This is a genomic window from Pirellulales bacterium (assembly GCA_035656635.1).
Classification (GTDB): domain Bacteria; phylum Planctomycetota; class Planctomycetia; order Pirellulales; family JADZDJ01; genus DATJYL01.
Map to the genome: position 1 here is coordinate 1 of DASRSD010000134.1, position 53,012 is coordinate 53,012.

The 53,012-nt window shown below is 54.0% G+C and carries 37 protein-coding genes; 20 read left to right on the top strand and 17 right to left on the bottom strand.

Translation table 11 applies throughout. The features are described 5' to 3' along the window. On the bottom strand, positions 1–247 hold a 247-nt coding region (locus VFE46_12415), incomplete at its 3' end, for a hypothetical protein (protein ID HZZ28797.1). A gap of 68 nt (positions 248–315) precedes the next feature. After that, complete coding sequence (locus VFE46_12420; GenBank protein ID HZZ28798.1) at positions 316–1,272, bottom strand: rhomboid family intramembrane serine protease; 957 nt, start codon at positions 1,270–1,272, stop codon at positions 316–318. Between the two features lie 170 nt (positions 1,273–1,442). Here VFE46_12420 and VFE46_12425 point away from each other — a divergent pair, with 170 nt between their 5' ends. Continuing rightward, positions 1,443–1,886, top strand: a complete 444-nt coding sequence (locus tag VFE46_12425; GenBank protein ID HZZ28799.1) for a PGPGW domain-containing protein — start codon at positions 1,443–1,445, stop codon at positions 1,884–1,886. A gap of 27 nt (positions 1,887–1,913) precedes the next feature. On the opposite strand, the gene VFE46_12430 is transcribed toward VFE46_12425, so the two are convergent. The 4 genes from VFE46_12430 to prfB form a co-directional block, all read right to left on the bottom strand. Further along, a complete protein-coding gene (locus VFE46_12430; protein HZZ28800.1) occupies positions 1,914–2,471 on the bottom strand; it encodes a cytochrome c oxidase assembly factor Coa1 family protein in 558 nt (185 codons plus the stop codon). 39 nt (positions 2,472–2,510) lie between these two features. After that, entirely contained in the window at positions 2,511–3,305 is a 795-nt protein-coding gene (locus tag VFE46_12435; GenBank protein HZZ28801.1) for a hypothetical protein, read from the bottom strand. 116 nt (positions 3,306–3,421) lie between these two features. Further along, complete coding sequence (locus VFE46_12440; protein HZZ28802.1) at positions 3,422–3,970, bottom strand: hypothetical protein; 549 nt, start codon at positions 3,968–3,970, stop codon at positions 3,422–3,424. 8 nt (positions 3,971–3,978) lie between these two features. Further along, positions 3,979–5,110, bottom strand: a protein-coding gene (gene prfB / locus VFE46_12445) for a peptide chain release factor 2 (GenBank protein HZZ28803.1) whose coding sequence is annotated in 2 segments (ribosomal slippage) — positions 3,979–5,040 and positions 5,042–5,110 — 1,131 coding nt in all. Because the reading frame shifts where the segments join, the coding sequence is not laid out codon by codon here. A gap of 248 nt (positions 5,111–5,358) precedes the next feature. Between prfB and VFE46_12450 the strand changes: the two genes are divergently transcribed. The 3 genes from VFE46_12450 to VFE46_12460 all read left to right on the top strand — a co-directional run bounded on the left by VFE46_12450 (position 5,359) and on the right by VFE46_12460 (position 10,252). After that, entirely contained in the window at positions 5,359–6,810 is a 1,452-nt protein-coding gene (locus VFE46_12450) for a HAMP domain-containing sensor histidine kinase (protein HZZ28804.1), read from the top strand. A gap of 23 nt (positions 6,811–6,833) precedes the next feature. Beyond that, the gene (locus tag VFE46_12455) at positions 6,834–8,246 is read left to right on the top strand and encodes a sigma-54 dependent transcriptional regulator (protein HZZ28805.1); all 1,413 of its coding nucleotides are present in this window, start codon (positions 6,834–6,836) and stop codon (positions 8,244–8,246) included. A gap of 89 nt (positions 8,247–8,335) precedes the next feature. Beyond that, entirely contained in the window at positions 8,336–10,252 is a 1,917-nt protein-coding gene (locus VFE46_12460) for an ATP-binding protein (GenBank protein ID HZZ28806.1), read from the top strand. Between the two features lie 31 nt (positions 10,253–10,283). On the opposite strand, the gene VFE46_12465 is transcribed toward VFE46_12460, so the two are convergent. Further along, positions 10,284–12,665, bottom strand: coding sequence for a PAS domain S-box protein (locus VFE46_12465; GenBank protein HZZ28807.1), 2,382 nt, complete (start codon positions 12,663–12,665; stop codon positions 10,284–10,286). 430 nt (positions 12,666–13,095) lie between these two features. On the opposite strand from VFE46_12465, the gene VFE46_12470 reads away from it, so the two are divergent. Both VFE46_12470 and VFE46_12475 read left to right on the top strand, forming a co-directional pair. Next, entirely contained in the window at positions 13,096–14,550 is a 1,455-nt protein-coding gene (locus VFE46_12470) for a sigma-54 dependent transcriptional regulator (protein HZZ28808.1), read from the top strand. Between the two features lie 173 nt (positions 14,551–14,723). Next, positions 14,724–14,894: a DUF1328 domain-containing protein gene (locus tag VFE46_12475; protein ID HZZ28809.1), complete on the top strand. Its 171-nt coding sequence runs from the start codon at positions 14,724–14,726 to the stop codon at positions 14,892–14,894. Positions 14,895–15,230: 336 nt separating this feature from the next. On the opposite strand, the gene VFE46_12480 is transcribed toward VFE46_12475, so the two are convergent. Then, positions 15,231–15,881, bottom strand: coding sequence for a hypothetical protein (locus tag VFE46_12480; GenBank protein HZZ28810.1), 651 nt, complete (start codon positions 15,879–15,881; stop codon positions 15,231–15,233). 1,091 nt (positions 15,882–16,972) lie between these two features. Between VFE46_12480 and VFE46_12485 the strand changes: the two genes are divergently transcribed. Both VFE46_12485 and VFE46_12490 read left to right on the top strand, forming a co-directional pair. Then, a complete protein-coding gene (locus VFE46_12485) occupies positions 16,973–17,371 on the top strand; it encodes an Hpt domain-containing protein (GenBank protein HZZ28811.1) in 399 nt (132 codons plus the stop codon). 330 nt (positions 17,372–17,701) lie between these two features. Next, positions 17,702–17,935 carry a carbon storage regulator gene (locus tag VFE46_12490; protein HZZ28812.1) on the top strand — a complete coding sequence of 78 codons (234 nt, stop codon included), beginning with the start codon at positions 17,702–17,704 and terminating at the stop codon, positions 17,933–17,935. A 123-nt stretch (positions 17,936–18,058) separates the two neighbouring features. On the opposite strand, the gene VFE46_12495 is transcribed toward VFE46_12490, so the two are convergent. The 4 genes from VFE46_12495 to treZ all read right to left on the bottom strand — a co-directional run bounded on the left by VFE46_12495 (position 18,059) and on the right by treZ (position 24,285). Beyond that, positions 18,059–18,388 (bottom strand): DUF883 C-terminal domain-containing protein, encoded by a 330-nt coding sequence (locus VFE46_12495; GenBank protein ID HZZ28813.1) that lies wholly within the window; start codon positions 18,386–18,388, stop codon positions 18,059–18,061. 174 nt (positions 18,389–18,562) lie between these two features. Continuing rightward, positions 18,563–20,041, bottom strand: a complete 1,479-nt coding sequence (locus tag VFE46_12500) for a sigma-54 dependent transcriptional regulator (GenBank protein ID HZZ28814.1) — start codon at positions 20,039–20,041, stop codon at positions 18,563–18,565. 230 nt (positions 20,042–20,271) lie between these two features. After that, a complete protein-coding gene (locus tag VFE46_12505; protein ID HZZ28815.1) occupies positions 20,272–22,329 on the bottom strand; it encodes an amylo-alpha-1,6-glucosidase in 2,058 nt (685 codons plus the stop codon). A 9-nt stretch (positions 22,330–22,338) separates the two neighbouring features. Next, complete coding sequence (gene treZ / locus VFE46_12510) at positions 22,339–24,285, bottom strand: malto-oligosyltrehalose trehalohydrolase (GenBank protein ID HZZ28816.1); 1,947 nt, start codon at positions 24,283–24,285, stop codon at positions 22,339–22,341. Between the two features lie 864 nt (positions 24,286–25,149). Here treZ and treS point away from each other — a divergent pair. Both treS and treY read left to right on the top strand, forming a co-directional pair. Continuing rightward, entirely contained in the window at positions 25,150–28,569 is a 3,420-nt protein-coding gene (gene treS, locus VFE46_12515; protein HZZ28817.1) for a maltose alpha-D-glucosyltransferase, read from the top strand. A 60-nt stretch (positions 28,570–28,629) separates the two neighbouring features. Further along, positions 28,630–31,287 carry a malto-oligosyltrehalose synthase gene (gene treY, locus VFE46_12520; GenBank protein HZZ28818.1) on the top strand — a complete coding sequence of 886 codons (2,658 nt, stop codon included), beginning with the start codon at positions 28,630–28,632 and terminating at the stop codon, positions 31,285–31,287. A 380-nt stretch (positions 31,288–31,667) separates the two neighbouring features. On the opposite strand, the gene VFE46_12525 is transcribed toward treY, so the two are convergent. From VFE46_12525 to VFE46_12545, 5 genes are all read right to left on the bottom strand, one after another. Continuing rightward, positions 31,668–31,796, bottom strand: a complete 129-nt coding sequence (locus tag VFE46_12525; GenBank protein HZZ28819.1) for a hypothetical protein — start codon at positions 31,794–31,796, stop codon at positions 31,668–31,670. A 104-nt stretch (positions 31,797–31,900) separates the two neighbouring features. Continuing rightward, positions 31,901–32,371 (bottom strand): ferritin-like domain-containing protein, encoded by a 471-nt coding sequence (locus VFE46_12530; GenBank protein ID HZZ28820.1) that lies wholly within the window; start codon positions 32,369–32,371, stop codon positions 31,901–31,903. Between the two features lie 99 nt (positions 32,372–32,470). Beyond that, positions 32,471–34,228, bottom strand: coding sequence for a hypothetical protein (locus VFE46_12535; protein ID HZZ28821.1), 1,758 nt, complete (start codon positions 34,226–34,228; stop codon positions 32,471–32,473). Next, complete coding sequence (locus VFE46_12540) at positions 34,225–35,574, bottom strand: DUF1501 domain-containing protein (GenBank protein HZZ28822.1); 1,350 nt, start codon at positions 35,572–35,574, stop codon at positions 34,225–34,227. Before VFE46_12540 ends, VFE46_12535 begins: the two co-directional genes overlap by 4 nt. Before the next feature lie 50 nt (positions 35,575–35,624). Then, positions 35,625–37,373: a DUF1549 and DUF1553 domain-containing protein gene (locus VFE46_12545; GenBank protein HZZ28823.1), complete on the bottom strand. Its 1,749-nt coding sequence runs from the start codon at positions 37,371–37,373 to the stop codon at positions 35,625–35,627. A gap of 301 nt (positions 37,374–37,674) precedes the next feature. On the opposite strand from VFE46_12545, the gene VFE46_12550 reads away from it, so the two are divergent. From VFE46_12550 to VFE46_12595, 10 genes are all read left to right on the top strand, one after another. After that, positions 37,675–39,699 carry a PQQ-binding-like beta-propeller repeat protein gene (locus VFE46_12550; GenBank protein ID HZZ28824.1) on the top strand — a complete coding sequence of 675 codons (2,025 nt, stop codon included), beginning with the start codon at positions 37,675–37,677 and terminating at the stop codon, positions 39,697–39,699. A 123-nt stretch (positions 39,700–39,822) separates the two neighbouring features. Beyond that, on the top strand, positions 39,823–40,665 hold the full coding sequence (locus tag VFE46_12555) for an SIMPL domain-containing protein (GenBank protein HZZ28825.1): 843 nt from the start codon (positions 39,823–39,825) through the stop codon (positions 40,663–40,665). 13 nt (positions 40,666–40,678) lie between these two features. Continuing rightward, on the top strand, positions 40,679–41,605 hold the full coding sequence (locus VFE46_12560; protein HZZ28826.1) for an SIMPL domain-containing protein: 927 nt from the start codon (positions 40,679–40,681) through the stop codon (positions 41,603–41,605). An 8-nt stretch (positions 41,606–41,613) separates the two neighbouring features. Continuing rightward, a complete protein-coding gene (locus VFE46_12565) occupies positions 41,614–42,504 on the top strand; it encodes an SIMPL domain-containing protein (protein ID HZZ28827.1) in 891 nt (296 codons plus the stop codon). Between the two features lie 139 nt (positions 42,505–42,643). Next, on the top strand, positions 42,644–43,669 hold the full coding sequence (locus VFE46_12570) for a prenyltransferase/squalene oxidase repeat-containing protein (protein HZZ28828.1): 1,026 nt from the start codon (positions 42,644–42,646) through the stop codon (positions 43,667–43,669). 129 nt (positions 43,670–43,798) lie between these two features. After that, the gene (locus VFE46_12575; GenBank protein ID HZZ28829.1) at positions 43,799–44,824 is read left to right on the top strand and encodes a MoxR family ATPase; all 1,026 of its coding nucleotides are present in this window, start codon (positions 43,799–43,801) and stop codon (positions 44,822–44,824) included. After that, a complete protein-coding gene (locus tag VFE46_12580; GenBank protein HZZ28830.1) occupies positions 44,784–45,683 on the top strand; it encodes a DUF58 domain-containing protein in 900 nt (299 codons plus the stop codon). The genes VFE46_12575 and VFE46_12580 overlap by 41 nt, the downstream gene beginning before the upstream one ends. Before the next feature lie 36 nt (positions 45,684–45,719). Beyond that, a complete protein-coding gene (locus VFE46_12585; protein ID HZZ28831.1) occupies positions 45,720–47,960 on the top strand; it encodes a BatA domain-containing protein in 2,241 nt (746 codons plus the stop codon). 51 nt (positions 47,961–48,011) lie between these two features. Continuing rightward, on the top strand, positions 48,012–50,456 hold the full coding sequence (locus VFE46_12590; GenBank protein HZZ28832.1) for a vWA domain-containing protein: 2,445 nt from the start codon (positions 48,012–48,014) through the stop codon (positions 50,454–50,456). Positions 50,457–50,499: 43 nt separating this feature from the next. Then, positions 50,500–52,710: a hypothetical protein gene (locus VFE46_12595; GenBank protein ID HZZ28833.1), complete on the top strand. Its 2,211-nt coding sequence runs from the start codon at positions 50,500–50,502 to the stop codon at positions 52,708–52,710. Positions 52,711–53,012 lie beyond the last annotated feature (302 nt).

Genomic DNA, 53,012 nt, shown 5'->3' on the forward strand with positions numbered 1-53,012 from the left:
GGGCATCGCCCACCAAGACGATAAACCGCAACTTGCCATCTTTGGCCAACGCCCGGATTTGCTCGCGAATTTGCAGCGCATTCCCTTGATTGGAGAGGAATTGGACCACGTGCCCTTGCTGCTGGCGGCGCTCCAGCCAGGGCTGCATTGCGGGGCGAAATTCGGCCGGGCAAACCACAGCAATATCGGGAGGTTGCTGGGGCACGTCTCCCAAGGTCAACAACAGCGGCAGCAGCAAAAAGTGCATGGCGGAAGTCTAGCGTCCGGCCCGAGTTTGGGGGAGATGAACTTTCGGTCCTGAAACGCCGGGCAGGGCTATTGCATTCCCGTCAATTTTCGCCAAGCGACCGGGGCGTAGCCAATCACCATGCCGACTAGAAAGCCCACGGTATGCTCCCAATTAGCAATGCTGCCTCCGACGAGCTGGTTGAGCGCCCCGGTCCATCCCAGAACCAGCCACACGACCAAAAATAGAACCGTGCCATCGGAAACATACATTTGCAACTGCGGCTCGAACCGGCTTTTCATCCAAATGTAACCCAGCAATCCAAACACTACTCCCGACATGCCGCCGAAATTAGTGGTCGGCAGCCCGCCCCAATGCAACCGAAAGGGAAAATAATATTGGGCAAAATTTGCCGTCACAGCAACCACCAGCACCAGCAACCCGAACCGCAGCGTGCCGCGGCGGACTTCGATGATCGAGCCAAACAGATAAAACATGTACATGTTGAAAACCAAGTGCATCGGCCCGAAGTGAATAAATATCGGCGTCACCAACCGCCAGATTTGTCCATGGGCGATGGCTTGGATCGGCGACCAATTGAATTGCTCTAAAAACGTGCGCGGAGGGGGAGCAAAAAACAAATAATCCAGCACGGGGCTGTCTTGTTTTTCGCCGGCATCGGTGGCGATGGCCACCAGCACGCACAGGACGATCAGCAAAATTGTGAGTGCTTTGCGCCCTGTTGGCCGGACATCCCAACGGTTGCGCACTTCGATGAGATTTTTCCGTCGCTCGTGGTCGTCGCGGGCTTGCTGCTTCCGCACATTCGCCGCAGAGGCTGCCGCTTGCTGATAGCGCGGGGCCAGGGGATTGGCCTGGAATTCTTGCAACTCCCGGACCGCCTGGGGAAGTTGATCTTCGTCGCGCACCCACAGAACCCAAGCGTCGCCGTTGGGATCGATCCGGGCTTGGACGCCTTGCGTCAGCAAATAATCAACCAAGCATTGTGCCTGATCGCGATTGGAGAGGGTGCCCGCCTGTCGCATAATAAAATGAGTTCCGAATTTGTCGTTAGTTTTCGAGTGTGTGAGGGCGTCCGTCAATGCGCTTTTCGTTAGAATTCCAGGGCGGGTTCGCAGGCACATTCGCCGGCTGTAATTTTCCTACCCGAATTCGTGCGGCGCGGTTTCCTTGAATTCTAGCTTTCGACGGGCAAATGATACTGGAAATTGCCAGGAATGTAACCGACTGGTTCGCCCACCATCCCTGGGTGTTTGGGCTGCTGATGAGTTTATCGCTGTTGACGGTGCTGGCTACCCTGGTCATCGTTCCGTGGGCGATTGTGCGGATTCCGCCCGATTATTTCGCGCATCGTCGTTGTGCGCAAATGCGGTGGGAAAAACTGCATCCTACCGTGCGGCTGGCGGTCTTTACGGCCAAGAATTTGTTGGGCTTGGCGTTACTTTTGGCCGGTGTGATCATGGCGTTGCCGTTGGTGCCTGGTCCTGGAATTTTGACGGTGTTGCTGGGGCTAGCACTTTTGGATTTGCCAGGCAAACGTGCCGTGGAACGCTGGATTGTCGCGCAGCCGGCGGTGTTTGCATCGCTGAACAAGCTGCGCGCCAAGTACGGCCAACCGCCGCTGGCAAAGCCCGATTGACGCTCCGAAATCCGATTTATCCGGCGGCTATTTTTGGCCAGACCCGGGGATATCTGGCAGGGTAATGTCCACCGGCAGATTAGGCGCTTTCACGTCCGGCGGCTTGGCATTGGGATCGAACTTGGGAGTATCGTTGCCGGCGCGCTCCTGAATGGCCGTGGCCAGATCGAGCTTTTGCTTATCGGGGAATTCCAATACCAACTGCGTGAAACCCCATTGGCCGTTAACCATTCTTAGCAGCGAGGAGGCCTGCGCTTTATCTTTGGAGCCGACGACGGAAAAAAAGAATTTTGCTTCGCCCCGATCCCCTTCTTGGGAGACATAGCCGGACGGAAACGGCAATACCGGTACGCTAATAGGTTCCCCCAACCGCTGGACGGCGACCGGACTTTTCCGGATTTCGTCGAGCGAAGACACAAATAGTGCGTGGAAGCGCCACTTCATCAGCGGCCAGCCCAGAAAATAAAATGCCACCACAGCGGCGACGATTAGCAGTCCGAAAATTGTCAGCAACTTATGCCGGGCAACCCACGGTTTAGAGGCGGGCGTGGCGGATTGGGGGGCCGTATTTTGAACCGTAGACATGGGGCGACTCCTTTCGGCACGTGACAAAGATTGGTTCCGTTAACCGTTGCCGTCGACCTGACGGCAATAGGCAATTTTTTCTGCGGTAGTGGTTGGCTTGGGACCACCGGCAGCTTTTTTGATCGGCTTGGCCGGCTCGACAACTGGCGCGGCTTCGGCCACGGGTTCCTCGGCTTCTTCCGGAGTAATGGGGGCCGGCTCGTCAGGCTTCACGGTCGCTTTGGCCACAGGTTTGGCAGCCGCAGCTGCCGATGCAGCCGGCGCAGGTGCAGCACCCTTGCCACGGGCCATGGCCAGAACGTCTGTGGTCGATAATTTTCCGTCCGGTGCAGGCTTGGCGGCAGGCGATGCAACTTTTGGCGCTGCGGCTGGAGCCGTTTTGGCCGCGGGTGCGGCCTGTGTTCCGGCCACGGGTTCGCCCGTCCTTTTTTTCACGCGGGCAGCGGCCAAAATATCGGCGGTGCTTGGTTTTCCGGCGGCGGGCGCGGCAGGCTTGGCGGCGGCTTTGGCCGCTGCGACTTGACCGGCAGACGCCGCCGGGGCGGTGACTTTTTCCGTTCCCTTTTGTGTGGCCGCTTTTCCGGCCGCTTCTTTTTTTGCTTCGGCTAATTTGGGTTCTGGCTGGGGAACAACTTTTAGAAAATCCAACTCGATGTCATACCAGCCGATGTTGTCGTACTGATCGAACTCGACCAGCGCCCGGCCACTCATGTTGACGGTTTTGATCAGTCCAATTGCATTGGCGAACCGGGCCAGTTCTGGTCGTGTGGCGTCGACCACAACATATTTGTCGGTAAACGCCCGTTTCAGTTTTTCAATATGCTCAAACACCATGGGAGTAATAACGAATGACGAAAAAGGAGGTTGAATTCAGCCGGCATTGTCGCCCAAGCAGGGCAGTGAATCAAGACGGCAATGCAGCAGAGTTGCCGATGCAATTTGGTCCAAAATTAAGCGGGGAGTTGCTGCGTCAGGGCAATTGCATACCGCCAGCGGATAGTTTGTGGAAAACTGCCGATGGCGGAGGGGGCGGGAATTCGCACGTTGCCGCTGCGGCGATCGAATTGAATCAGAATTTGTTTTTCCGATGCGTTTCCCTCCCAAGCGCTTAACGACAGGTAATCGAGCGGCCAGGCGGCGCCCTGTTGATTCAGGCCGTGGTAAGTGCTGCCCAGCCACAGCGGAGACTCATGGACTCTGCAGGCGACGTCGAACAGAAGTGCATTTTGCGTGGCATCCACTTCTACGGTCATCGACCAGTGGCTGCGTCCCGCCATTCCCACCAGCATGGCAATTTGGCCCTTGCCCGGTTGGGTTTCCAAATGCAGTGACTGCAAGGCGGGACTGGTCGGCCAAGGATCGTCCGGCTTGCTTTCGTGCGAGATCAGTAATCCACCGGTTCCGTTGGGGAAGTGCCGCGACACTTGGTGGATGTATCGATCGTCGCGCTTCTCGAAACTGACCCGCAACGCCGGCGTGCCCACACTGATGCTACTCATGAGTTGTGTTACTCATCATCGCCGTCTTTTTCTGCGACGGGCTTGCCGCCGGTGGCGCGCCAGCGAAGATAGGCATCGAGAAAGCCCTGAATGTTGCCATCCAGCACCGCATGAAAGCTGCCCATGTAGTGCCCGGTGCGGGCATCTTTCACTCGCTGATCTGGGTGCAAAAAGTAGTTGCGAATTTGCGAGCCGAAGCCGGTTTTCGCTTGCGATTTGTATTTGGCCGCCAGCGCCGCTTCCTGCTTTTCTTCCTCGAGCCGGGCCAGGCGGGCGCGCAACATTTTCAAAGCGGTGGCGCGGTTTTTGTGCTGACTGCGCTCGTTTTGGCATTGCACCACAATGCCGCTAGGAAAATGCGTGAGCCGGATGGCGCTGGAAGTTTTATTGACGTGTTGACCGCCGGCGCCGCTGGCGCGAAAAACATCTTCGCGGATGTCTTCATCCCTCAGCTCAATTTCGGTGCTCTCGTTGACTTCGGGCGAGACATCAATCGCTGCGAAACTGGTTTGTCGCTTGCTTTCCGCGTTGAAGGGGCTGATGCGCACCAGGCGGTGCATGCCGGTTTCGCCTTTCAAATAACCGTAAGCCATGGGGCCGCGAACCGTGATGGCCGCATGCTGAATGCCAGCCACTCCGTCGTCCTGGCGGTCGAGCAGCTCGGTTTCATACCCGTTTTTTTGGGCCCACTGAAGATACATGCGCAGCAGCATTTCGGCCCAATCGTTGGCATCGGTGCCGCCATCGCGGGCGTTAATGGAAAGAATGGCCGCATTGGCATCGTGCGGCCCGCTGAGGAGCGACTTCAATTCCAACTCGTCGAGTTTGGACTCGGTCCGGTCTAGTTGTTCGCGCAATTCGGGGATGAAACTGGGGTCTTCGTCTCCCATTTCGACTAAGGCTTGAATTTCCTCGTCGGCGCGAATCGCATCGTCCATGGGCTTAAGCAGCGAGTTAAGCCCCCTTAGCTGCATTACCGTTGCCTGGGCCGCCGCCTGATTGCTCCAAAAGCCATCCGCAACCATTTGCTGTTCGATCTGGGCCGCTTCCGATTTTTTCGAAGCGTAGTCAAAGACTGTCCCGCAGCTGCAGGATTCTCTTGCGAATGCGCTCGGCCCGATCGGTCAATTCTTTTTCCATGGTTTGGCAGCGTTAAAGTTGTACAAAATTCTGCTGGCCGGACGTGGCAAACATGATCGCCACAATTATATGGCTTGTCGGTGAAATGAAAACACCATTTGGCGTTGGGCACATAGGCCATCGTTTGCGGCAACCCGGTTGAAGCTTTATCATGGCAGATAGATTCCTAAGCCCGTCGGCCGGCTGGCCAGGCAGTTAATCCCGCGGTAAATCCACTAAAATCCCGGCACACCGTTCAATTAGCGATTATGCGTTGGCCTTTGCGGTACCAAATTCTGATCCCGTTTGCGCTCGTGCTATTGGGCGTAGTGTGTGTGGTTAGCGTGTTGAATGCCGTGTTGGCCACGGCGCGGGCGAAATCGCAAATTGAAGACCAGTTGCAAGGGGTAGCGGCCACTTTGGCCGATTCCAGCTTTCCGCTGACCGACATGGTGCTGCGCCAAATGCACGGCTTGTCGGGCGCAGATTTTGTCTTCGTGGATCCGGCCGGGCAAGTCTTGGCGGAGAGTAAGCATTTCGAACTGCCCGCCGGCCAGAGCACGAACGTGGCCGACCATTCGCAGCAATTGCGCCTGGGTCCGCCGGTGGACATTGCCGGTCAACAATACTTTCAAATGTTGTTGGCCGTGCCAGGTCGAGGGTTGCAGCAATCGGGCCAACTTCACATTTATTACCCCGTGCGATTTTGGCATGAGGCTCGCAGCGAAGCCGCATTGCCACCACTGATGGTCGGAGCGGTTGCGTTGATCGCCACGGCGCTATTGGCGCTGTTGATTGCCGGACGGTTGACGCGGCCCATTCTTGAATTGCGTTCGCAGGTCAGCCGCCTCGCCCAGGCAGTTTACTCGCCTATCTCGTTGCCTTCGCGCAATGATGAGCTGCGCGATCTGGCGGAAGACGTGAACCGTTTGGCGGAGCAGTTGGCGGAAATGGAGCGGGCAATTCGCCGCAGCGAGCGGCTTTCGCTGCTCGGACAATTGGCCGGAGGCTTGGCGCATCAACTACGGAATAATGTAACCGGCGCGCGAATGGCGGTCCAGTTGCATGCTCGAGAATGCACGTCCGATCCGGAAAGCTTAAGCGTAGCGTTACGGCAACTAGCGCTGACAGAGGAAAATCTCAAGCAATTTCTCGCCGCGCCGCAGAGTCCCCACTTGATGCCAGCCACCAAGCGCATCCCCTGTCAATTGCCCGATGTAATTCACGAAGTTGTCGAATTACTCGATCCATCGTTGCAACATCGGCATGTGCATTTATCCGTCGTGGAGCGCGCAACGAGCAACGGGCAACTGCAAGCCAACACCGCTCAACTGCGGCAAATGCTCATGAATTTAGTGCTCAATGCCGCCGATGCCGCTGGGCCCGGAGGTTGGGTGCGAATAGAAACCTGTGCCAACGATTTCGAGCCACCGGGGGTGATTCTGCGCGTCATTGATAACGGCAATGGACCGCCGCAAGAAATGTTAACTCGGCTGTTCGAACCGTTTGCCACCAGCAAGCCCGAGGGGGTCGGACTGGGACTGGCGGTGGCTCAGCAAATTGCGCAATCTCACGAGGGTCGGATTGCGTTTCACCGTGTCAGTGAAGAAACTTGCTTTGAAGTGCATTTGCCGCTGGTGCAAAATCCAATGCTTGATGATACGCCGTTGTCGCGGCAAATTGGCGCAGCATACAGCCAGCCAGAGAACTCCCAAATCTGATTTTTATCGATGGTCCTATTACCATGTCCAATATTCTGATTGTTGATGACGAAGAAAGCATTTGCTGGGGGCTAAGTCGGCTGCTTAGCGGCGAAGGACACAATGTGCACGTTGCTTCGTCGGCCGAAGAAGCGCTGGAAAAGGTGCCAGACAGCAAGCCAGATTTAGTAGTTCTCGATGTTCGCCTGCCGGGAATGGACGGACTTTCGGCCATGGGCAAGTTTCGCGACTTGGCCGGCCCGGTGCCAATTGTGGTGATTACCGCGTTTGGCAGCTTGAACACGGCGGTGGCGGCACTGGGCGAGGGAGCATTCGATTACCTTCCCAAGCCGTTCGATTTGGATCAGGCCGCTGCGGTCATTCATCGCGCTTTAGCTCATCCGGAGGCCGCCGGCCCCGCGGTCGCTGAAGACAATACGATTCAGTCGCTGCCGGCAGAAGAGGAGTTATTCGGGGCCAGCCCGGCCATGCAGGAAGTTTTCAAGCGCATTGCGCTGGTGGCGCCAACCGATACGCCGGTGCTCATCGGCGGCGAAAGTGGAACGGGGAAAGAATTAGTGGCCCGGGCCATTCATCGGCATTCGCTGCGGAGGGAGGCGCCGCTTGTGCCGGTCAATTTGGCGGCCTTAAGCCCCACTTTGGTCGAAAGTGAATTATTCGGTCACGTGCGGGGAGCATTCACCGGCGCAACGGCGGCTCGGCAGGGGCTATTAGAATTGGCCAACGGCGCGACGGTGTTTTTTGACGAAGCGGGCGATATTCCCCTGTCCGTGCAAGTAAAATTATTGCGCGTGCTAGAGCAGCAGGAGGTTACACCGGTCGGCGATACCCGACCGCGCCGTACAGGCTTTCGCGTAGTGGCGGCGACCAATCGCGATTTGCGAAAAGAGTGCGCTGAAGGCCGGTTCCGTCAAGATTTGTTTTTCCGCCTGGCGGTGTTCGAAATTCAGTTGCCTCCGTTACGGCAGCGCCGCGAGGAAATTCCGCGATTGGCTGAACGGTTCCTGCGGCGGTGGGCTCCGGCCGATCAAGCGCCGCCGCACCTGCTGGAGGAAACCCTCGCCGAACTTTGTCGCCGGGAGTGGCCCGGCAATGTCCGCGAGCTGCGTAATGCCGTAGAGCACGGAGCGTTAATGGCCCGCGGTCGCGCCATTGCTCCCGAGCATCTTCCGCCGCCGAGCTATTTAGATCAATCGCCTGCCAGCGATCCTACTTCGGCCCTGCAAGCGGCCACCGGCGTTTGGGCCCAAACTCAATTGGCATCCGGCGGCCAGGAAGATAACTTATACCAGCAATTTTTAGATGCGACGGAACCGGGATTGTTTCAAACCGTCATCGCTGCCACCAGCGGGAACCGCGCGCAGGCCGCGGCTCTGCTGGGAATTCATCGGGCCACACTGCGTAAAAAACTCAGCAGCGAAGTGGATGCCGAATAGGTTTGCCGAGCAAAACCGGCCGACGGCTCTTAAGCTGCTGGCCGCCAGTTGGTAATATATCGGCACTTCATTTGCTAATGGGCTTTTCCATGGCGTCGATCCCGGAACAAAAGACGGACCTTCCGCAGGCATTCCGCCGGCTGTTAAGCCAGGCGATCATTCTGCCGCTGACGCTGGCATTTTTGGTGGGCGCGGTATTTGTGTGGCAAGTTTCGATGTTATTGTCTGTCAACGAAGCCGTCGAGAGGTCCGATCGTATCACCGATGTGACAAATCAGGTGCAAATGCTGATGGTCGACATGGAGACCGGCCTGCGGGCCTACGTCATTACCCAAGACGCCACGTTTTTGGAGCCGTTTGACCAAGCCCTACCACCGCTCGAGGAAAATATCCAAGAGCTGCGACAATCGTTATCTGCAAAACCCGAAGCATTGGTCGTTTTGGATCGAATTATCGACTCGTCGAAACAGTGGCAGCAGTACGCGACAATGGTCAAATCCAAAATCGCGCAGCGCGAGGATGCCCGGTCGACAATTCTTACGGGCACCGGCAAAAGGCTGATGGATGCAGTTCGCCAAGATGTGAAGCAACTGGTGGATCAGGAAACCATATTGCGCCAGCAGTTGTCGCACACCGCGCGGCTGCGGGCGAGGGTGGTGCTGTCCACCAGCATAGGGTTGTGCGTGGCGATTGGAATTTTATCCGCCTTTCTGGCCCGTCGGCAACTGTTTGCCGCCGCAAAAACGTATACCGAAGCGCTCCGAAGCGCCCGCGAAAGTGAACAGGATAAATCGAAGTTACTGGCCAACGAACGTACTTTGCGGAGTGCGGCAGAACACGCGAACCGCATGAAAGACGAGTTTTTGTCAACGCTGTCGCACGAATTGCGCACTCCGTTGAATGCGATTCTCGGCTGGTCGCAACTGCTACGGCAAAACGGCAACGAGTCGCAGGAGTTGTCGCAGGGCCTGGAAACGATCGAGCGGAATGCGCGGCTACAGACGCAATTGATCGAAGATCTGCTGGACATGAGCCGGATTATTTCCGGAAAAATCCGGATCGACATTCAACGCGTAGCGCCGGTCGCCTTTATTGAAGCGGCCATTCAAAGCATCAAGCCGGCGGCTGAGGCCAAGGAAATTAGGATCGAGCAGATTCTGGATCAGCACGCGGGCCCCATTTCCGGCGACCCCGCCCGATTGCAGCAAGTGCTGTGGAACCTGTTATCCAACGCCGTCAAATTCACTCCCAAGGGCGGGAAAGTGCAAGTCCGTTTGGAACGAGTCAATTCGCATCTTGAAATCACCGTCGCCGACACCGGGCAAGGAATCAAGCCCGAATTCTTGCCTTACGTGTTCGATCGCTTCCGGCAAGCCGATGCCAGCACGACCCGTAGTTATAGCGGCTTGGGACTGGGCCTGGCGATTGTGAAGCAATTGGTTGAATTGCATGGGGGCGGCGTTCGGGTGAAAAGCCCCGGAGAGGGAAAGGGGACCACGTTTGTCGTGAATTTGCCATTGGTGGTTGTCCATTCGCCGGTAGAGGATGAAACACGACTGCATCCCAAAACCCCTTCTACCATGCCGTTTGACTATCGGGCAACCAACTTGAACGGAGTCAAAATTCTGGTCGTGGACGATCAATTGGATGCGCGCGAATTAATTAAGCATGTTCTTGAGGAGCGCGGGGGCAAAGTTATCACCGCAGCCTCGGCGGACGAAGGCCTCCCGCTTTTGGAGCGAGAAAAGCCGAACGTATTGCTGAGCGATATTGGCATGCCGGAAGTCGACGGCTTTCAGTTTCTCAAACAAGTTCGCGCCCTTAGTTCGGAAAAAGGGGGCTTAACTCCTGCAATTGCTTTGACGGCGTTCGCCCGATCGGAAGACCGAACCCGCGCGATGCTGGCCGGTTTTGTCGTCTATATTACCAAGCCTGTCGAGCCGGCTGAACTCGTGGCGACCGTGGCGTCGGTGGCGGGCCGAATTGGCAACGCACAAACTTCCTAGAGCATGGGGACGCCTATTTTCCTGCGCCATTTCACTGGGCCACACGACCTGCCGTCGCTTCGTCCGCAGAGGAAAAACTTATGACCTTTTCCAAGTCCTCTAGGCTGATCGGCTTGATCAGGTGGTAATTGAAGCCGGCCTCTTTCGCCCGTTTGCGGTGGCTTTCTTGCCCGTACCCAGACAAGGCCACGAGGACAACTCCCACGAGATCCGGCTCTTGCCGCACGCGCCGGGCAAACTCGTAGCCATCCATTTTCGGCATGGCAATGTCGGAGATGATCATATCGGGCCGTTCCCTGCGGGCATTCTGCAAAGCGGTAGCCGCGTCGTGGTTTATGGATACGCGATGTCCTAGTTTTTCCAGAAGCTTGCCCAAGACGAAGACAGAATCTCGGGTATCGTCGACAATCATGATCCGGCGCGGAGGCGTCGCGGCCTTGTCCCCCAGAGCCGGCGTAACCTGCACGGGGCTCAGTGGCGCGGCTTGTGCCAAAGGCAATCGCACGACAAATTCGGATCCTTTTCCTAAGCCAGCGCTAAACGCTTCAATTTTGCCATCATGCAATTGCACCAGATTTTTTGCCAGCGTGAGGCCAATTCCCAGACCGCCATGAGCGCGATCCAAAGTTTGTTCGCCTTGGGCAAACATATTGAAAACTTTGGAGAGCATGTCGGGAGCAATTCCTAATCCGTTATCGCGCACCGACACGACCGCCAACTGGCCTTCCTGCCGGCCATTGATCCAAACCTGCCCGCCATGAGGGGTATATTTGGCGGCATTATTCAACAAGTTGGCGACAACCTGAGCCAGCCGCAGGGGATCGGCCTGCAAGAGGATGGGTTCCGTGGGGACGCTGATCGCCAGTTGGTGCCCTGCGGCATCCAGCAGCGGCATGCTGGTTTCAATGGCGCTGCGCAAAATAGCAGCCAATTCGACCGATTCCTTGCGGAGCTCGATTTTATTGCGCGTGATCCGCGAAACTTCAAGCAGATCGTCAACGAGCCGAACCAGGTGGTTGACTTGTCGCTCCATGATTCCGCACACGCGTTCCGTGGTTGGACTCAGCTCGCCGGACATCCGCAAAATGTGCAGCGAGTTGCTAATGGGCGCCAGCGGATTGCGCAATTCGTGGGCCAGCGTTGCTAAAAACTCATCTTTGCGAGAATCCAAATCGCGCAGTGCCTGTTCGGCTTTCACACGCTGGGTGATATCGATCGCCATGCCGCCCACCATGGTCGGCTTGCCATCGGCGGCTGGAATTGGAAATTTGCTGACGATGGAATGGTGCACGCCGTCGACTTGCTGCAGGGCCTCCACGGTTTCCACGCCGGCGCCGGCGGAAAGTGCCCGATGATCGTTTTCGCAAAATTGGGCGGCAATTTCGGGTGGAAAAATGTCGCGATCGCTTTTGCCCAGCAGCTCTGCTTTGGTTCGGCCAAAGGCCTTTTCCGCTGCGTCGTTGACGAACACGTAACGCCCGTTGGAATCTTTAATCCAGGCCAGTCCGGGCAAATACTGCATAAAATTGGCAAATCGTTGTTCACTTTCGCGAAGCGCAGCTTCGACCAGCTTTCGCTCCGTAATGTCGCGCGCTACTTTGGAAGCGCCGACAATGTGGCCGGAACGATCGCGCACAGAGGAGATCGCGAGCGAAATGTCCAATCGCCGGCCGTTTTTTGCGATGCGCACCGTTTCGAAATGGTCGATCCGCTCCCCCCGCCCAATTTTTTCGATGATGGCCGTTTCCTCGTGTTGGCGCTCGGGTGGAATAATGAGGGTAATCGGTTGGCCGATGGCTTCCTTGGCCGAATACCCAAAGATTCTTTCCGCGCCAGCATTCCAGGAAAGGATTCGGCCCTCGAGCGTTTTGCTGATAATGGCGTCATCGGAAGATTTAACAATGGCCGCTAGTAATGCTTGGGCGGTGGTGCCGTGGGCTTGCTCAGTAATATCGATCAATACATTGAGCGCACCAGTCAACTTGCCGGAGGCATCGTGGAGGGGGCTTACATGAGCGAGCACAGTGGAGCGGAAGCCGTCTGGCCGCTCGATAATAATTTCTTGGCGGATGTACGCTTTGCCGGTTTGTAGACCCAGTGCCATCCAGCACTGATCGTGAGGGACCGGTGTGCCATCGGCCAGGAAGAGCTTAAAGGAACCGCAAAAGCGGTCGACCGGATCGTTCAATTTCGGCTGGCGTCCCCACAGCTCGACCGCCTGAGCATTAAAGTAGGTAATCAGACCGTTGGCATCGCAAATATACGCGCCGGCAGGAAACCGATCTAAAATCTCCCGAAACTGCAGTTCGACAGGAGTGGAGAACGGTTCCGAATTGTCATGCGGAGGATTGGAAGACGCGGGTTGCATTTTCTTTGTGTCGCCGTGGGCGTACATCAAGCATTGATGAATCAAATTTTTTTTAGTTTTTTGTGCGGGGCGCAATAAGCACTGCGAAAAATCTCCCTGGACTGGCTACATAACTTCCAGCTTGGCTAAAAAGGAACCAATGGGCAAGATGCCCGACTTATATCGGATGCATAATGAGAAGTAAAAAAACAGAGCGTGCGGGATTTATTGCGACGCTGCTCCATTAAGCAAATTCCAAACCAAAAGCTGGGCCAGTATGTGAAGATTGTTGGCAATCCACCAGCATTCATCTCGGATTCACGTTGCGGCTGCCGTGAAAATCGAAACCGGCACTCAATTCGCGGGCATTTTTGGGCAGCGGGTTTTGAACCTTTCATTGCGGTTTTTCTAATCGGGCTATAGGCAGTCGAAAAGTGCCAATTTAGCCGCTTGAAGGTCAGGTTAACGTGGTTATGGGCGAATAGAGAAGAGTGAAATGCCAAAATTATTAGCCATTGACGATGACCGCTCGGTATTACGTCTCATCGAACAAGCATTCGCAAAATCGTCCTTTTCCGTTTTGTCGGCGGGTTGCGTCCACGATGGACTGGAATTGATCGCGGAAAATCCAGATGTCGTGCTGCTGGATATGATGTTGCCCGATGTTTCGGGACTGGAGGCGGCCCGGCAAATTCACAGTATGGATCCACAGTTGCCGGTGATGTTCATGACGACGTGCGGCAACAGCGAATTGGCCATCGAGGCCATGAAAATCGGCGCCTACGACTACTTGTTGAAGCCGCTCGATTTGCCGACGCTGAGGGGGTCTGTAGAGCGTGCCCTGGCGATTCGACGTCGCGTGGGCGAGCCATCGCAAGCCCAAACCTTGCGGGATGACGACACACACACCGAGCAAATTATCGGCCAGAGTCCCCAGATGCAGGAAGTGTTCAAGGCCATCGGCCGGGTGGCGCCACAAGATACAACAGTGCTTATTTTGGGCGAAAGCGGCACCGGCAAAGAGTTGGTGGCGCGGGCTATTTACCATCACAGCGACCGGGCAGCGGGGCCATTTTTAGCAGTAAATTGCGCCGCAATTCCGGAATCGCTGCTGGAAAGCGAATTGTTTGGGCACGAGAAAGGGGCATTCACCGGGGCCCATCAGCGCCGCGTGGGCAAGTTCGAGCAATGTTCCGGCGGCACCATTTTTTTGGACGAAGTCGGCGATATGTCGCCGTTGGTTCAAAGTAAGGTCTTACGCGTTCTACAAGAGCAGCAATTTGAACGCGTGGGTGGTTCGGAAACGATCCAGGCGAACGTTCGGGTGATTGCTGCCACCAACCGCGACTTGCCGCAATTGGTGATACAAAAGCAATTTCGCGAGGATTTGTATTACCGGCTCAATGGATTTTTGATTCGAATTCCACCCTTGCGAGACAGAAATGGTGATTTGGCGATTTTGTTGCAGTATTTTTTACGGCGATTAAATCAAGAATTGGAGAAAAATGTTCGTGAATTTTCTCCGGATGTTTTGACGGTGCTGATGCATTATCCTTGGCCCGGAAATGTACGCGAACTAGAAACGGTGGTTCGGCAGTGTTTGTTGCAGTCGACTGGGCCGGTGATTTTGCCCGAGTTTATGCCGGAATCAGTACTCAACGAAAGCTGGACGGAAAGGCTTACAGGCATTCCAAGCAGCGATTTGAAACCACTCGTTGACCGTTGCTTTCAGGACGAATCACGCTCGCTGTATCCCACAGCAGTGGAATTAATGGATCGCTATTTACTTGCCCGCACTTTGCGGCATACGAATGGAAATCAATCCAAGGCCGCAAAAATGTTAGGAATTACGCGCGCCAGCTTACGGCGAAAATTGCATGCGCGGAACATGTCGGTGGAGTCGGCCATTTCGGTGAAGTGCGATAACGACATGAACACGCCGGCGACATAGCTTGACGAATAACGGCCAAGCCCGCTGCATCGTTTGATTAACATCCAAACAGATTTTCCATCATCTGCTAAGCGTTTGGCACGCGGCGTGCTTGTTTTTGGTGTTGTACTTGGCGCGCCGGCTCAAAGGGGCAATCGCTTGGCGGCTCGCCCTGGAATAAAGGAGAACCGATCATGTTATATTGGGCTGTAGTGTTTTTCATTGTGGCAATTTTTGCGGGTGCTTTCGGATTTTTGGGCTTAGCGGCGGGAGCTGCTGAGATTGCCAGAATTTTATTCTTCATTTTCTTGGCGCTGTTCGTCGTGAGCTTGCTGACTGGCATGCGTCCTCGAGGAACCGTCTGAGACATGTCGCCACCTTCCACTGACAAGGAATGTCAGTGGAAGTGGAAGCGACCGCATTCTAACGCGGCCTTCGATTCGGCATATGAGAAGGCGTCGAGAAGCCTTCCGTGAAGCTTGATCGCTTTTCTTGGCTGCCAACCACTAGGAAATTTGCGTCCGGGGGATTTCTGTGCGCAAAAAAGCCGCCTTTGCGACCCGCGACGCAAAGGCGGCAGAGAAATGAGGAAGCAGTTCAGCGATCACTGGTTGGCGCGCAAACCACCGCCAATCTCGGGGTTTACGCAGGCACTTGTATCACCGCCGACCTCCTCCTCGAAAATTGCTTGCCGTACTCTTTTATCCATTCGGCATGCCTTGGGCCGGCATGGTTCCGGCCGGTGAGGCTGAATTCGCATTATTGGAATTTCGCAAGGAACGACTATCTGGGGAATAATCTCTCCGATATCGTCGTCCATTTTCGTCAACGTAGTAACCGGACTGATTGCGATTCATATAATCGCCCCGATATGCTGTGCGATATTGCGTGGGCTGGTATTCGTCGGGATTGTAGCGATTCCAGTTGTTGCCTCGATAAAACATCCAATAGTTACCGGGCATCCAATACCACCATTCGCCATTATTGAAAGTGAATCGCCAATCGTCAGGCCCATTCTGGCGAGATGAATTTGTCGGCAACCGGTTGGCGTTGAATTGATTGGTTTGCGGCTGATTGGGATTGAGGGTATTGTCCATGCTGCCGCCTCCTCCTAGCGCGTTCGTTGCCGTGCCGTTCGCCGTATTGACATTCGATTGATTCCCCGGCGGTAGCAGCGCAGATCCAGCACCAGTGCGGCTGTTCGGTCCGGTGTTTGGTTGATTTTGTAAGGCATTCGAAGGAGGCACGGGCACATTGCCGGTGGCGTTGGCGCCCCCCGTGCTATTGTTTGAACCAAAATTGGTGGACGGCCCAGTGTTTGGCTGATTTTCCAAGGCGTTCGGCTGAGCCATGGGAACATTTCCAGAAGTTCCTGGCACCCCATTTTCCGTCGGAGTATTCCCCGACGATCCGGGCATGCCATTCATAGAGTTTGTATTGCCCGACATTCCGGGCGCGCCTTGAGCAGATGCGCCACCGCCCGACTGGCCGGCTCCTGAGGTCCCAGTTCCGCCGCTGGTTCCACTGGCAGCCCCGCCACCTCCTGTTCCGGCACCTGCTGCTCCTACTCCTCCGGCCCCGCTGCCTCCTCCCGCTCCCGCAGCGAAAACTGAACTGACGCCAAATGCAACGCATCCAAGTGCAAGGGCAACGGCAGAAATGCGAAGTCTCATATATTAACTCTTTTGCAGATTTTCCAGTTTGGGTTCAGTTTCTTGCAAACCCTGTGCCAGTGAAATTTGAATGATTGGGCTTTAGTTTGTGGGGAAAGCACTTAGCAAAACTCAACACTTTGGTCGCCAGCGCTCCAGAGTGATTCCAATGGGTTCAACCAGCCACAGCCGGCCACAATCGCACTGGCGGCGCGGATTTCGACGGATGCCATGTAACTTCCAGCTCGTCTCGCACTTGGCGAACACCGGCGACCCGTTGGCAACAACTGATGCACAACTGCCTTTCGTGGAAGGATTTGACTCTTCCTCGAATGGTGATAACCCCTTGCTGCGATTCGACTTTCACACGTCTCAGTTGCGCAAAATGCTTTTGTCCTAAGAAAATGCTCACGCGCCGCTCAAGTTCTCGGTCAAGATTGCTAACATTTTCGATTTCTCGCAGCATAATTGGGTCCGCCCTATAAGTTTTGCAATCTTGCCCCGTAGGCTCGGAATGCCTGAATAAAAACCGGCCTTAGCAAGTTGCAACTTTTATGCCGGCCTTGCAGCTGCGCACGTTTATGAGATGGGGAAATGGCTACTTCAAGAACAGCCTTTAAGAAGAAGAGGGGAAGACCACCCGCCCTTGTTGCGCAAGCTAATGCAGGCACATTTTTTGCATGTTCAAACCAAGTATTGGGCGCTTCTGAGTAACTGCGCCATTACAAATTCGATACAAATTTGGCGCGGGAATACTGTAAAATCAGGATCAGCCTCAAGGGAAAAAAGTTATGGCGTCCAAAGTAAAAAATGTGGATTCCACTCATATCATACCGTCGGATGAGTCCAGCGAGGACACGGTGGTTTTCGATCTGCCAGGAACTTTGAGACGGTTAGGTGGCGACCACTCAATCTTGGTGGACTTGGTGAAAATGTTTGAGGAGGATTCCCCGGTTTTGCTGGAACGATTGCGCACAGCATCCGAGGCACACAATCTTGCACAGATCCAACAGGTCGCACATAGCTTACGCGGACTCGCCTCAAATTTTGGCGCAAAGGAATTGATTCAATCGCTGCAAGAGTTAGAAGAGTTGGCAGCTACAGGGCATGTTGGAAACTTTTCGGCGCTAATCGAAAGAGTTCGCAGGGAAAAGACACGATTGGAGGAAGATCTTCGGTCGTATGTATGAGGAACGCCGAATTTCGGGGATGTTAAATTCCGCTGAAAAACGGCGATCATCTGAACGTTGGTCGCTCAAATCGTTCCAAACCGGCTCACAAGGGTTATTGAGGCCTCCAGGATTCCAAGGGGAATTCAGTTAATTTCAAGAAAAAGATATTTGTCCAAACTATCTATCTAAACCAGTTCAACTTTCTGCGTATATCCTGGGACGAACGGGCAGGCTACAAGAACTTCTAGGCCTGGACAGAATTAGATTGGCATCCAAATTGCTACCATAGGGGGCGAAACTGCTGCCGCGGATTCCCTGGCAGGAGCCAATTTCACGGAGGACATAAAAATGCTTGTGCTATCACGACGGGATGGAGAAGAGATTGCAATTGGCAATAATGTCAAAATCAAAGTGCTATCGAGCGTGCGCGGGCGAGTGCGGATCGGAATTGAAGCCCCTCGCAATGTGCCTGTTACTCGTACAGAACTTCCGCCGAAGTTTGACCGACGCCAATTTGCGGAATTCGGCAGCCTAACAGGTGCAGAGCCTATTTTGCCGCTGTTAGCAGGCATTGCGCATTAAGACGAGTGCCGTAGAAATATTTGTCTCGCGCTCAATTGAATACAAATAAAAAATCCCCGACCACTGCCGGGGATTTTTTTATTGATCGTAATGAATGGCTATTCCAAGCGTGCAGCTTTGCCATTACCGTCGGCAGAATAATAATCCGGCCAGGAACCCGACGCCTAATGCCGCGAAAATTGAACTTACTGGTCGCTGCTGGACCTGTCGTTCGAACGACTGTTCCAGGGAGCCGACCCGTGCCCGTCCTTGATCGACGTACTCTTGGGCTGTGTTTCGTACGCCTTCGTACCCATCCTTGACGGCGTCGATGGCTTCGCCCCCCATTTGCTGGAAGGTATGCATCATACCGTTGCCTTCTTCTTCCGCAGTATTGCGCATGCGTCGGGCTGCGGAACGCATTTGCTTGGCGCCCCGTCGCGCGTGGCGGCCTATGTTCGATGCATGAGACATGATCATAACTCCTTGGTGTAAATAGTCGCTTTAAAGAGCATCGCTTTTCGACGTGCAAAAGCAGATCCTGCCCCATTAAGATAAGCAAGAGCCGTACCAAAGAACATATATTCGGCGCAAAAAGATGCGCCTGGCACTTAGCGACTGACATTCCCTGTCCGCGGACTAGAAAATTTAGGCTTCGCTAGCAATCGGCTCGTCGGCTGCCCCGTTTTCTTCCAGATTTACCGTTCGTTCAATACTAATTCCCAGCAGCCGAATTTTGTTGCGTAGACTACCGCGCGTGATCCCGAGAATTTCGGCGGCTTTGGATTGATTTCCATCGGTATGGGTCAACACAGCGGTGAGCAGTGTCCGCTCCATGGCTTCCAAAATTTCGGCATAAAGCGACTGCGAGCCGGCCTGGAGCCGTTGTTGAATCAAGGTCGTCAGGTCACATTCCGGACCAGGCTTGCCGGCATTTGCCGTCGCCTCGGAGGTCTGGCCACGCACCTCTGAAGGCAACAGGTCTGCCATCAACACAGGGCCCGTCGCCTGTACCATGGCTTGCTTGAGTACGCTTTGCAACTGCCGCACATTACCCGGCCACGAGTAATTCATTAGCACGTCGAGCAGTTCGGGCGAAAAGCCATGAACGTCTTTGTCCAAATCTTTTTTGAAGCGATTCAAAAACCAATCCAGCAACAACAAAATGTCTTCTTTACGTTCTCGAAGCGGGGGAATTTTAATCGTGAAGCCATTCAGTCGGTAATAGAGGTCTTCGCGGAATTTACTGTGGGCCACCATGTGTTCCAAATCACGATTGGTCGCCGTGATGATGCGCACGTCGGTTTGGATGGTTTGCGTACCCCCGACGCGTTCGAATTTTTGCTCCTGCAACACGCGTAACACTTTGCTTTGCATGACGGGAGACATATCGCCGACTTCGTCCATAAATAAGGTGCCACCGGAGCACTGCTCGAACTTTCCAATCCGCTGGCTAGTAGCGCCGGTGAACGAGCCTTTCTCGTGGCCGAATAACTCGCTTTCCAGCAAAGTTTCCGTAAGGGCTGCGCAATTGACCGCTAAAAATGGGCCCGAGGCCCGGTCGCTGTGATGGTAGATCGCTCGGGCCACCAATTCTTTGCCGGTGCCGCTTTCGCCGCGGATCAATACGGCCACATTTTGCGATGCTACACGTCCAATGGCTTTGTACACTTCTTGCATTTGCGTGGTGCGGCCGACCAGCGAATCGCCATTGGCGCTGTTAGGATCCTGGCTTTGCACACGCACCGGCACATGCATCAACCGCCGCATCTCTAGAGCTTGCCCAACCAATTCACGAACACGTGCCAGATCGAGCGGCTTAAGCAAATAATCGAAAGCGCCCAATTTCATCGCTTCAATCGCCGTGTCGCTGGTGCCCCCTACCGTGATGAATACGACCGGCACCTTGGCATCCAAATCGCGTAATCTGCGATACGCATCCAGGCCCGAGAGATCCGGAAGCATGATATCCAGCAATACCACGTCAATCGAGCCTTGCCGCATGCGCTCGATTCCATCCGCTGCAGAACTCGCAGAAATCACTTCAACTTCCGATTGATTGGAAAACGCTTTTTCAATTAGATGAACGACGGACCGGTCGTCATCAATCACCAGGACGTTTGGCATTCCGGAAGTCCTTCCAGGGGGAGGGAATAGGAGAATATATAAGTATAGCCGGTCCGACGAGTAGTTTTATAGTGAGCGCGTCCTTAGCACTTCGCAATCGTCGGTTTTTTAGCCTTTTCTTACGCCAGGCTGACAGGAATAAACCCTGTATCTTTACGTTAGGACAGGATTTCGGCCGTTAAAATTAGAAAAAATCGCCCATGTCGCTTTTGAGCGAAAACCGTCGGCTTTCAAGAATTGGGAGCAGCGGTGCTAGCGGAAGATGTTTTGACCCAACTCCTTAGCACTTCGGCCACGCTCCATGCCTGCGCGATGCAACCTCGTGCATGGTACGGTCCTTCAGCATCGAAAACCTCGCTGATCGATCCCAAGCAAGACTCGTTCAAGTGGCTTTCAAAAGCGGCCAGCAGCTTGCGCGCCTGGCTTAACTGGCCCGGATAGATTCGAAGCCAGGCATCAATGTACGATCCGATCAGCCAGGCCCACACGGTTCCTTGATGATAGGCGGCATCTCGGGAGCGTAAATCGCCATCATACGTTGGCTTGTAATCGGCATGCCCCGGAGCGAGCGATCGTAGACCCATGGGGGTTAGCAATCGCTCGGCCACCAATTCCATAACCGGCTTCCAGCGCGATTCGTCCAGGACCGGAAAATCGAGGGAAATGGCGAACACTTGATTTGGCCGGAAGGCAGTGTCATTTCCTTTTTCACCGTCGATCACATCGTACAAGTAACCTCCGGCGTCGTACCAAAACCGTTGGTTGAATGCAGTCCGGGTTTGAGCGATGCGCTCGGCCAGGGCTGTGGCAGCGGTTGCATTTCCCACCGCGCGGCTCCAGTGTTCGAGCAAGCACAGGGCGTTGTACCACAGCGCATTGATCTCCACTGCTTTGCCGCGACGGGGGGTCACGACCCAATCGCCAACCTTGGCATCCATCCAGGTAAGCTGATAGCCTTCCTGTCCCTGCGACAACAGCCCATCTTTCGGATCGACATGAATTCCGAATCGGGTGCCGAGCACATGATGTTCTACAATATCGTGCAGCGTGGGAAGCAAAACGTACAGCGTTTCCGTGTCGTTGGTTGCACGCAGGTAACGCTCCAGCGCGTGAAAGTACCATAAAGTGGCGTCAGCAGTATGATACCTGCCTTCGGCTTCACCCTCGGGAAACAAATTTGGAATTAGTCCGTCTTTGGCATAGCGGCCAAATGTGCGCAGCAAAAAACCAGCTTCGCTTTGCCGACCGGTCAACAGCGTCAGGCCTTCCAAGCTAATCATCGTGTCGCGGCCCCAATCGGTGAACCAATGGTATCCGGCAATCACGGTTCGCACATCGTCGCCGGCGGCATGAGCGACGGCCACATCTGCCACACGGGTCGTAGGCCGAATAATGAATTGATCGGCAGCTAGCACCAATTCGGCGGCGAAGCCTTCCTGTGCTTTTGGATTCGATTGAAACAGCAATCGTTCGCGGCGTTGCAGTTCTGATTCCTGCGCCGCATGGGGCTCGACGGCTAAAATGGTGTCCCAATCTTCCGTGGAACCAACGAGCGTGACCTCGTCGCCGGGATTCAAATCCGCGCGGAAATAACCGGGGCTCCACAGTTTGCCCGTGTCTTCATATCCTCGGGCGCGCTCGGTCCGATAGTGAATTTCGCGAAAACGCCCGTCCAAGACCATGTTGCAGCGATTCGCAATCAAGACCATTTTGAGCGGCGGAGCGATTTCGGAGCGAACCTCAAATCGTTCGTTCATCGCAGTAAACGAATACGATTTGGGCAGCTCGCCATTGACCGGCGCTTCATGAGGCCGAAAGTGAAATGAAGGCCGCAATCGCAAGCGCAATCCGCCGGGAGATGATAGCAGCCGATAATTAACGTGCACCGTGTTTTGCAAATGGGGCATGAGCACGCGTTTTTCGAGTTCCACAGCTCCCACTTCATACCGCCAAACCGGCAGCCCTGATTCCAAGCGGAACTCGACTAGATTGCCGGCATGTAAAGTTAAACCTCTGGCAGAAACTTCGTCGGCATCGAGTCGGATGATCTTTCGATCTTCCAACTTGATTTCCTCCGCCAAATGGTTAAACATCAAAAACCGACCTAGCGGCGCCGGCAGTGCGGCAATCAATAAACCGTGATAGCGGCGGGTGCACGTTCCCGCAGGGGTGCCTGAGGCATATCCGCCCAAGCCATTGGTAACCAGCCACTCGCGCCCCACCAGAACTTCCGGGTCGCGCTCGCGGAGAGCAGGGCGATACATTCGGTGTTGAATTTGGGTGCTCATCTGCAGCTGCTATTTCGAAAATTCGGCGTTTGTCGCGCCTTCCAGACCTGCACGATTGGTGCCAACCGCTTGAAATACGGTTGTCGATTCGCCCTCGATTGACCAGCCAGCTTCGGTTTCCTGAGTGACGGCGCCCGCGCCGCCATACCGTGGTGCGTTGCTGTTCCACAGCAATTGCCATCGGCGGTCGGCAGGCGGCGCCAGTAGCGGCTCCGCAATCGGGAAATAATTCAGCTTTTGCCCAAAATTGATGATGATCACCCGATCGTCTCCATCTCCGCCAAAATAGCGGATTAGAAAGCAGTCGGTGCTCAAAATCGCAGTATCCAAGGCGTCGGCCTGTTGACGGCAAAACACGGAATCTTCTCGGCGAAGTTTCAGCAAATCGATGTGCAAATCGTACAGGGGACGATTTGTTTCTCGATCAGCAAAGTTCAGTTTGCAGCGGTGGAAGGTTGCAGGATCGGTTGGATTTGGCAACTTGCGCTGCGCTTCCTGGGAGCTTAGCGAGGGAAACTGCGACATAAATTTGGCTCTCCCCGCAACGACTGCCGCGGCCATTTGGCCGGAGAAATCGGCAAAAAACAGAAACGGGCTGGAGGCGGCAAATTCTTGCCCCTGAAAAAACAGCGGCGTTTGAGGCATAAGTAGCCACAACGCGATCATCGCTCGATAACGGTTTGGGCTGGTTAACTGGTGAAGTCGTTGGCCCGTTGGTGAATTTGCGACCTGGTCGTGATTTTCCAGAAAGCTGACGAACGCCCACGCCGGCAACCCGGTGGTTGGCGTTCCTCGCCGTTTGTTTTGCCAGCGGGAATGTTGGCCTTGATAAATTAAACCCCGCTTCACCGAAGCTGCTAATTCCTCCACCGTCCCGGAAAAGTCGGAATAATAAGCTGGATTGGCGCCGGTAAGTTGAACGTGAGCTGCATGGTGAAAATCATCATTCCACATTCCATCCAACCCCCATCCATGCTCCTCGGGCGGTTTAAGCGCGGCGACATCCTCGGGTTCGTTTTCCGCTACGAGATAAAGTGTGCGATTGCCGGCGCCCTCTTTTGCCGCGCGTCCAACTGCGGCCAGTATGTACTCGTCGGAGTTGTCAAAGATTTGCTGCGTGGCATCGAAACGGAAGCCGTCTAGATGAAATTCCTCAATCCAATATCGCGCATTGGCCGTAAAGAATTCGCGCACCGCGGTTGAGTTGTGGCCGTCAAAATTAATTGCGTCGGCCCATTCGTTTTGGTATGCCGCGGATTTAAAGTTATCGGCAAATACCCCCAGGTAATTGTCGACATTCCCGAAATGGTTATAAACAACGTCCAAAATAACGCCCAACCCAGCTGCATGAGCCGCGTCGACAAAGCGCCGAAGGTCATCTGGTGTGCCATACAAATGCGTCGGCGCGAACATCAAAACACCGTCGTAACCCCAACCAAACCGCCCAGAGAACTCCGCCACGGGCATGACTTCGATTACAGTAATTCCAATGCGAGCCAGTTCCGCCAGCTCTTCCGCTGCGGCCTCGAAAGTCCCTTTCGCGGTAAAGGAACCCACATGCATCTCGTAGATTACCTGGCCGCGTGGCCCCAAACCTTTCCAGGTGTGATCTGACCACGCAAAAGATTGCGGATCTACAATTTGGGATAGTCCGGTCGTTCCCTGGGGTTGGAACCTAGACGCCGGGTCGTTGAAAATCTTCGGCTGGTTGTCTATTCGGAAGCCATAGAGCATGCCCGGTTTTGCGTCCTCGCGATGCAGAAAGTAATAGCCGGTGCCTTCCGTTTTCATTCGAAAATGTTCCATTTCGTTCGGACGTGCAGAATCGAGCGCGAGAGACAAATACACGCGGCGAGGCTTTGGGGCCCAAATTCGGAAATGCACCCCGCCTTCTGGCAAGCATTCCGCGCCCACGGGAAGGCGGCGTTCGTGCAATTGGGGGATAGTTTTTTGCATTGATACGCGACTAGGGCGCCATCATTAAACGGAAGGCGGGAATTCTATGCTCTCCCATTTTGCACACGCTATGCCGGGGCCAAACCCTTATTGCCAATTGACGGCGCGAGTGCTATACGCGAGTGGATTTCAGGGTCTGGCGTATTTTCAGTGAACTAAAAGCTCTGTAAAAAATGTGATGCTTTCAAAACCAAAATGGTCGCACTTAAGCCAATTCATTCTTTTATTTCTATCGCATTGGCACAACACTGAAAACCCTATGATCCGGCATTAAACCTGCATAGCAACAGGCGCCGGTACCTATGTGAGAATGGGACTGGGATATTCCGACGATGCATCGCATGGACCGCATTGCTTTGTCGCTTTATGGTTGGCAAGTTCGGCCCTGAAAGAATCATGTTGCTATAAGAAAGGCAAGTTGTTATGCCCCGGGGAGAAAAATCTAAGTACACGAATAAACAAAAGCGTCAGGCGGAGCATATTGAGGAAGGCTATGAGGATCGCGGAACGCCAAAAAATGAAGCCGAACGACGCGCTTGGGCCACCGTAAATAAGATGACTCACGGCGGCCGAAAACCGGGCGGTTCCGGTCGTGGAACCAAGACCGACAAAAGCGCGGCAAAAAAAGGCGGCCGCTTAGGCGGAGCCGCTGCGGGTGCCCGATCGGCTGCCGAACGGTCCGCTTCTGCTCGGAAAGCCGCTCGAACCCGGGCACGCAGCGGTTAGCAATTATCCCTGACCCCTCTCCCCCGACGTACACTTGAATGTTTGGTCGCTGCTGAATTGGCAGAATTTTTCGGCGGTCTTCGCGGGCTTGCTTGGTGGGTCTATAATGCCTGGTCGACAAGCATTGATTTATAGGTTATGCCTCCGGAATCCCTCACAGCACCTGCCTTCGCCTCGGAAATACATCGGGGCGCCGTCGAAGGTGGTCCGGTTTGGTATAAGGACGCCGTTATCTATCAGGTGCACGTGCGTGCGTTTGCCGATAGTTCCGGCGATGGCGTCGGCGATTTTCCCGGCCTGACCAGCAAACTCGACTATTTGCAGGACCTAGGCGTTACCGCACTGTGGTTGTTGCCGTTTTATCCATCTCCACTGAAGGATGATGGGTACGACATTGCCGATTACACCAGCGTGCATCCATCTTATGGCACGTTGCGAGATTTCAAAGCGTTTTTGCGAGATGCCCATGTACGCGGGCTGCGAGTGATCACCGAGTTGGTATTGAACCATACCTCCGATCAGCACCCATGGTTTAAGCGTGCGCGGCGCGCTAAGCCCGGTTCTTCCGCGCGAGATTTTTACGTCTGGAGCGACACGGCAGACAAATACAAGGAAGCCCGAATCATTTTCAAAGATTTCGAGGCGTCCAACTGGACATGGGATCCCGTGGCCAAGGCATATTACTGGCATCGGTTCTATTCTCACCAGCCGGATTTGAACTTCGAGAATCCGCAAGTGCGAAAGGCGTTGTTGGAAACGGTTTCATTCTGGTTAGAAATGGGAGTGGATGGCATGCGGTTGGACGCGGTGCCCTATTTGTTCGAGTGCGAAGGAACTAATTGCGAAAACTTACCGGAGACGCACGCTTTTTTGAAAGAGCTGCGCCGCTATGTGGACGCCCGGTTTTCGGATCGCATGCTCCTGGCGGAAGCCAACCAATGGCCAGAAGATGCCATTGCCTACTTCGGCGATGGCGACGAGTGCCATACGGCTTTTAATTTTCCCGTCATGCCGCGCCTGTTTATGGCCAAGCATATGGAAGACCGATTTCCCATCGTCGACATTCTGCAGCAAACGCCCCCTATCCCCGCCAACTGCCAATGGGTTTTGTTTTTGCGAAACCACGATGAATTGACCTTGGAAATGGTCACGGATGAAGAGCGTGACTACATGTACCGAGTTTATGCTCACGATCCGCAAGCGCGGATCAACTTGGGCATTCGACGACGATTGGCGCCCCTGTTAAATAACAACCGCCGGACCATCGAATTATTGCAGGGCTTGCTATTTTCGCTGCCGGGCACTCCGGTCATTTACTACGGCGACGAAGTCGGCATGGGGGATAACATTTATCTCGGCGATCGTGACGGCGTGCGCACGCCGATGCAGTGGAGCTCCGACCGTAATGCTGGTTTTTCGCGAGCTAATCCGCAAAAGCTGTACTTGCCGGTAGTGATTGATCCGGAGTATTTGTACGAAACGGTAAATGTAGAAACGCAGCGAAACAATCCACAATCGTTGTGGTGGTGGATGAAGCGGTTAATTGCCGTGCGAAACCAGCATCCTGCCTTTGGGCGCGGCTCGCTCGAATTGCTGCTGCCAGAAAATGCGAAAGTGCTAGCCTTCGTGCGGCAGTTGGACGATGATCAAGTATTGGTCGTGGCCAATCTTTCGCGTTTTTCTCAGTATGTAGAACTCGACCTGTCCGCGTATGAAGGCCGGGTGCCTGTGGAGTTGTTTGGGCATAATCGCTTCCCAACGATCGGCAAGCTGCCATATTTGCTCACGCTGGGACCGCACGCCTTTTATTGGTTTGCGCTAGCGCCCTCGGAAATAACACCCACGGATGGAAAACTTAGTATGCAATCCGACGGCAAGCCCGAAGATCGGCTGCCGCGCGCGAATGTTCATGCGCATTGGGCCGAAATTTTTCAAGGGCGGGCGAAGACTCAATTGGAAGCGTCGCTGCGCGGTTGGTTGTGCGGGCAACGTTGGTTCAGCGGCAAAGCGCGAACCATTCAGAACGTTACCATTACCAACGCCGTGCTGCTGGGCAACTCGCCGGCAGATCCGCTAGCCAGATACCTGGCGTTGGCTCAAGTAGATTACACCGATGGCGAGCCAGAAATCTATTTGTTGCCGCTAGGTTTTGTTGCCGGAGATGCTTTGGAGTCATTTCTTGCTGCGGCACCTAAATCAGCCATACTCCGCGTTCACCTGCGCGATACCAAGCAAGCCGGTGTAGTCTTCGATGCTACGAGCGACGCCGCGTTTGCCGCCGCGCTGTGGGATACCTTGGATCGCCGCCGTCGATGGAAGAGCCAAACCGGCGAACTTACCGTTTCTCATTTGCCTACACTGCGGACTTTTTTGCCTGCGGACATGGGAGCTTTGCCTGCAGTGGTCGTTAAGGGCGAGCAAAGTAATACCTCAATTATTTACGGCGATAAGGCCATTTTGAAATTGTTTCGCGGGATCAAGCCTGGCGTTAATCCGGATTTGGAAATCGGGCGGTTTTTTGTCGAACATGGAAATTTTCCCCATACGCCGCCGTTGCTGTCCGCTTTGGAATATGAAACGGAAGGCAGCGAACCGCTCACCTTGGCAGTTTTAAATGTCTTCGTGCCGCAAACGGAAACTGCCTGGCAGTTCGCATTGGATAATTTGAGCCGCTATTTCGAGCAAGTTTTGACACTGCCGATGGAAAGGTGGCCCCGTTCCGAGGGATTGGGGAATCAGTCGTTGTGGGAGATCGCTGCCGTGCCTTCTCCCGCGCCAATCCAAGAACTCGCCAGCGGTTTTCTGCACGCGGCAACTTTGTTAGGGCAGCGCACTGCAGAAATGCACAAGGCTCTGGCTTCCGATCCGGAAACGCCGACCTTTGCGCCAGAAGTATTCTCGCAACTCTATCAGCGTTCGCTGTATCAATCTGCGCGAAAATCGGCGGTGCAAAATCTGCAACGTTTGAAAAAGCGATTAAGCCATCTTTCGCCCCGGGCTCAGCAACTCGGTCGCCAAGTATTGGATCAGGAAAAGCATGTCCTGGATCAACTGAAATCGATTACTTCCGGCAGGATTGTGGCCGAACGAATTCGCTGCCACGGCGATTACCATCTCGGGCAGGTATTGTACACCGGTAAAGATTTCGTAATCATCGATTTCGAAGGTGAACCGCTCCGTTCTTTTTCCGAGCGCCGCATCAAATGTTCGCCGCTTCAAGATGTCGCCAGCATGATCCGCTCGTTTCATTATGCCGCTGCGCAAGGCTTCAATCATGTGGCTGTTGCTGGATTGCACACCCCGGAAACTACGGAGCCGCTAAAGCACGCTGGAACCGCCTGGGCAATTTCTATTGTGGGCACTTTCTTGCAGGCTTATCAAACGACCATTGGAAACGCTGCATTTTTTCCCCCGGCGGCAAAGGACCGCGAATTACTGTTGAATTTTTATTTGCTTCAAAAGGCGATTTATGAGATGGGATATGAGTTGAATAATCGTCCGGATTGGGTGGAAATTCCGTTGGCCGCAATCATTTACCTATTGGGCGGAAAACCGTGAGTCGTCCGGCGTGATCGAATGCCTGCACTTTGCCCAGAACTTTTTTAATCTCCGTGCTCCATGAGCGATGCTGCAACCTATCATCCGCGTTGCACGTATCGGCTTCAATTGAGACCGGGGTTCGGATTTTTAGAGGCGGCGGCCATTGCGTCCTATTTGGAGGCATTGGGCATCAGCCACGTCTATTGCTCATCGTATTTGCAAGCCGCGCCGGGCAGCACGCATGGATATGACGTGCTCGATCATCAAAGCGTAAACGCCGAACTGGGCGGCACCCTGGGGCATAATGAATTTTGCAACACGCTGGGGAAGCATCACTTGGGCCAAATGCTGGACGTGGTGCCCAACCACATGAGCATTTCGCACAGCGGGAATCGCTGGTGGTGGGACGTGCTGGAAAACGGTCCGTCGAGCCGCTACGCGGCTTACTTCGACGTCGATTGGGAACCGCAAGAAAGAACGCTTTACAACCGCGTTCTCATTCCGATTCTCGGCGATCATTACGGCCGGGTCATTGCCGCCGGAAAAATTCGTATCGAGCGTGAGGCGGGCTCGTTCCGTGTGCGCTATGAAGAACATCTCCTGCCGATGGCGCCACGATCGTTGGACGACATTCTTGCGGCTGCAGCAGAGGAAACCGGGTCCGACTTGCTGTCGTTCGCCGCCGACGTGGCCAAGCACCTGCCTCCTGCACATCGCACCGACCAACGCAGCATTAGTCGCAGGCATCGCGACAAGGAAATCCTGCGCCGAATGTTGGATGAGCAATTGGCTGCACATCCGGAATGGGCGGCCGTGATCGATAAGATTTTGGCCGACATCAATGCGTCCCCGGATCGACTTGACGATCTTCTGGAGCGGCAAAATTATCGGCTCGCGTTTTGGCGGATGGCCAAACAGGAACTTGATTACCGCCGTTTCTTCGATATTAACACACTGGTGGGATTGCGCATGGAAGATGAGCAAGTGTTTGCCGATACCCATGCTTTGGTCTTGCACTGGCTGAAGCGCGGCGTGCTCGACGGCTTGCGCATTGATCATCCCGACGGCTTGCGCGATCCGCAGCAGTATTGTTCCCGTTTGTTACAGGCGGCTCCGCAAGCATGGATTGTGGCCGAAAAGATTCTCATGCCGGACGAGTCCTTGCCGGAGGATTGGCCGATCGCCGGCACGACGGGTTATGATTTTTTGAATCGCGCGATGCGAGTATTTATCGATCCCGAGGGCGAAACGCCGCTAACCGAGTTTTATGCCGAGTTTACTGGCGAATCGACCGACTACGCCAAGTTGGCTCACGACAAAAAGCATTTGGTCATGCGGGATTTGTTTGCCAGCGATTTGAATCGCTTGACTGGCCAGCTGGCGGAGATTTGCGAAAATCGGCCAGCCTATCGTGATTACACTCGTCGCGAATTGAATTCAATGCTGCGGGAAGTAATTTCTTGTCTCAGCGTGTATCGAACCTATGTGCAGGCGGAAAAAGGCACGGTGAGCGAGACCGATCGCCGCTACATCCATGAAGCGATTGACGCCGCGAAAGCAAATCGTCCCGATTTAGATTCTGATTTGTTCGATTTCTTTCGCGGCATTTTGCTTCTGGAAGCGCGTGGGCAGGCGGAAACGGAATTGGTCATGCGTTTTCAGCAAAGCACCGGCCCAGTCACTGCCAAGGGAATCGAAGATACGCTGTTCTATTGCTACAACCGCTTCGTCGCCTTGAATGAGGTTGGCAGTGAGCCTAATCGGTTTGCAGTTTCTGCCGAGCGCTTTCATCGAGCAAATTTAGAAATGCTGGCTCGATACCCGCGCACGATGCTTGCCACCACAACTCATGACACCAAGCGCGGCGAGGATGTTCGCTTACGGCTGGCGCTGCTTTCGGAAATTCCACAACGATGGGCGGCCGCCGTGCGCAACTGGGCGATCAACAACGAACGGTACAAAACGCAGTTCCAACCCGACAGGAATCTGGAATATCTGTTTTATCAAACCGCGTTCGGGGCGTGGCCCATAGAAGTCGATCGCCTGCAAGCTTATTTGCTGAAAGCAGCTCGGGAAAGTAAACAGCAAACCTCATGGACCGCGCCGAATGAAGCGTACGAAAAGGCATTGGCGGAATTTACAGTTGGGGTAATGGCCGATCAAAACTTTTGCAACTCGATGGCGGCGCTTGTGGCCGAGCTGGCTCCGTTGGGATGGGTTAACTCACTGGCTCACACTTTGCTTAAATTGACTTCGCCTGGCGTGCCAGACATTTACCAAGGCTCGGAATTATGGGATCTGCGACTCGTTGATCCTGACAACCGCACGCCGGTCGATTTTTTACGCCGCCAGCAGTTGCTAAATGACTTGGAGCAAATGTCGCCCGAAGCAATTTGGGCGCAAGCTGCCCCAGGTTTGCCGAAATTATGGCTGATCAAGCAAGCCTTGAATTTGCGAAAGCAACGGCCGGAACTATTTGAATCGGGCTCGTACGAGCCCACCTATGCCAAAGGGACGAAGGCCGACCACATTCTGGCATTTGTTCGGGCGGAGAAAATTCTGACAATTGTCCCACGGCTGAATGTCAACTTGGCTGGATCATGGAGCGACTCCGCCATTGAAGTTCCTCCGGGAGCATGGCTCAATATTCTGAGCGGCGAATGTTATGAAGGCGGCGTTATTCCTTTAGCAAATTTGATGCACCGTTTTCCCGTTGCTTTGTTATGGGCATCGTGATGATCAATGGTCAAAAAGCGATCATTTTGGCAATTTAGGGATCACTTCGGTGGCCAGAGATGATTTTGAGCGGAATCTAGCGTGCAGGCTTCGCCGTAGGAGGCGTTGCGCTGGAACCTTTACCTCGGGCTGGTTCGCCTTCCATATACAGATTACATCCACCGTCACCCGTGATACGCAGTTGGTATGGCTGCAAAGTCTCTTCGATGCAATATCCCGCGGTTGCCGGCTCGGCTTTTGCTTCCGGTTCCAATTGCCACCACTTGCACGAGATGCATAGTCCCCATTGCTTGTGGGTGCTGGAAGGCATGCGTTCTTTCCTTTTCAAGACTTCCTTGGGCTTGATTTACAGCTCGATTGCGGAAATTCTGTTGGTGTTATTAACGTCCCAGCATTTTAGCCAGGATAAAAATGAGTATCGCGCCCCCGAAGCCACCGCCCAATAACAAGTACAAAATCGAGTATCCAATTGCGGCCAAAGGCAAAGCTGCTAAGGCAAGGATTTCCATGATGAACTCCTAAAATGCTTTGTTTTTCGTGAATGAATATAACGCGGCAATTGGGATGCAATCTGTGTTCCAAAGCGGTAACTTTCCACTCGTTTAAGTGGGTTTTAGACCTTCGGGACGTCAATTCCTAATGCGGTCGCCAGATCGATTTGGTGTTCTTGTTCATTCACCAGGATTTTTCTGATTTGTTCGGCCATTGCAAATTCCCCCAGTGCCTCGCATTGTCGGATTCGTTGCCGGTAGTTGCGAATCGTTTCGCTTTCGTTCTCTAAATCGAACCGCAACATCTCCTCTGCCTTTTCCGATGTTTTGACTGGCTTGGGCTGTACTGACGGCATGCCACCCAAATAATCGATTTGCTTAGAAACTATTAACGCATGCTGTAACTCTTCGCCGGCGTGCTTTTTTAGTTCGCCGGCAATATTCATATATTGTGCGCCTTTCAAAACCTGCGAATAAACCACGTAGGCGATAATGGCTTGATACTCACGGGCCAGGTCTTCATTGAGCAAATCGATCAGTTTTTCGCGAGTAATCTCCGACGAATCTTTCGAACTAGGTGTATGTTCGGCCATGAGTAATCTCCTTTGCCATGTCCAGGGAAGCAAATCTTAGGCCATTCGAAGAGTATGAGGCTAGCCAGACAATGTGCCTGCAGTGTTAGGCCCACAATTTCAGTGCGGCCGTTTGGCGTCCGCCGCCGCCGCTTCCGCAGCGTCGATAAGACCGTCGCGGTTCGTGTCCAGTGCATCGAATTGTTCTCGACTGCCCAAGAATTCGGAGGGGCTGATTTCACCGTCGCCGTTGCGATCCATTTTAGTAAACCAATCCGGCGGTGATACGGTTGGTTTGGTGCGGCGCGGTTGTCGAGCTGGGGAGCCTAAAGACACAAGGGGATTGGCCGCGGCGCTGGCTCCGCCGCGCGAGAGCTCCAGCATAACGTGATATGGAATGTCGGCGCTGGTGATGAAACCATCGTGGTCGCTATCATCCGTGGCCAAAATGTCGGCGGCTGATTTTAATTCACGGGGAGACAAAACACCATCACCATTGCGATCCAACAAGGTGAACAAGTCCTGTCCTTCGTCGGTCGCTTCCAGCACTAACTGGGCGCCGGCAATTTCGCTTTGCCAGTGGAAGAAGGCCTCGAATTCCTCTGGGGAAACTTTGCCGTCGCTATTGGTGTCCATTAGCGGCAGGTTATTTGCCATCCCAGCCGTCGACAATTCGTCCTTGCTCAGAAAACCATCTTTGTTTTGGTCATAATTGGAAAAGTTGGGCGACTGATTGGCTTGTGCAGGATCGCGATTGTTACGGCGAAAATCGATTTCAATTTCGGCAACTGTCAACCGATAACCGCCGTCCAATTTGATGCGCAAGCGATAGCCGATAGTTGCCGCCTGGGCATTGTCGTTTGATCGATGCCGCTGGCCTGTGGAACGTCCCAACGAAAAGAACATTTCCATGTCGACCGACGATTGCAGCATAGCGGTCAGCTCCGACCGATCAAGCATTTGATCATGATTTAAATCGAACTTGGCGAACATATTTGCGGGAGCCCGAAGCTCTGGGGTCGCTCCGCTTAGCGATAGCTGCCCATCGTGATTCTGGTCATAGCGGAAGAGCAGTGTTTCTGCCAACGCCTCGGTCGATGTGGCGGGGCTGATGGCGATCACAGGTCCATCCACGGCGAGCGACGTCCCTTGGCCGCCACGACTTTCGGCGCCCCGGCCAGGACCGGAAATTAATTCTTCCGCAGTGATTAGCCCGTCGTCATTAAAATCCCGGCCACGGAGACTTTGTTCAGCGGCGTTTAGTTCGGCGCGGGAGAGTCGTCCGTCGCCATCAGTATCCAGCAACGAAAACAACGCCGGTCCCGCACCGCGACTGGCCAAATGATGTCGCACAGTAAACGGCGGCGCAATTTTTGCTAATTGAGCGGTCGCTTCCTCTCGCGAGTATCCCTTGGACATTTTCATCATCGTCGCCAAAGAGGGCGGCGCGATTCGCGGCTGTCCTCCGCCAGAGGAAAATAGTGCGATCAGGCGATTCGCTTGCTCGACCGAAATGTGTCCCTTTTTCTCCGTATCGAACCGATCAAAACTTTCATCGACAACGCGTTGCCATACGTCATGGAATTTGATGCCACTGACATCAATGTGCAAGTTAATGCGCAGCGGGTAGGTGGGGCCCAGCAACAATAACTCCTGTACGTCGCCCGTATCGGACGACTTAGTGTTGGATGACGCCCCGTTTGGCGATGGTACAGCATCGGGAAGTGAAATATCCGAGGACGAAGCAACTTCGGAGGTTGTGGCATTTGGCACGTCGTCGCCACGGGACAAAACAATGTCGCTCGATACGAGAACCATCCACAAGACGAGTGGCGCTCCAAAACTGCAGCAAACGAGCGCAAACCAGTTGCGCTTCACAGCAACACCTCAGCGATCGGCTTGGCAACTGGATCAACAATGCGGATGGGCCGACCCAAGTTCGAATCGTTTTGTTGCATCGGGTCCATTCCCAGAGCCGTGCATACCGTCGCCAAAAGATCGGGCACGGTAACGGGATGATCGGTCACGGTCATGCCATCGTCGCTTGTTTTTCCGATGACTTGGCCGCCTCGAATTCCTCCCCCAGCCAATACGCTACTGTATGCTTGCGGATAGTGATCTCGCCCGCCAGCGGAGTTAATTTGCGGCGTGCGTCCGAATTCTCCCATCCACACAATCAAAGTGCTATCGAGCAGACCGCGCTGATCGAGCTCCTTCATCAAGGTTGCCCAAGCGGGGTCGAGCACACCGGAAAGCTTGCGAACGCCTTCAAAATTGTCGGTATGAGTGTCCCAACCAGCGCCAGCGCCATCGATGGTACTCAAGGTCACTTCAACAAACGGCACGCCCCGTTCCACAAGCCGTCGAGCTAGCAAGCAACCTTGGCCAAACCGGGTTCGTCCATAAGCATCGCGTACTTCAGCCGGCTCTTCTTCCAGCTTGAAGGCGGCAGCCAATTTGCTTTGCATTAACTCGACTGCCCTTTGGTATGCGGCTTGGTAGCTGCTGGCTGGCGCATCGGGATGATTTTTCAAAAAGCCGGCGTTGAGCGTATTGAGCAGCTTTAATCGCGAATTCACAATCTCAGGTTGAATTTCCGTCGGCGGCGCAATGTCGTCCACTTCCAGTTGGGCAGCATCTTTGCCAGCCGCAGCCTTTTCGCCGACAATCAGCGGCGCGTAACCTGCACCTAAAAAGCCGGCGCTGTAAGCAGCCGGACTGAGCGCCCGGTTAGGAGCAATGCTAACAAAATTGGGTAGCTCCGCGTCGGGCCGGCCGAGTTCCTTGGCCACCAACGAACCCAGTGTGGGGTAGTGAATGGGACCAGCGGGAACGTAGCCGGTACGAACATACGCCGTGGCGCGGCCGTGATCGCCTTCTTTGGCGGTCATCGAACGGACAATCGCCATCCGCTTGGTCCATTGTGCGAGTTGCGGCAAATGCTCACTGATTTTAACGCCGTCGGCAGCGGTGGAAACATCTTTGAATAATCCACCGTTGCGTGAGCCAGGCTTTAAATCGAAGGTATCCATCTGGCTGGGGCCGCCGTTCATCCATAGCAAGATGCAAGAGCGGTGACGGTTCTTATCGTCAGCCGCAGCATGCGCCAGCGCTTCGAACCAACCACTGGCAGATATTCCTACAGCTCCCGTAAGCGACAGCCGCAACAGATCGCGACGCGAAAACGGTCCGGCAAAGCGGTGCAAATTGTGAATGCCGCACATAAATGTCCTCGCGATGGGAGAATGCTCGAAGCAAGATCTGCTTGACGAAGTTAATGGTTCAACACAAACTCAGCGCTATTTAGTAGCGACCAAAACATGTCGGCCAGGGCTGATTTTTCGTCGTGCTTGGGCGTACTCGAAAGGTAAGCCGACAATTGCTCCATCTCCGAGGCATCGGGCCGACGGCTTAAAGCCGACAGAAAGAGCATTTCGATTCGGCCTTTTGTATCCAAGTACGGGGCATCGGCAATTGAAGCAAACACGCGACTAGCCTTCAAATCGGTTGCGTCGGTCACATATTTGCCGTTCATCAAGGCTAGTGCCTGCAAGATGGTTGTCGGTGCTTCGGTTTGAGGCACACTGTTATCGTTGAATCGAGTTTGAAAATCATCTCGCGCTGTCGGCTCCAATTGAGTTGCTTGCGTCGCCTGTCCGCCACCAGTCTGGAAGCCGGTGGCTTGTACAAAACTGGCAAAAAGCTGGTCGCCGCTCATCCGCCGCAACGGCATGCGTGCGAACAACGCCAATTGCTGATCGTTCGGCTTGTCGCTGGTCTCACTCGAGAGCTGGTAAGCCCGAGTAGCCGTGATCACCCGAATTAAATACTTGATGTCGTAACCATGTAGCACAAACTGTTGAGCCAATTCATCAAATACTTGCGGTTGCGAGGGAGGGCCGGCTGTATCCAAATGATCGACGGGGCTAACCAGGCCGCGGCCGAAGAAGTGATCCCATAAACGGTTTACCGCTGCTCGGGTGAACAATGGATTGGACGAATTCACGATCCACTGAGCCAACACTTCGCGTTTGGATTGGTCCGCCTTCCGATTGGGTGTTGTCCCATCAAGAAATTGCGGCTTTACGACAATTTTTGTGTCTGGAATAGTCAGGCTGTCTGCATTGTCCATCGCCACCAGATTAACGAGCGTCGCTAAGGTCGACGGTTTTTCGGCCGCCATAGCCGCTTCATTGCTAATATCTTTGAAGAACGTCGCCATTTGCCAGAACTGCTCGCGCTTCCAACTAGCGAAGGGGTGGTTGTGGCATTGTGCACATTGCAACTGAATTCCCAAAAATACGCGCGAAGTACTCGCTGCTAATTGCTCGGGTTTAAAATCGGCGGCTAGATAAAAGGCTGCCGGGCTGGGTTCGTTAAAATCGGTGTTGGCCTGCTGCACACGGGCGGTAATTAACTCCCGCGCCATTTTGTCGTACGGCATATTTACCGCAAATCGCAGCCGCAGCCAGTTTTCCAAGGCCGCCGCTTGAGCCCGAATTTCCGGGTTTGCAGAACCGGCCAGCAATAAATCGCGCCACGCGTTGGCAAAATTTTCTGCCCAAGCGCCGCGCTGAAGCAAATTGTCGACCAGTTGTGTACGCTTATCCGCATGGGCATCGTCCACAAATTCCAGAGTTTCGGCCACGGATGGAATGCGCCCAATCAAATCCAGATAAGCGCGCCGCACAAATTCAGAATCGGTCGTGAACGGAGCAGGTTCTACGCCGGCGGATTTCCACGCGGCAGCCAACAACCCGTCGATGCGGGCGGCCATTTGGTCGGCATTGATGGGCTCGACATCTGCCAAAGTGCTGGACGTGCCACTCGGGTAAAGAGCCGAATTTTCCGTCGACCAGGGTTCAGCCGTGCTGGCTTTTTTTTCGGGCTTTTCGCTGTTGGTTGATGCTGCTTCCTCAGCCAGCAATTTGTATCCCAGTACTAGTGTGCTGACAAAGCATACGCACAGTGACAGCCACTGCGGCTTTAACGCCCGCAGCAACACAGGCTTTTTAGAAATCATTCGCCGCATCGGCCGCCCTCCGACGGTTTTAGAAAACGGAGGTTTACCAGAGGACATTATTGTAACAAATCTTCCGAAATTCTCAATTCTAGCTTCGCGCCGGCCCAATTTAGTTGCAAACTGCACGAACTCTCATTTAGGATGGGCGGATAGCTACCCGGTTCAAATTTGCTGTATATTCCGAGTTTGCTCGGGGAAGTGCAGTATTCTCCGCTTCAATTACACATGCTTCGGGGCTAATACTATGCGCCAGGTAAAGGAGTTCCTGCTGGTTTGGGCAATTTTCATTTCCGCAGTTGCCATGGCTACCGCACAAGGTGTGATGGTGGTCAATGGCATGGCGACCACGACAAACGATGTTAACCAGCCGTTCTTGCTATCGACCGTTCCGAGCGATGTGATCGAATCGATTAACGATTACCGCCGATATGTCCAGCGATCGCAATGGGAAAAAGCGTTTAAGCAGTTAGAAAAGCTGTACTCTGCAAAAGGCGCTGCGTTAGTGCCCTATAAAGACGGCGTCATGGTGCCTCCCGCGGGATTGTTGGCGCGGTTATTTGCGGAATTGCCGGACGAAGGAAAGAAAGCTTATCGGTTGTTCAACGATCCCGAAGCCAAAAATGTGCTTGACCAAGCCCAAGGAAAAGACGAGGCCGAGAAGCTTGCCACGGTTGCCACGCAGTATTTGTACACAACCTCAGGCGACGCAGCTGCCAATCGCTGGGGCGACTTACAGTTTGAACGAGGGGATTTTTCCGGCGCAATTCAAGCGTGGCGCAGCGTTCTAAAGTTTCGTCCCGACAGCAACATTCCGCCGGCACAGCTGCTGACCAAAATTGCCATTGCTTTGGCGCGCGAGGGCCGCGGATCCGAGTTTCAACAGGCGCTCGATCAATTGCGCCAGCGGTACGCTGACGCTTCGGTGATTCTAGGCGGCAAAAGCGTCCGTGCGGTCGACCACCTGGAAAAACTAACGAGCATGAAAACGGATGACTCGACGACGCCTAATCGGTCGGCGTCGTCGAATAAAATTCAGCTCCCAGCCGATACCAAGCCGCTCTGGCAATTCCGCTGGTTCGCGCAGATTAATCCAGTCTTGGGTAATCGAGAAGGCTTGGCAGTGTACGACCAAATGTACGGTCGTCAGTATGCGTCTGATTTTGTGCCGCCCGCAACAGTCGACGCAAACCGCGTCTATTCCGACATGGTTGGTTATGACGTAGGGATTGATTTGCTCACGGGCAAATTGGCTTGGCGTAGCGCCCGGTTTTTCGATTTGATGAAAAACAATCAAGGGCAAAATCAATTCAATCCCGGACGCAATATGTTTTTGGAGCAATCGGCGATAGCTTCCTGCGGCGATAAAGTGTGGAGTGTGGCGCGCGACCCGGCGGCCAATCCAAATCAGAACGATGTGCGCTATTATCTCATCGCCCGAGATCCAACGACGGGCAAGGAGCTATTCAACAGCAAATCGGCCAAAGACGGCTTGAAGGAATGGACCATTACGGGCATGCCCGTGGCAAACGATGGGCATATTTACGCTGGCGCTTACAAGCCAAATCAGCCGAGCGAGCTCAACATCTTGTGCATCGACCGGACAGACAACAAGTTGCTATGGAACACAAAATTGGGGAGCTACAAAACCGATCCGCGCCAAATGTATTACTCGATAACGCGATTGTCCGTTCCGGCGTTATTGCTTTCCGGTGGTTTGCTATATGTCGATACGAACGCGGGCACCTTTGTGCAGATGAATCCATCGACCGGAGCGATTGCCTGGGGACTCAACTACGACGCCGAAATTCCCAGCACCGATCGTTATTATAATCAGCCGCCGGAGCAAATTACGGTCAGCGATCCGGTAATGCTGGACGGAGTGCTATACATCAAAGGCATGCGCTCTCGACGGCTATATGCGGTCGATCCAGAAGACCCCAAGGTTCTTTGGAACCGGCCGGTCTCGCAAAATGCGGTTTTGGCCGGAGTGGATCGGGAGCGAATTTATTTGGGCGGCGAAGAAATCACAGCCTACGATCTGAAAACTCAACAACTTCTGTGGTCCAAACCTGTGGCGATGGGCACTAGTTGGGTGCGGCCGTTGATGACGGCGGATCGAATTTACCAATTTACGCCGCGCGGCATCTACGAAATTGCGAAATCCAACGGCGACATTGTGCAATTGTTTCGGGGTAAGGACATGGATTCTGTTGGTGGCCGTTTAATGCTGACGCCGCATGCGTTGCTTGCAATTTCCAACATTGCTATCACCGCTTATCCCATTAACAGCGTTGCCGAGGATGCAGCGTCCTCAGGACCAAAATGAGAATTCGCCAGAAAGAGCCTTTACCCGTAATTTGATTGCCAACCTCCGTTTTTGCACTGCATAAACTTTCTGGACGTTTGATATTCCTGCAACGATCTCTTCATTTGCTCAATTGGGATTACGATGAAACCTCATTTCTGCATTCTGCTGGCTGGATTATTGTTGTTCGGACTTTGCAAAGTAGCTGCCGCCGATGATCCGGGTATTTCGGTATCTGCGGTGGGCGAATCGTCGATCAAACCCAACCGATTGGAAATTGAAATAAAAGCAGCGGCTTCCGCGGAACTTACAGGCGACGCCGTCGTCAAATATCGTGACGCTTTGCGCCGGGCCAAGGAGGCATTCGAGAAGCTCAAAATTGAAAAGCTCGAACTCGTGGATCGTGGGATGAACGTTGCGAACAATGCCGCCGGAGGAAATAACAACATGATCAACCTGGGCGGCGGAAATCCACAAGCGACCGCCAAGCCCGAGGTAAATATTTCCAAGTCATTGCGTCTATCAGTCAGCGGCATCGACAAGCTTTCCGAGGAAGATCTGGTGTCGCTGGTGGCAAAACTGCTCGATACGGCCAAGGATGCTGGAGTTTCGGTTGGCGACACTACAAGTAATTCGCTGCTGTCGCGAATTAACGGGATGAGCACGCCAGTGGCAATGGTTACCTTTGTGGCCGATGATCCTGCAGGAGCCAGACAAACGGCTTCGGAAAAAGCATTTGCCCAAGCCAAGCAAAAGGCGCAAAAATTGGCGGAAATGGCTGGCGCTCAACTGGGACCGGTGATTTCGATGGAAGAAGGTATGGAGGGCTCGAACAAGACGGAATCGCTCCAATCGCGAATGATTGAAATGATTTACGGCGGCGGCGGTGGTGCACCAGATGATCCGCGTCTTACTTCGACGTTGCTTGTCGATATGCCCGTGCGGGTGAATCTTCGCGTTCGCTTTGCGTTGGAACCCAAAAAATAGTGGGGACAAGAAAATGAAATGGAGTTTATGGACTTTTGCCGTCCTCGGCATATTCCTGCTCTTTAACAGCACGCATCTGGCGTGGGCTCAGGAGGTCAATTCGCCCGCGAACAGCATCACTGTTTCCGGTTCGGGCGAGACCATGGTGAAGCCGAATAAGTTGGAGATCGAAATCAAAACGTCGGTTTCTGCGGAACTGACCGGCGACGCCGTGGTTAAGTATCGGGATGCACTGCACCGCGCTAAAGAGACCGTCGAGAAATTGAAAATCGAGAATTTGCGGGTTGTCGACCAAGGGGTTGCCGTCACCAGTGCTGGAGTTGGTGCTGGAAGCACTCCCACGGCAGTTCCTGTTGGCGCATTTATCGCGCAGGGCGGAAGCGGCAATAACATCAAGCAGGAAGTGGGCATCAGTAAATCTTGGAAGCTAACCGTTAGCGGCATCGATAAATTGCCGGAGGAAGAAGTGATTGCCCTGGTGGCGAAGTTTCTCGACGTGATTAAGGACGCTGGCTTGGCTGCGGGAAGCTCCAATCCCACTGGCGAGACTGGTCCCGATGGCCAGCCATTGGCTAGTCCGTTGGTTACATTCGTTGCCGATGATGTGACGTCTGCCCATAGGAAGGCTGTCGAACAGGCCTTCCAGCACGCCAAAGAAAAGGCTCAGCAAGTCGCTGAATTGACCGGTGGACATTTAGGAGCAGCTACCACCGTGGACGAAACCACACCGTTGGCATCCAATAATAATGATGAGTCGGCGGCATTGGGCATGCTTTCAGCCATTTATTCCGGCGGAACCGTGGGAGGCGACGATGCGTCGTTGAAATCCACAATGCTTTCGGAACTTCCGTTGCGGGTGAGCCTCCGTGTCCGCTTTGCACTAATTCCTAGCAATTCACAAACGAACACCACATCCATTTCCAGCGGGACCACAAAATGAAAACCAGAATGCTTCCGATTGTCGCAATTGCAGGTTTGTCGCTGGTTGCCTTGCAGTCAGCAAGGGCACAAGTTGGTGGTAATGGCATTGGCGTCAACGGCGCCGGCGAAGTTACTGCCAAGCCCGACACCGTGGAACTTAAATTGCGCGTCTCGGGCGCTGCCGAATTAACTGATGACGCCATTGTGAAACACCGCGATGCTCGTGATCGTGTGATGAAAGCATTTGAAGGATTGAAACTCGAGAATATGAAGGTGGACGAGGCTAATCTTTCGGTGCACTCTGGCACGTCCAAAGATCAGGCGCAATTGATCATGCGGGGCATGCCACAAAACAACAATCCCACCCCGCCCCAGGTGGAGGTTACCAGCGTGGTACGCATACGGTTGCAGGGCATCGACAAAATACCAACCGACGATTTGATGAAAACTATTGGCAAACTGCTCGATACGGCTAAAGACAGCGGCGCCGCCGTCGGTCCCAGCGATGAAGAAGTTTCGATGGCTTATCGCTATGGTCGAACCACTTCCAACAACATGGTTCGATTTGTTGTTACGGGGGTCGATCAAATTCGGGAAGCTGCGTATCAAAAAGCCGCCGCTGATGCCAAAGAACGTGCCGAACGCCTGGCCAAATTGCACGGTTTGAAACTCGGTCCAGTATTATTTGTGCAGGAAAGTTTTGTCTCGGGTGACAGTCCCAACAATAATATTCAACAATCGTGGGATGTTTCTTCCTCCGACCAAACACCCCATGGAGAGATCAATAGCGACAGTATGACGGGCGCGGTGTTTCAAGTGAAACTAGCGGTTCGGTTCGGAATCGAACGAGCCGATAAGACCCAGGAACAAACGTCAACATCTTCAGAATCTCACGTTTCTGCGACCGAGAATAAATAGCCTGGAAGGCAGAATCTTCAATTGTTCAAATCAAATCCTCAGCAGAATGCCACGGATGAGATTTCCTAAGCCATTAATCTGCTTTTCCTTTGCTTCCGCGCAATCAGGACGTGGGTTGTGCTGTCTGTTGACGGTATGCATGATTGCCGCGCCGTTGGCGCAAGTTCAACTTGCGCAAGCCGACGAAGTGCTGCCCAAACACGTTACGCAAGACACCCTTAAGGCCGTTCGCTCCGGGCTGGATTATCTTGCGCGCACTCAAGCCGACGATGGCGCCTGGCGTGAAGGCCAGGGCGGGCAAGCATATCCTATGGCCATGACAGCCTTAGCCTGCACCGCGCTGTTGGCTAACGGCAACTCGCCTACAAGAGGCCGATATGGAGAACAGCTGAAGCGCGGTACGGATTACATATTGCAATGCGCCCAAAATAGTAAATCTGGATTGATCACCAGTCCGAGCTCGGAGAACGGCATGCCGATGCACGGCCACGGCTTCGCCTTGATGTATTTGGCCTCCGTGTATGGTATGGAAACCAATCCCACCAAACACACGGCGATTCACGATGCCGTGATCGCTGGCGTCAACCTTACGGCGCGAGGTCAAAGTGGGGCGGGGGGGTGGACGTATGTTCCGGGCGGCGGCGATGAAGGATCGGTTACGGTCACTCAAGTTCAGGCATTGCGTGCTGCGCAAAATGCCGGCATTCAAGTTCCCAGTGGAACCATCGAAAATGCCATTCGTTATCTTGAGCGCTGTAGCACGCCGGAAGGGGGCATTTGTTACTCGCTGGCATCCGGGGGCGAAGCTCATTTGCCAATTTCTGCGGCGGCCGTGGCGACCCTGTACAACGCGGGCGAATTCGATTCACCACTCGCCAATCGTTGCTTGGATTTTGTGTGGCAGCGGTTCGAGGCAATTAACGGCTGGAGCAAGCGCGCCGGTCACGATTATTACACGCATTTGTATGCATCGCAGGCCTTTTACATGGCCGGCGACCAGTATTGGGACAAGTATTTTCCGACTACCCGCGATGAGTTGCTAAAAATGCAAAACGCTGGTGAAGGCTCGTGGGATGGGGACGGAATCGGCAAAACTTACGGTACAGCTATCGCACTTATTATTCTTCAATTACCCTATAAGTTTCTACCCGTTTACCAGCGTTGAGCGGCCGTTTTGTTCAGCCGCAAGATCTGCCAATCTGAAACGAGGGCCCATAACGTGATCCATCAAACAGCCAGCGTGGACGAGCGCGCCGCGGCGGGCAATAACTCTGATCGGTCACACTCGGCCGACCTGGAAGATTTGCGCCGTCTGGAACAGGCCCATCGGCATTTGCGGGAGCAAATTGCGCACATCGTGGTTGGACAGGACGAAGTCATCGAGCAATTGATGATTGCCATCTTTGCTCGCGGCCATTGCATTTTAGAAGGCGTGCCAGGGTTAGCGAAGACTTTAATGGTCAGCACACTGGCCAATTGCCTGTCGCTGCAATTCACGCGCATTCAATTCACGCCCGACTTAATGCCCAGCGACATCACCGGAACGGAGGTACTGCAAGACGATCGGCAAACCGGTACGCGGCATCTACAATTCATGCGAGGGCCGGTATTCACTAATATTTTGCTGGCCGACGAAATCAATCGCACGCCTCCCAAGACTCAGGCCGCGCTATTGGAAGCCATGCAAGAACGCCAAGTTTCGGCCGGCGGCCGGCGGCACGCGCTGGTGGACCCGTTTTTCGTGCTGGCCACGCAAAACCCGATCGAACAGGAGGGTACCTATCCATTGCCCGAAGCGCAATTAGATCGCTTCCTATTCAAGGTGTATGTCGGTTATCCCACGCCTGACGAGGAGCGGCAGATTTATCGCCGCACCACCGGCGCGGAAGTGGAGCACGTCACCAAAATACTAGACGGTCTGGAAATTCCTCATTTGCAGAAGATTGTTCGTAGCGTGCCGGTTTCCGATCATTGCTTGGATTACGTCATGGCACTGGTTCGCGCCACTCGCGCTGGCGAGCCCAATAGTCCGGCATATATCTCACGTTGGGTTTCCTGGGGCGCCGGCCCTCGCGCTGGGCAAGCGCTCATTCTCGCTGCCAAAGCCCGGGCCGCATTGCACGGTCGCCCGGCAGTGGCCATCGACGACATCCGCGCTGTTTCTAAACCTGTATTGCGGCATCGCTTGGTGGCCACTTATGCGGCTCAGGCCGACGGACAAACCCCCGATACTATTGTCGACGCTTTAATTCGCGACATCCCCGTTCGTTCAGGAGCCGATGAACTCGATGGCCGAGTTGCCCAAGTATTCCAATCCTGAAGTGCTGGCCCGCATTTCCGGTCTGACGCTGCGTGCCACTCGGGTAGTGGAAGGCACGGTATGTGGATTACACCGCAGTCCATTCCACGGCTTCAACGTGGAATTTGCGGAGTACCGCGAGTATTCGCCTGGCGATGATTTGCGGTTGCTCGATTGGCGCGTACTCGGCCGGACCGACCGTTTCTACATTAAACAGTATGAAGAAGAGAGCAACTTACGGGCGACCATCGTGATGGACGCCAGCGCTTCCATGCGCTACGGCTCCGGCGCGATGACCAAGTTCGATTACGCAGCCACATTGGCGGCCTCATTGGCCACGTTGTTGGTGGAACAGCAAGACCCAGTTGGCTTGGCGCTGTTCGATAATCAGGAGCGGAGCGTTCTTTCGCCGGCCGCCACGCAATCGCAACTGGTACAAATTATTTATCGATTGGAGCAAGCCAAGCCGGATCGCCAAACCGATTTGGGAGCCGTGTTGCAAACGCTCAGCGGCAAGCTGAAAAAACGCGGGATGGTAATCATCATTTCGGATTTATTGACCGATTTAAATTCGTTTTACGACGGCCTCTCGCGCCTGCAATATTTAGGAAACGAAATTCTGGTGTTTCAAGTTCTCGATAAGGATGAGCTCGATTTGCCCTTCAATGATTTGGTTTTGTTCCGCGACATTGAAGGGAGCGAAGAGCTATTTGCCGAGCCCTGGGCGTTCCGCAAGGCCTATTCGCAGGCGATGCAAAAATTCGTGGAAGAAGTGAAAGATACTTGCGGCAGCCGCGGAATTGACCATTTGCTACTGCGCACCGATGACAATTTAGCGTTAGCCTTGAGCCATTACCTGCACCGTCGAGAAAGTGCCTGAGATTGAAGGCGCATTGGAAACGGATGCTTTTCAACCATGCCCGCCATCAATTTTCTCAATCCGGCATTGTTGTGGGGGCTGGGGCTGGCGTCGATACCCATCATTATTCATTTGCTCTTTCGTCGGCAGTTCAAGCGCGTCGACTGGGCGCCGATGCGGTATTTGAAACTGACGATTCAACGTAATCGTCGCCGAGTTCAATTGGAGCAGTTGTTGTTGCTGCTTATGCGAATTGCTCTGATTGCGTTGTTAGCGTTTTTGGTTGCCCGGCCCGTCGTGCATTCGCTCGGTTTGGCTGGCTGGTTCGGGGCCGGAAGTCGTACCAGTCATGTGCTGGTGCTGGATGATTCACTGAGCATGGGCGTGGCGGTCGAAGGCCACACCGTATTCGATCGCGCCGTTGAGTTGGCCACGCACATCATTCGCGATGTCGGGCCGCAAGATCGCTTTACCTTAGTGTTGGCGTCGCAGCCAAAGCAGCCGCTGGTGCATGAAGTGGAAATCCTGGATGCCGAAAACCTGGCGCAGCTCATCCGCAAGCAAAAACTCAGTTCTACTTTTGTATCCTGGGCTACAACGATGGAAGCGGTTGACGAATTGCTTGTTTCCAGCACGTATCACACTAAGGAAGTCACGCTGCTCACCGATTTGCGGCGCGTCGGCTGGGAAAACAATTTAAAGCCACTGGCTGATCGTTGGGCCAGCGAGGACGTGCGGCTACAAATTTTCGATCTTGGTGCTCCCGCCACGCATCAACTCTCACTGGACGAGTTGAAAGTGCAAGACCCTTGTGTGCTGGCCGGCGTTCCGGCCCATTGGGAGGTGGTAATTCACAATGCCTCCGACCAAAGCTTCGATCACGTTGAGGCGGTGTTCCTCGTCGATGGCAAACCGAATCAGTTGGTGCTCCCGCCACTGCCGGCTGGTCAAAGTGTGCATGTGCCGCTCATGGCGACTTTACAAGAACCGGGTCTGCATTACCTATCGCTGCAACTTCCTGTAGACGATTTGGCCGGTGACAACCAGCGCTGGACGGTAGTCGATGTGCGCGAACGATTGCACGTCACGTTGATTGACGGACAGCCTTCGAGTGAACCACTGGCTAGCGAGACCGACTTTCTCGGCCTCGCTCTTTCTTTGGGAGGAGAAGATACCGCTTCCTTCCAAGTGGAAATTCTTACCGACGCCGATTTGACCGCCGTTGCTCACGAGCAGCCCGACTTGCTGGTGCTGGCCAACGTGGCAACATTAACGCCGCCGCAAGTGACGCGGCTAAGGTCGCTGGTTGAGGCAGGCATGGGGTTAATGATTTTTGTCGGCGATCAGGTCGATCCTGACAATTACAACCAGTTGCTCCAAGGCGAAGGCGTCGAATTGTTGCCGGCCCAATTGGAAAGCGTTGTCGAACAGCCAGTCACTGGCTTGGTGCTGGAAAACCAGTCTCCTTCGCCGCTGGATGCCATGCGGCAACTCAAACCATCGGTGTTGGAGCAGGTCAAAACGAATAAATATTACCAGTTGCGATTGCCGGGCAAATCGGTTTCGGGCGTGCGCGTGTTGGCCCGCTGGAATGATGCGGAATCGTCGCCGGCAGTGGTTGAGAAAGTGGTCGGTCATGGCCACGTGCTTTTGTGGACGACAACTGCCAATAAATCATGGACCGATTGGCCCACGCAACCCAGCTACGTATTGGCGATGCGCGAAGGAGGCAAAGCAATTGTGCGAACCGCCGGCGCGCACGATTTGACGGCGGGGGAACCAATTCGCCATCAGCTTGCGCCCGATGAGCAAGTGGTGTCACCGACGATCGAAATCCCTGAGTCCGATCAGCCATCCTCGCTGACTGTGGAAACGTCAGATGCGAAGGTCGGTACTGGAAATAAGAGCATAAATTCAGACACGGGCAAAAGCGCCGATGCGAATTTAAATCAAAGAAGCTCATTAATAGCAACGCCATCCGCGGCGACAACACTCACCTATATCGGTACGCGCCTGGCTGGTTTGTACCGCATGAACTGGCAAACTCCACCCAGCGGCGCAGGCAACGATTTGTTCGCCGTCAATCCCGATGCCCGCGAGAGCGATTTAACACTCATCAGCGCTGACGAGCTGAAAGCGTTGTGGGGTGAGCTGCAGCCGGAGATTATTTCCGCCGGCGCTCCCGATGCGGAATTGTCTACTCGCGGCGAGGAAATTTGGCGGCCGCTGGCAATGTGCCTGCTGGGCTTGATGGCCGTGGAAGCATGCTTTGCAACTTGGGTCGGAAGGCAACGCTGAACTTTTATGACTTACTTCGTACTAATTCGTTAATAATCCTCACCGCATCACATGATCGAAACCTTCAAATGGCTAATCGGTTTGCGACCGCTGCCCACCGGCGCCACAGAAGGGGATTGGCATGTGGAATTTCAAGCCCTGCCACAAGGCACGGCGGCGCTGGCTGCCATCGCGATATTTTTGGCCGCGCTGATAGGCGTGTTTTGGTTGTATCGCTTGGAAGGACGGCAGCTTAGCCTGTCCCGCCGCCTAGCATTTACGGCGCTGAGGGGATTGGTCTTTACGGGCGTCATCTTTATGCTGCTCGATGCGGTGCTTGTCATCGAGCGGCATGAACAGGTTCCATCGCACTTGTTGGTGCTCATGGATACATCGCAAAGCATGTCACTCACAGACCCTTATGTTGACGATGCTTCCGTCAAACGGATTGCCGAACATTTGGGTTGGACTGAAAAAGACTCTGCCCTGCTCAAGCGTTTGCGGGATGCTAAGCGATACGATTTAGCCGTGGGTGCTCTCGATTCTGCAATTCCAGAGCTATCCGATGGCCGCAAGCTGGCATTGTTTCATTTCGACAGCAGGGCCGATCCAGTGGAATCGTGGACTGGCCTCGCTGCGCTGCCGCCACAAGGCACGCAAACGGCCATCGGCGACGCATTGAAGCAAGCCTTGGCCGCGCATCGTAATCAACCGCTGGCGGGTGTGTTATTGGTGACCGACGGTCAATCGAACGGAGGAGAAGATGCCCGAAAAATTGCGCAGCAGGCCGGCAAGCAAGGCGTGCCCATCCACGTGCTGGCGATGGGAACTGAACAGGGACCCAGTAATGCTCGGCTCACAGACTTGGAAGCCAGCCCTGTAGTTTTTGTGCGCGATCCGATTAAGCTGGCCGCCGTGATCGATTCTCAAGGCCTACGCGGGCAATCGGCCACAGTTCGCTTGGAACAACGAAAAGACGGGAGCGATTGGGCAGAAGTCTCACAAAGCTCGATCGTGCTGGCCGAAGACGGCGCCATGCAGCGTGTGGAGTTTGATTTTACTCCAGATGCCACAGGTCAATACGATTTTCGAGTCACTATTTCGGATATACCGAACGAATTGACTGAAGCCGACAATTCCGCCACACAGTCGATAAAAGTAGTCCGCCAGAGAATTCGTGTGCTACTGGTTGCCGGTTATGCATCACCGGAAGTGCAATTCTTGCGGAATGCTTTGCTGCGCGATCCACAGTTGGAATTTTCCTCCTGGTTGCAAAACGCCACAGACAATTATGAACAGATTGGCCAAAAACCATTGCGTCGCTTGCCTGTGACCCAAACGGAGCTCAATCAATATGACACGGTCATCATGTTCGACCCGAACGTGCACGACCTGGGCCCAAATTGGTCGGACATGCTGACAAAATTCGTGGGAGATGCCGGCGGCGGCTTGATTTACGTTTCCGGCGAATTGAATACCCCTAACTTATTTAGTGTCCGTTCCGGCGATGTTGCTGACACGGCCGACACCGCCTGGGCCCGCATGTTACCGGTTGTGTCGGAACCGGGGCTTTATCAGTCGTCGGCTGAAGTAAGACTGAGCGCCCGGGAAACCTGGAATTTGGAGCTTACGGCCGACGGGGCCGAGGATCCTATTTTTCGCTTTACGGCCGATCCCACAAAAAATCGCGATATTCTCGCCAGTTTGCCCGGCATGTACTGGTATTTTCCAGTGACACGCGCCAAACCCGGCGCCACGGTGCTCGCGCAGCATGGCGACCAACGGATGCGGAATAACTTCGGCCGTCATGTACTGATGGCGATGCAACGTTACGGCCCGGGGAGGACTGTATTTATCGGATTCGACAGCACGTACCGTTGGCGATATTTGCACGAAGAGTATTTCGATAGCTTTTGGGCTCGCATGATTGATCGTGTGGGGCGCAGCAAAGTATTGGGCGGTCGATACCCGTTTACATTAGCCACCGATAAAAGCGCTTACCGCGTGGGTGACCGCGTGACAATCCATGCTTCGCCTGCGCCTGGGCAGGAAGATTCCAGCGTGCTTTCGCAGCTTCACGGCGATGCCGAAGTGGCTGGCCAAGAGCCGATTGCCTTGGAATTTGAACCGGAGCCCGATCACCCCAACGTATTTGATGCCGTGTTCAAGGCGGAAAAACCGGGCGCATATTTGGTGCGTGTGTTGCCTGGAACTTCTGCCGAAGGCGAAACTGCCGTTCGCGCCGCTACTCTGCCGTTTCGAGTGGATCCTCCCCAGCAGGAATTCGACAACCCACGTCTCAATCGAGCCCTTTTAGATGACATCGCTCAAGCCAGCGGCGGTAAGTTATTCATGCTGGACCAGGCCGATCAAATTCCCGCCGCATTTCACATTAAGCAAGTGGACCGTGTAATGCAGTACCGTCAAGAGTTATGGGATGCCCCAATCTTGGCGTTAGCGATTGTCACATTGTTGACCGTTGAATGGGTGTCGCGCAAAACGAAACGCATGGCTTAAGGCGCAATCCGAACAGTGCCACGCGCAAATTGAAGAATCATGTATGTCAACAATCACTGAAGCCCGATCATCCGACCGCATCTGGCAATGCCGCCAACAATTGCAGCGGCGGATGGCACGAATTCGTCACTCCATGCATGCGCATTTGTTATGGGAAGGATTGGCTTGGACGACAACGACGTGCGTCTGTTTTGCCGCAATCAGCTTATTGATTGACCGAACATTTCGGCCGGAGTTGGCTTCCCGTTTAGTGCTGTTAGGTCTGGGAGTTGCAGGCATCGTCATTGTGGCTTGGCAATGGCTCATCCGACCGCTGAGATTGCGCTTAGATGACTTAGATTTGGCGGAGCTGTTGGATCGTCGCCGGCCCGGTGTCGGTCAGCGTTTAACGAACGTCTTGCAACTGCCGGAATTGCTGAGGCGCGGAAAAATCGACGGATCCCCAGCGATGATTGAGATGGCCGTCGTTGACGATTTTACGGCGCTTGAGCAAATCGACCTGCGGAGCACGTTGAACATTTCGCGGCGAAGAAAAGTGATGGCGCTGCTGTTGGGCTTGATTGCAATAACCGCGCTGTTTTGTTGGGCATTTCCGTCGGTAGCGTCCGTATGGAGTCGCCGTTGGCTGGGCGGCGCATCGGTACGCTGGCCTCAACACACGTATTTGAATGTGCTGGGCTTAGACGATCAGGGCCGTTTGCTAGTTCCGCGCGGAGAAGCCACGATTTTGAAAGTCGATGCCCAACCGGAATTTATTGCAGCCGAAGGCGAATGGAGCGTGGTTGGCCGTGGTAATACGATTCGCATTCCCGGCGAAGCCAAGCCGCACAGCGAAGTGCCGGACGACGTGGCAATTGATTATCGACTGGCCAACGGCAGCCGGAAGCAAGGGGCTCTTACGCAATTCGAAGCCGGCCATTTTCGTTACGAATTGCCGCCCCTCGCCGAAGCGGCTTCTTTCACACTAACCGGCGGCGACGATTGGCTTGGTCCTTTGCAAATTAAGCCCATCGATCGACCGAGAGTCAAAGATATTACGATTACCGCGCACGTTCCTGGACACACACAGCCGGAAGTTTATCATGCCGGCCAGGAGGATTCGCAACTGCTTTTCCTGCCCACCACACAGTTGCAACTCGTGTTAACCAGCGACCAACCTTTGGCGTCTGCATGCATTGTAACGCAGGGAGAAAATGCGCCTCAGCTAAAGCAAATTGATGCATCGCATTATGAATCGGAAATAATCATGAAGGCCGCAACGAGTTTGGAATTCCAAATGACAGCTGCCGACAGCGGGTTGTCCTCCAAGCCATATTTTCTCTTGATCGGACTGCTGACAGATCGGCCACCACGCGTCACGGTTCGCGTCACCGGCATAGGAAGACGCGTTACTCCCACGGCGCGCGTGCCGATGATTATTCGCTCAGTGGATGATTTTGGTGTGGCGAACATGGCTGCCGATTTGGAATTGACGCAGTTCGTTGATTCCAAACCCCAGGTTAGTACGCATCAGCCGTATATGGAAACGTTTGCGCTGGAGAATGATAAACTACCTACCGATGTGGAAAAACAGATTCTCGTGAAATTGGCGGAAGTCAACGCGGCGCCCGGCAACATTGTTCGTTTGCAGAGTACTGCTACCGATGCTTGTGTTTTGGGTCCGCAACAGGGAACATCGCGCTGGATTCCGTTGCAAGTAGTGACGCCTGAAGAGTTATTCTATGAAATTTTGGTTCGTCAGCGCGAGCAACGAGGACGCTTCAGTAAGTCGCTTGACATGGCGAAAGCTCAATTGGAGTCGATTCAAAAGCTTACTAGTTCCGAAGAGAGCGGGGGTGTGTTGCGAGTTCATCAAGTAGTCGCCCGACAGGTATGGCAAATTGCTAATCAACTTGACGCCACTTTACAGGAAATGATCTACAACGATTTGGGCAGTGAACAAGCTCGCGACTTGCTAGACACTTCCATCATTGCACCGCTGCGGAAACTGCACGAAGAAAACTTCGTCAACATTGGCGAAAGACTGCAAACGCTTTTGGAACACCGAGAGCTGCGCGACGCTGACCGCCAGGCTGCGCTCGATGCCCAGCAAGCGGCCGTCACCGAAATACAGCATATTTTGGCCCAAATGTCACAATGGGAAAGTTTTGTCGATGTGATCAATCAACTCCGTCAGGTCATCAAATCGCAAAATGAAGTCCTTGAATCCACAGAAAAGACGGAAAAAGAACGGATTAAGGGACTATTTGATTAGGAGTTGACTGATGTGCAGGTTCACGATTTATTCCTATGAAATTTGCAGTCACGCGACTTGTATCTTGAGAATTTATTGACAGAACCCGCCACAACAAGGCAAACTAATGCGGGATGTCGGCGTACTTATCGTTATTCGGAATGTGCTCAGCCCGTCCACTAAATCCGTTCAGAACGCGAGCAAAATATGAGCGTCTATAAACTAACCGCGGGCTGCATTTTTGTAATAGCGGTGAGTATGGAATGCGTTCATCAGCCGGCCATTCATGCTGAAGATGCGCCAGCGACATCCTCCAAGACTAG

Coding starts and splice junctions, on each gene's coding strand:
- VFE46_12420 (HZZ28798.1), bottom strand. CDS start 1,272: ATGCGACAGGCGGGCACCCTCTCCAATCGCGATCAGGCACAATGCTTG.
- VFE46_12425 (HZZ28799.1), top strand. CDS start 1,443: ATGATACTGGAAATTGCCAGGAATGTAACCGACTGGTTCGCCCACCAT.
- VFE46_12430 (HZZ28800.1), bottom strand. CDS start 2,471: ATGTCTACGGTTCAAAATACGGCCCCCCAATCCGCCACGCCCGCCTCT.
- VFE46_12435 (HZZ28801.1), bottom strand. CDS start 3,305: ATGGTGTTTGAGCATATTGAAAAACTGAAACGGGCGTTTACCGACAAA.
- VFE46_12440 (HZZ28802.1), bottom strand. CDS start 3,970: ATGAGTAGCATCAGTGTGGGCACGCCGGCGTTGCGGGTCAGTTTCGAG.
- VFE46_12450 (HZZ28804.1), top strand. CDS start 5,359: ATGCGTTGGCCTTTGCGGTACCAAATTCTGATCCCGTTTGCGCTCGTG.
- VFE46_12455 (HZZ28805.1), top strand. CDS start 6,834: ATGTCCAATATTCTGATTGTTGATGACGAAGAAAGCATTTGCTGGGGG.
- VFE46_12460 (HZZ28806.1), top strand. CDS start 8,336: ATGGCGTCGATCCCGGAACAAAAGACGGACCTTCCGCAGGCATTCCGC.
- VFE46_12470 (HZZ28808.1), top strand. CDS start 13,096: ATGCCAAAATTATTAGCCATTGACGATGACCGCTCGGTATTACGTCTC.
- VFE46_12475 (HZZ28809.1), top strand. CDS start 14,724: ATGTTATATTGGGCTGTAGTGTTTTTCATTGTGGCAATTTTTGCGGGT.
- VFE46_12480 (HZZ28810.1), bottom strand. CDS start 15,881: ATGGCTCAGCCGAACGCCTTGGAAAATCAGCCAAACACTGGGCCGTCC.
- VFE46_12485 (HZZ28811.1), top strand. CDS start 16,973: ATGGCGTCCAAAGTAAAAAATGTGGATTCCACTCATATCATACCGTCG.
- VFE46_12490 (HZZ28812.1), top strand. CDS start 17,702: ATGCTTGTGCTATCACGACGGGATGGAGAAGAGATTGCAATTGGCAAT.
- VFE46_12495 (HZZ28813.1), bottom strand. CDS start 18,388: ATGTCTCATGCATCGAACATAGGCCGCCACGCGCGACGGGGCGCCAAG.
- VFE46_12500 (HZZ28814.1), bottom strand. CDS start 20,041: ATGCCAAACGTCCTGGTGATTGATGACGACCGGTCCGTCGTTCATCTA.
- VFE46_12505 (HZZ28815.1), bottom strand. CDS start 22,329: ATGAGCACCCAAATTCAACACCGAATGTATCGCCCTGCTCTCCGCGAG.
- treZ (HZZ28816.1), bottom strand. CDS start 24,285: ATGCAAAAAACTATCCCCCAATTGCACGAACGCCGCCTTCCCGTGGGC.
- treS (HZZ28817.1), top strand. CDS start 25,150: ATGCCTCCGGAATCCCTCACAGCACCTGCCTTCGCCTCGGAAATACAT.
- treY (HZZ28818.1), top strand. CDS start 28,630: ATGAGCGATGCTGCAACCTATCATCCGCGTTGCACGTATCGGCTTCAA.
- VFE46_12525 (HZZ28819.1), bottom strand. CDS start 31,796: ATGGAAATCCTTGCCTTAGCAGCTTTGCCTTTGGCCGCAATTGGATAC.
- VFE46_12530 (HZZ28820.1), bottom strand. CDS start 32,371: ATGGCCGAACATACACCTAGTTCGAAAGATTCGTCGGAGATTACTCGC.
- VFE46_12540 (HZZ28822.1), bottom strand. CDS start 35,574: ATGTGCGGCATTCACAATTTGCACCGCTTTGCCGGACCGTTTTCGCGT.
- VFE46_12545 (HZZ28823.1), bottom strand. CDS start 37,373: ATGATTTCTAAAAAGCCTGTGTTGCTGCGGGCGTTAAAGCCGCAGTGG.
- VFE46_12550 (HZZ28824.1), top strand. CDS start 37,675: ATGGCTACCGCACAAGGTGTGATGGTGGTCAATGGCATGGCGACCACG.
- VFE46_12555 (HZZ28825.1), top strand. CDS start 39,823: ATGAAACCTCATTTCTGCATTCTGCTGGCTGGATTATTGTTGTTCGGA.
- VFE46_12560 (HZZ28826.1), top strand. CDS start 40,679: ATGAAATGGAGTTTATGGACTTTTGCCGTCCTCGGCATATTCCTGCTC.
- VFE46_12565 (HZZ28827.1), top strand. CDS start 41,614: ATGCTTCCGATTGTCGCAATTGCAGGTTTGTCGCTGGTTGCCTTGCAG.
- VFE46_12570 (HZZ28828.1), top strand. CDS start 42,644: ATGATTGCCGCGCCGTTGGCGCAAGTTCAACTTGCGCAAGCCGACGAA.
- VFE46_12580 (HZZ28830.1), top strand. CDS start 44,784: ATGAACTCGATGGCCGAGTTGCCCAAGTATTCCAATCCTGAAGTGCTG.
- VFE46_12585 (HZZ28831.1), top strand. CDS start 45,720: ATGCCCGCCATCAATTTTCTCAATCCGGCATTGTTGTGGGGGCTGGGG.
- VFE46_12590 (HZZ28832.1), top strand. CDS start 48,012: ATGATCGAAACCTTCAAATGGCTAATCGGTTTGCGACCGCTGCCCACC.
- VFE46_12595 (HZZ28833.1), top strand. CDS start 50,500: ATGTCAACAATCACTGAAGCCCGATCATCCGACCGCATCTGGCAATGC.